Source organism: Paenibacillus sp. HGF5 (assembly GCF_000204455.1).
GTDB lineage: Bacteria > Bacillota > Bacilli > Paenibacillales > Paenibacillaceae > Paenibacillus_AQ > Paenibacillus_AQ lautus_A.
The window spans coordinates 1-57,671 of record NZ_AEXS01000133.1; the positions used below are offsets into that span (position 1 = coordinate 1).

The following is a 57,671-nucleotide window of genomic DNA, read 5'->3' on the forward strand; positions in this document are numbered from 1 at the left end:
AGCACCTGCGTGCCGTTGTCCGGGCCGCCGCGTGTCAGCAGCCAGATAATCTCGAAGTCGTTCAGCGTCCAGATGGTGGTGATGACGGAAGACAGAATGGTCACTTCTTTTACCGAGGGGAGCGTCATGTAGAAAAAGCGCTTAATCGCTCCCGCTCCATCCAGCATAGCGGCTTCATACATCTCTTTGGACACCGTATGCAGGCCTGCCAATATGGCAATGCCCATGAACGGAATGCCCCGCCACACGTTGACGAGAATGACCGAGAACATGGCCAGGTCCGGTGTGGCCAACCAGCCGACGGGACTGTCGATGAGCCCTGTTTTGAGGAGCATGGCATTCAGCACGCCGCCGACGTCGGAATAAATCCACTGCCAGGTAAATACGGAGACGATCGTCGGAATGGTCCATGGAAGAAACAGCATCACCCTGAAAAAGTTTCGAGCAACGATATTCTCGTTGAGCACGAGCGCCATAATCATCCCGAACACCGCTTTCAAAATGACGGCCACCATCGTAAAGACAACCGTATTCCATACCGCCTTCCAAAACACGGAATCGGTAAACAGCTCCGTATAGTTTCGCAGGCCGATGAACGTTTCGGGAACGCCGACCACTTTATTCGTCAAGCTAAGATAGACCGCCCAGCAAAAAGGGAGCGCCATGACAGCCAGCAAATATATTAGCACCGGACTCATGAGAAGATAAGCCAGCCTGCTGCTTGTATCCCCTCGTTCCAGTCTAGGCGCCCGGGTTTTCTCCGGTGTTGTTTGGACTTCCAAGCTTTTCATTGAGAGCACCTTCTTTCTGACGCCTCAGGCTCATCCGCAGCCACGGACCTTGCATCGATGCTTGTATTCGGACTGCGGAGCCTGTTGCGCGCGGTTAAGTCATAACCCTACTTGGCGTATACCGCCTCGATCTTGTTCTGTAATTCGTCCACAGCTTGTTGAGCCGTGAAGCCGGAATCCAGAAGCATCTTTTGGAAGACGTCGTTGACATATCGAAGGTTATAAATCTCTCCAGCCTTCGGGCTATACTCCGCAGGGTATCCAAGGAAAGCGAAATGTGCGATGGAGTCGACGAATCCTTTGTTCTTCTCCTCCTGCCATACGGATTCGTTTGCCAGGTCCGTATAAATCGGACCGGTCAATGGAGCTCCATTCTGCACCCACTGGCTGTACCACGCTTTGTCCGTCATATATTCGATGAAGGATTTGGCAAGCTCCTTGTTCGCAGAAGCCTTGAATATGCCTAGATTGTTGCTAATGCCAGGCACTACCGCTCCCTTCGGTCCTGCGGGCAGCATGGCGATCCCCGTATTCTCGTACAATTCGGGATTATCGTTCTTGATCGTCGCAGCCAAGCTGCCGACGTTGAAGATCATGGCCGATTGGCCGCTTAAATACGATTTGTTGTTGCCGCTGTCATCCCATCCGATGGAGCTTGGAGGCGTTACCTTATCTTCGATGAAAATGTCCCTGATCAACTGAACCGCCTGAAGAGTTTCGGGCGTATTCACCGCTACATTCTTGCCGTCCTCGGTATCGAGGGAACCGCCGTAGGACCAGATGATCGCCCGGGTCAGCCATTCGGCATCGGAATTGCCTTTCCCGTACCCGAGTCCTGCGCCGTATATCCCTTTGGAAGAATCCGTGAGTGCCTTCGCCATTTCGCGGAATTCCTCCCAGGTTCCAGGCGGCTCGCTGTAACCGGCTGCCTGAAGCATGTCCTTGCGATAGTATAAAGCCGTGGACTCGGTCCAGAACGGCACTCCGTATAACTTGTCCTCGAACGTCACGGAGGTTTTCAGGCTGTCCTGTATTTCCCCGTTTGTGTTCTCCACGCTGCCCACAACATCGGTAACATCCTCAAGAACGTCCTTGGCATAGAATTGACCGACTTCCTGGTAGCCGAAGAAGGAGACGTCCGGTGTAGTACCCGATTCGATGGCTGCCGACCATTTCGGATAAAAGTCCTCGTACGCAATAAACTCCACGTTGACATTCACGCCATGCTCTTCCCCGAACTGTTTTGCCCTCTCTTGGATCATCTGGTTTTGCTCTTCGAACATCTGCTTCTTCATCCAGAATGTCAGGGTTTCCCTGCCAGGCTCGGCATCCCCTGATCCGCTGCCACCCGTTCCCCCTTCGCTGCATCCTGCCATCAATATCATGACTAAAGCTGCCGTTACCCATCGTATGGAGTTTTTCTTCATCTTCATCATCTTCACCCCTCAGCATATAGTGGAATGTCCTTACACCATTCATTGTAAGGGCTTCATAAACTGGGTTAAATGATATAGGCTTAACATCCGCTCTCCTTACTTAACATGATGCCGCAATCGAAAGCAGCGCCGAATTAAACAAAAAAAAGCCCGATTCCAGCCCAAATGCATGGCTGAAAACGGACGGTATTACAGGCTTTATTACGGCATTCCGGTTTCCAAGCTCTTTCGGTATTCTTGCGGCGTCACGGAATAATACTTTTTGAACACCCGAATAAAATAATTCGGGTTGTGGTATCCCAGCTTCAGGGCAATCTCGAAGTTCTTCAAGGAGTGGTCGGCCAGCAGCTCGGCCGCTTGCTCCATTTTCAACCGGAGTACATAATCACTCACGTTGAATCCGGTCTCCAATTTAAAGAGGCGGGACACGTGAACCGGATGCATATACATATGGTCCGCGATGGCTTGCAGGGAAATATCCTGAGACAGATGATCCCGTATGAACCGTTTCATCCGGGATACGGCAGCGCTCCGGTCGCTGCGCGTTGCCTGTTCGGCACTTGACTCCAGTAGAGGCAGAACTTGGCCCACCCATTTGCCGAGCGTGGCCGCAGTCGTGCATTGCGAGAGTCCCGTTATATCCGCAAGGGACGCTCCGACGATATCGGCAAGACTGCGTCCGTTCTTGTGCGCATATGCGCTTAGCGAGGAATATATAAAGAAAAAGGCTTCGATTACATGCTCTTGCGATTGGCTGTGCGCGAGCGACAATTCCTTCAGGATCTGCTCAAGTTTCTCTTGGATTTGCTTCCAACTGCCGGATTCCAGCAGATGATGGAGCAGCGGAGGCTCATAACATTTTTGCAAGGAACGGACCGGATGCAGCTCCTCCTCATCTTCTGCGAAAACGAACATATCACTGTGGCTGCCGATATGGCGGCGCAAAGCGAAAAGACTGTCTTGATACAGCTTTCGGACATCTTCCGGGAAGGAACCTCGCTTTCCTATCAGGACGGAGATTGTTCCTTTCAGGTAACGGCTGACATTCATCTGCAGCTGTGCAGCGAAATGCTTGAGCTCATTCTCCTCCGTATGCTCATAAGGGTGCATCCTAGCCGCCGAATCATCGCTTTCAAAAACAAAAAAGACGAGATATCCATGTATGTCCCTGCATCGCCACAATCGAAACCGTTCCCCGAAGATCTCGTCCGCCATGTTTCCGATCGCGTACTCTATGATGGAGGAGTCATAGGGGCTCATTTCCGTCAGACGGTCCTCCATACGTACAAGCATCAAAGCCGCTTGGTTTCCGATGGCGGATTTCATTTCAAGCAGCTCCAGTTTTTCGGCCCAAACGTTCTTTGGTGATTTCATGCCTTGAAGCAGCTGATTCAGGAATTCGCCTCGAATATGTGGAAGATTAACCCGAAAAGCCTGAACCGCACGATGATAGGTTTCGCTGGATTCACGCTCCTGCCGCAGCGATTCCACTGCTCCGCCTACTTTCTCCAGAACGACTTCGTCGCTGACGGGTTTTAGCAGGTACTCATAAGTGCCAAGCGTAATGGCTTCCTTCGCGTATGCAAAATCGGCATACCCGGACAGCAGGATCGTTTTGACATTCTTCCATTTCGATTTCGTGATCTCGACAAGCTCGAGACCGTTCATCCGCGGCATCGTGATGTCGGAAATCATGATGTCGACCGGCTGCGTCTGCAGTATTTCCAGCGCTTCGAAAGCGGAGTATGCCTTGCGGACCTCCTCGATCCCGATTTTCTGCCAAGGTATCGTATGCGCAAGCCCCTCTACCACGCTTGCTTCGTCATCAACGATCAGCAATGTATACATCGTCATCCCCCCTTTCCCTACTTGGTATTTCCCAGCATATTTCGACGCGGAGTCCTCCTGACGGCGATTCTGAAAAGGTCAAGCCCGCATGTTTGCCGTACCGGGTGACCAGTCTCTGATGAATATTCCATAGACCGAATCCCCCGCTATCGTTCAAAGGCTCTTCGACCTGTTGCTTCAGCTTGTCGATGATGCCAACCTCCATGCCCTGGCCGTTGTTGTCAATTCTGATCCTGCAACGACTTCCTTCGATTTCACCGGAAATATGAATCATCGCGAAATCCAACTGATCCTCAACACCATGGATGACGGCATTCTCTACGATAGGCTGGAGCAGAAGTCGCGGAATCTCTAGCTGCATCATGCTGTCAGGGACCTCGATCTCGAAGGTTAGTCGCTGAAGCCGCAGCATCTGAATCGTTAAATAATTGTCAACCAGCTTCACTTCCTCTTCAAGGGGCGCGGTCGGTTTTTCCAGTCGCGTCGTGTACCGGTAATACTCCCCCAAGTTCAGGGCCATGGCCACGACAGCTTCCTTCTCGCCGAGATTGGCCATGTTTTTGATGTAGAACAGGCAGTTATACAGGAAATGAGGGTTAATTTGCGATTGGAGCTGCTTAAGCGTGGCTTCCTTGGATCGCAAAGACTCTTTGTACACCCGTTCGATGAGCTCCTCGATTTGCTCTGCCATGTTGTTGAAGGAGTGAAACAGATACATGAATTCGTTCTTCGGCACATCCTTCAGGCGCGTCATGTATTGACCGTCCCTGATCCTTCTCACCGCATGAAGCAGGCGGGAAATCGGACGCTGGACATTACGGTACAACAACAAGGTCAGCAGTAAGACAAGAACAAGCAGGAGCGATACGGAAATATAAAAGAGGGCGCTGCTTAAGGTGATCGGGGAATATACGCTGTCCAGCCGGACGAAATCCACCAGATACCAGCCCAAACTGCTGGACAAGACGTAATTCATTACATATTTGCCCTGCCCCGATTGCACGATTCGGCTGCCCTCTTCCCCAAGCTGCAATTCGTTCAAGGTGCCGGCGGCCATTTGTATCGTTTCTTCGACCGATGTGCTGTTGGCAATAACGGTTCCGTCAGGTGCATACAGGAATGGCTCGCTGTCCCCGTCCTGTTTCAACCGATTCAGCATATTGACCAGATTCTGGTCGGTGAAACGGACCTCCACGATCAGATCCTGCGTAGAAGCGGACGTTCTCATCCAGCTAAAAAAAGCTTGTCCTTGCGAATCCCGATGATAAGTCCAGTTCTGCTTATGGGCATGAGCCAAATATTCGGCATCATACCTTGCCGACAAGTCGGTTGTCAGCAATTCACGATACTGCGTCAGGTACATTAGGATTTGGCTGTCCCAGCTGCTAGTTGCAATCTGCATGTTCAACATATCCGTGATCCGCTGCTGGCTGTCGATTCGTTCCATGGGAGTGCTATCTGAGCGCTCTGCCAGATAACTCTTAATCCCGTCATCATTGCTCGCGATCACCGAATATTTCGTCAGCTGGTCGATCATGGTGTCCATCTGACTCATGAAAAACGTCAGTCGGTTCCGCTGGCCCTCCTCCACAGCCGAACGGACGACGTTGATGCTGACCTGATGGGAGTAGGCATACAGCAAAATAATGGGAATAACCAGGACCGCCAGCAATGTCGTAAGCTTCGCAAACGTACTTGTTCTTAACCGCTTCATCAAATGCATACCCCCGTGTCAGAGCGATTCGCTCTACTTCTCGCTGTCGATCAGTTCTTGCAATTGGACGTTTGCCGACTCCGCGGCAGCTCCGACATCTTCACCGATAAGTCCCTTCACCACGATACCGCCGATAATGTCCCGTGCTTCCTTCACGTGAATGACTTTTGGACGGTCGTAGCTCATTCCGATCGGAATGGATTCATTGATCACCGGAATCAGCTCATCCGGAAAGCCGGAGATTCCTTCCTTGTCATGCCACAGCGAGCTCCGTGCTCCCGGATTACCGATCTTCTGGGCTTGCAGCACCATGTCCCTGCCCGAAGCCCACTCGATGAAAGCCCAGGCAGCATCCTTGCGGGCAGAATTCGCATTGATGCCAATGGCCCATGCAGTGGTGCTGTACGGCTTGCGACCGGCATCACCTGCCGGAAAGAGCGCATACCCGATCTTCTCCTTAGCTAATCCCGATTGCGCTAGCAGGGAGTAGATCGCGCTGGCATCGGTGAAAAATACCGCCTTTCCTTGCGCAAAGAGATCTGCGGATTGCGGCCAGCTGTAACTGAGCGCATCGGGCGGTCCATAGTTTCCGAGCAGTCTAACGTATCGCTGAATCCCCTTGAGCGTTTCCTTTGTGTTCAATCCCGCTTTATCCGCACTTAGAAAATTCCCGCCCTCAGAGTATACAAATGACGATAGCTGGGTTACGAGAGCGCTTCGCTGCCCTCTAGCGACAAATCCGTACATGCCATGCTCGGGATCATGCACCTGTTTAACCGCTGCTTCCAGCTCTTCTAAGGTCTGCGGGACTTCGATCCCCTTTTTCTCAAGCAGGTCCTTGCGATAGTATAGAATCTGCTGCTCCGTCGATAGCGGGACGGCAAGCAGCTTCCCGTTCACCGTTACCGATTCCAGCGCCGTTGAAGAGAAATCGGCGAAGTCGTAACGCGGGTCCGATACGGCATACGATTCCAAGGGCGTTAACCAGCCGTTATTCTCATACAGACTTAGCTCTTCCAACGGCCGGATCATGAACACATCGGGACTTTCGCTACCTACCGTCATCTGTACGAACATCTTTTGGCTGAGCTGCTCATTGGTCAACGCTTGAAAATCCACCTTGATACCCGTCTGCTTCTCAAATTCGGGAAGATGGGCGCGAAGGATGTCCGCAACCGGATTTTTAGCCATATATGCGGTAATCCGCACATTGTCAAACGGGCGTTCCGGTTGGTGAGACATTCTGCTGTCGGCCCCGTTCCTCCCCGCCATGCATCCGGCTGCCGACACCATGATGACGACAATCCATAACACCATGCAGAAACGTCCTGCAAACTTCATAACTTCCCCTCCTGTCAGTCGGTCATAAATCGATATTAAAGCGTTTACAATGGAGAAGACACTGAAAAAATTTAACATATGGTATACATATTTAGCCTTTCATGCATGGCGCTAATTCTCATTCAGCATTACGACAGACGAAATGGCCTTCTTTATCAAAGACTTTATGAATAGAAAAAAGCCGCTGATCTCATTCCGGATCAGCGGCTTAGAAATTCACCTATTCTGCTTTCTCTTCATAGACAACAACGGTCTGACTTTCCGATTCCCACTTGACGGTTGCATTCAAGGCCTCGCTTATAAAGCGTACGGGCACATACGTATTGCCCTTGGTAACAGTAGCTGGGGCATTCAGCGAAATTTTCTTGCCATTGACGGTCGCTGTTTTACTGCCGACCAGGAGTTGGATGCTCACTCCGTCCTTCGAGACGGTGATGGAGCGCTTTTGAGGATTCCATATAACCTCGGCCTCCAAAGCCTCGGCTATGGCGCGAAAAGGAACATATGTATTGCCTTTTTTAACAAACGGTTCGGTGTCCGAAGCTTCGCCGTTCACATACAGCTTAACTCCATTCTTTTTACCCGCCTTTTCACTGAGCTTTCCCATGGTTTTGTAAAGATCCAGGTTTTTAAAATTGGCTTTGATGGCTTCTTCTTGCAAATATACGGCTTCAGTCACGCTGCCGTTTGTTTCGAGCATATCCGCTGCCGCTTCTAACGCCTTGTCCTTTTCAATAATGGCCTCAAGCTGTTTTTGTTGCTCGTCCGTTAACTCGGCCGCATATTCGGTAAGCAATATATTGACTAGAACGGCGCCTGCCGGTTTATCCTCAACGTTTTGAATGGCATTTAGTAAACCTTTGTATCCTTTGTGACCATTGTTCTTGGAATCGACTTTATCGGAGGAAGGATCGTTTGTTTGCTCTGTTTCCGGCGTTGTGGATTCCTGAACTTGGTCTTCTACTTGGCTGGACTTATCAGAGGACTCGACTTCCTCGGTTTGCAACTTGTCATTACGAGTTTCTTTTTCTTTTGGTCCTTTTGGCGATGCCGCGTTACTTGTCTTGCCGGGGGGCGTGTTGCTTGGTTTGGCTGAGATCGTGCCTGCGGCGGTCGCAAACATCAGGGCCGCGCTGGTTAGCAGGATGACTGTTTTTTTCATGATAATTCCTCCTGAAAGATCAAATATGCATGCTCCATTCTTTATCGGCAGAAATAATAGACCTCAATAGATCATCGATAAGATTTGAATGATGCCGTGAAAATCAAAAAAGCCGCCATGACGGCGACTATTCTTGCACATCTATTTTGTTATCCTCTGCATTCATATTGATAATAATCTTGTGCGTGCACTGCTTGAAATCCAACCGACTCGTATAACCTCAGCGCATGGTCGTTTTTCGTTTCGACTTCCAAGTGCACCGAGTATCCGGCAGAGCTCTGTTCCTTCACGATTCGTCGCAACGCTTTTCTGCCTATTCCCCGGCCTTGATACTCCGGCAATATGGAGAAACCATAGATCCACGCCTGCCCCTCTTCACGGCTGACTCGAAGCTTCCCGACCGTTTCTTCGTTTACGTCAATCATGAACATACCCGTATTATCAGCAAAATGATGGCTCTCCATCGCTCTGGCATCTTCTTCGTCCAATCCGAATGCTTCCACGGATAAACGCACGCTTGTTTCATAATCTTCCCATGTTGCCTGCCTCAGAAGAATACCGTCCGAATCCTCAAGCGGCATTTCCTGCCACGTCATTTGATGCTCCGAAAAAGCATGCTCCGCACCTATTTGATGCAAAAAAGCCTTAGCCGCATCGGATCCCGCTGGCGCGTTCAACAAGATTTTCTTGTATCCGGCGAGTTTTACCTGTTCCATTCCGAGATGAAACAATCGCTGGAAATGCCCCTTTCGTCGTTCGGCAGGCTTTACCATGCCGCATACTTCGACGGTCGAGCCAAAAGGATATAGCCCTAGAAACGCTACAAGTTCCTTTTCCTCATAATGAAAAAAATCCAGATTCCCCATGTTGCGTTCTCTGAGCATTTCCCAATTCAGCTTTAATTGGACATGGTCATGAAGTTCGCACTCGGCTTGCAATCGCTCAATGTCGTTTAGCTGTTGTGTCGTTAGCATGTTATCTCCTAATCGGTTCTGAATGTAATTCTGGTCTCGTGCTATTTCAAAATATGGGATAATACGGCTACCGGCTTTCGGCCGGTGATCAGCTGTTGGCCATCCGTATAACCCTCTTCGCGTCCCTCAAGCTCTTGGATGAGGACCGAACGCCAATACCGGATTCGTTCCTGCCGATCTTCGTCCCCGATCGCGTTGTGCAGCTCATTGGGATCTTCAACCAGATCGAAGAACTGCTCCTTGCCCGTTTGGGAGAACCAGATGTATTTCTCCTTTCCGTCGGTAACCCAATGATTGGACTGAAGCCCTTGAGCGTGCTCTCCATGAAGATGGGGACGCCAATCCGGCTTGCTTCCTCCATCCCTTCCTGCTGACGCTAGTCTCCAGATGCTCTCGCCTTCGACCGTTTCCGGTATAGGCACGCCTGCCGCTTCCAGCAGCGAGGGCATGATGTCCCGCATTTCCACGACATGATCTGAAACCGTGCCGCTCTTCAGGCCTAAACGGTTGCCGGGATCGTTGACGATAAACGGCACGCGGGTGCTGCCTTCGTACGGAAGAGACTTTCGGAATAAATGATGGTCCCCCAGCAGCTCGCCATGATCGGAAGTAAACAGGATCACCGTGTTGCCTAGCTCCCCATATTCGTTTAATGATTGCAAAAAACGTCCGATTTGGTGATCGATATGCGTGATCAGGGCGTAATAGGCAGCCATCGCTTTACGCAGACGGCGTTTCGGGACCAGCCCCCGCCCCGTTATAGGGGAGTATCCGGCAAGATCCGGGTCCTCCGTCTCCGCCCAATCGCCAACCGGCGGCTCCGGAATATCGGCATCCTCATACAGATTCAAGTAGGCCTGCGGAGGGTCGAACGGAGGATGCGGCCTGACGAATGACATCCACAGGAAGAACGGCTTCCCGGGGTCCCGTCGCCGCAAAAAATCAATCGACTGCGTTACCACCCAGTTGGTTGGATGCTGCATTTCCGCCAAATGCCAAGGACGAGCGACGGTTGATGAATTGCAGTCCAAACCAAGATCGGTCATATCGGCGCCCGGCACCCTCTCGTTGAGCCACTGCAAGTAATCGTCAACTTGATCGTAATGCTCCTGCATCGGAATGCCGTGGTTATTGCGGTTGTGATGCAGGTAACCATCGTGAAGCATTACGTTGTGGAACCCCAGCAAATTGCGTGCAGGGTAAACATGCATCTTACCGATACACTGCGTGTGATAACCGGCGTTAGCCAATTCCCCAGGCAGCGTCTCCTTGTAATTCCACGGGACGCAGTCTTGATAACCGACGCGGCCGTGAGCGCGCTGAGACTGGCCGGTGAAGATCGCCGCTCTTGCAGGTACGCAGGTGGGTGTGGCAGAATACGCACGGCTGAACCTTACGCCGCTCCTTGCAAGCTCGTCCAGGTTGGGCGTTTCCACCACAGGGTGACCTGCTATGCTAAGGCAATCAAAGCGCATCTGATCGACCGTAATGAGCAGCACATTCGGCCTTCCCTGGCGTTGAGTCGAATTCATCATATTCCCTCCTCGGCATAATACTAATATCTATTTGATCATACCTTGTTGCTGAGGGTTGTCAATTGCTCTGGGATTATCCGTACCGTCCCCGGATGAATTACGACGGTTATGAATCCACCAATCCTTACTCTGCTTTACTTCTCCGTTACGTCTACGTTTTTGCCATAGGCCTCAAGCTGTGTTAATGCCGGAAAAAGCGCCTCATCGCCTTTGATCAATCGTTTGAGGACTAACCATTCCACTTTGCGGGGTTGGATATCAAAATACTGGATGCTTCGGCTTTTCACGGGATAGAGCTGCTCCGTTGAACCGTCGGAAAATGCAATCGTGACTTCCTTCCACCAGCTGTCATGAGGGAAATCGCCGCGTAAAACAAGACCGATCCGGTCAAGCTCAACCGTTCGCCCGAAATCCAGCGTCAGCTCCGCATCCGCCTGCTGGTTAATTCCCCAGGATTGATACGGATAGGAGCCGTGATTGCAGTTGGCATAAATGCCGTCGATCGCATTGCGTGCAAAGAAGGTAGGATCATTTCTGGTTTCCACGTTGGCGTGAGCATGCGGGTAAACGTTGGAATCATGCTTCTGGTCATGGGTATTCAATGCCAGATTTCGATATTGGGTAATTTCGCTTTCCGCCGCATAGCGTACCGAAACATAATGTTTTGTCCCCGTAAATGCCTTCTCTGGATAGGCTTGCTTGAACGACAATGGAATTTCGTATTCCCAGCTGGTGCCCTTGACATATACCAGGGACGGAAAAAGTGCCTCATCCAACTGAACCACCAAATACCGATTCGGGTGCTCCGTCGTAATTCTAAATTTGTCGCCGGCGGCGTACTCCAGCTGTTGACAAGCCAGATAAGTGAAATCCTCGTCTTCCCGCTCCATCACGCGGTCATGGGAGGATTGCGAATGACGGTCACCTTCCACCCTCACATTCTGTTCACGATTCAGCAATTCAATTTTGATTCTTGGCATGATCCTTCTCTCCTTGTTCAAGACATATAATGAACTCAAATGGATTTATATGAACCCATATGAACATTATACATCGAACGAAACGAACAGCAACTCCCACGACAATAAACATCAATGATTATTTTTCAAGTGCAAATAGAGCTGCTGTTGTTCCATGAATCTGAGTCGTATCAAAAACAGGGATATTCGTATCTTCCTGTTTAATAAGAAGACCAATCTCTGTACAGCCAAGTATGACTCCCTGGGCACCTTGCTTCTGTAATTGGTTGATCACACGCAAATATTCGTTCTTGGATTGTTGAGAAATAATACCCAAGCACAATTCGTCATAAATGATATGGTTGATAAGTTGTATGTCATCTTCATCAGGAATCAGGACATGAATGCCGGCTGCAATCAGTTTTTCCTTGTAGAAATCCTCAGTCAGCGTGTATTTGGTTCCAAGCAAAGCTACGTGATCTATGCCGCTTTCTATGAGCTTCTTCGAAGTGGCATCTGCAATATGAATAATGGGAATACGGATTCTTTGCTGAATGATTGGAGCAACCTTATGCATCGTATTGGTGCAGATTACGATAAAATCCGCACCACCCCTTTCAAGGTTTACGGCAACATCTCCTAAAATTTCTGCGCTCTTGTTCCAATTCCCAACGGCCTGGCATTCTTCGATTTCTTGGAAGTCCACGCTGTATAACAAAATTTTTGCGGAATGCAGTCCACCTCGTTGTTCCTTTACGACCTCATTTATAATCTGATAGTACATCACGGTGCTCTCCCAGCTCATGCCTCCGATGAGTCCAATTGTTTTCATCATTGCCTCCGTAAGATTCATTTTTCTGTGTCATTACTCTAATGTAAATAGATGTCATGATCAACGCAAGCAGCAGCCATCATAACCGGTCGACAAGACGGCAGTCGTGCCGAATACCAGGAATCCGTTAATCATAGTGAGCAGCTGCCCTGGCGCCTACGCTGCCAGTGGATCATGGAATCAGATCAGCCGATCAGCATCCACTCAAAAAAAAGGACACTGCCCAAATCAGGCAGTGTCTTTACTCTCTCTATGACTCATAATCCATGCATTACAAAGTCATGGCATGTCCATATTTCGCAAGGAAGGCTTCCTTATCTTTGTAGTCCTTCATCACGCTGCCGACGCATCGCCAGAAGGATCGGTCATGATTCATATGCAAGAGATGACAGAGTTCATGAATGACCACATAATCAATGACCTCGATGGGCGCCATCGCGAGGCGATAGTTGAAAGTGAGATGCTTCGCCGAGCTGCAGCTGCCCCATTTCGTTTTGGACTCCTCGATGATGAAGGATCTCGGCGTGACTTTCAGCTGCTTCTGATAAATTCGGATGCGTTCCGAGATCACCTTCTTGCAGCTTGCGAAGTAAAATTTCTTCAGATCCCGTTGAAGCTCCTCTTCCGTTCGCCCGTCCGTCTCGATTAACTCATGAAGCGAATAATACTGCCCAAGATGAAGGAATTTGCCTTCATCCTCGTATGCCTTGACCTTCGGAGCCGTTCGGGCTGCCTCGATCGCTTGCAATTGCTTCACGATATTACTCCCATGCCGCCTTACGGCGTTGATCACCATCTCATCGCTTGTACGATTCGGTGCCTTCACCGTTATCAAACCTGATGGGTGGACATGGATCGATAGCTTTTTGCGTGGACCGTATTCTATATGACATTCGATTTGTTGTTCTCCTACTTGAATTTTCATCTATCACCAACATCGTTTCCGTATGTTTTTTTATTATCAGATGGCGGAAAGTCGTTAAAGCCTCACGATTGCATCTCGTTTTCGATTCGTTTCATAAAGTCTTCGGCCGCACTGTAGCCGAGTTGTTTAAGATACCAATTGTTGGCCGCCGCCTCGATCAGACTTGCTACGTCGCGCCCCGGCTGTAGCTGAACCTCGATATGAGGAATTTGGATGCCTAGATATTCCGTAAATTGAGGCACGGCCTCCAGCTCGTTGTTTAGGGAATTTTCACGCCAAGGCACCAATTCAATGTCGAGCACGATTCGTGTCTCATCTTGAAAAGCCGTGCGCCCGTATTGACGCACCACATTGATCAACCCGATGCTTCGCAGCGCCAGAAACTCCCGGGTTGTCTCATTATGCGTTCCAAGAAGAGTCGAAGGGCCCAGCTTTTTTAGCACCACGATATCGTCCGCCACAAACCGGTGGCCCCGGCGGATAAGGGTGTGGGCCGTTTCGCTTTTGCCAATACCGGATTTGCCCCGGAGCAGGATCCCAATGCCGGATACATTCACGCACACCGCATGGATCGACATCTCCGGAGCCAGCGTCTTCACCAAATAACTGTTCAACTTGGCAATAAACTCCGTTGTCGTCTCGGTTGTCCTCAACAACGGTATGCCTTCCTGATTGCAGAATAGAGTCAGATAAGGGATCTCCTGCTGTCCTGAGGTGACAATAAAGCACGGCGGGTGATATTTGACGATATTCCCGATATGCAGCTTGCGTTCTTCTATGCTAAGCGTCAATAAATAGTTAATCTCCTTACGGCCGAGCACCTGCACTCGCTCCATCGGGAAAAAATCGAAATACCCGACAAACTCCAGACCCGGTCTGTGCGTTTGCGGACGGGTAATCATTCGATCCATGCGATTGGCGCCAGCAAGCACTTCCAAATGAAATAACTCCGTAAGACTTTGAACGGTGATCGACTTCATGTTGTTCTCCTCCTGCGGCTATAATTGTTCCTGAAAAGGCCTGATCATTATTGCAGCATTCGGATATATTCAACGGCCGGCGGGCACTTTCCTGCAACTCATTGCTCAAACGCTAGATGAACGACAGCCTCGCGCCGATTTGACGGATATGGTTAACGTCTGCCCACAAGATGAAATAAGGGTAGACCATTTCCCCGATTTGGACAGGACTTGGATATCTCACAATAAGGGCTGCTTGGTTATTCATCTCCGTTGGCTGATCAGCTGAAGGATAAATGAAGCACGCTTCTTGATTTTGTATCATAGCAGGGACAATCCTTGGAGAAGAACCGTAAGGCATTAATGGATGAAAAGCTTCGGAGCTGCATACATTGGCAATCCGGTCGCCAGACGAAATCGCGGATACCTGGAAGAAACCGTCGAAGCCCTCGTATCTCTCTTCACTGACCGGCCGCCAATTTGCGGGATACGGGAAGGACACCCGGTATACAAGGCTTGTGAACATGCTTTTCGGAACTTTTCTGCCGCCTGGGGACCATTGCAAGGCAGTAATCCGGCCTCCGCTAACGACGTTCATCGGCATCTGTTCCCTGATATCGACGATCCAAAGCTGACTAGCGAATTCTTCAACGGTGCACCCGGACAAATAGGCGATTTTGGCACCGTCCGGCGACCAATCGACGGGCGTGGCGAAACAGTTGGAAACTGCAACCGTCCTTTGATCCTGACCGGACCGGCTGTCAATCTGGATGAGCGAATAGTAATTTGGCTCGATGTAGGCTGTTGCGCTGTAAGCGATGCTTTTAGAATCAGGAGACCACACGGGAAAATAGTTTTTCGCAAGTGGGCCGCCTTCCAATGCATAGATGGTGCCGTTTGCCAAATCCACCGTCGAAATCATGGAGATGCTTGCTCCAGGGGATGTATACAGCGCGAAGGTTCCATCCGGGGAAATCCGAACGTCGTGGAGCGGACCGTCCGTTAGATGTGTGATTTGTCTCCGTTCCGTGCCATCGGTCCGAATGCGGTAGAGCTGCATAACCCCTCCAGAATCAGGAGACGCAAATAGAAGCTCCATGCCCGAAGGGAACCACTGGGCATCCTTTGCTCCAGTCTCCGGGATGGAATAGCTTCGATGTGAGGCCGTATCATAAATGACGATCCGATCATTCTTGACATACGCCAAAGACCGGCTATTGGAAGACCAGTCCAGCAGCGTGTACGGTTCGATTTGATCAATTCTGGCTACTGTGAACGATACGGTATCCAGCACATGGACCACATTGCCGTTACCGATGAATGCGATTCTCCTCCGATCGGGCGACCAATAGGGAACCGAAAATTCCGCGCCGAGCCCTTGAGTAAGTTGAAAATCAAAACCGTCCCGAGGGCGGTACAGCCATATGTCGAACGATCCGCCGCGGTTCGATGTGTAGGCAATCCACTCTTGGACGATACCATGGGAAACAGTTTGCAAAGCCAACATCCTCTCTTGAATCATCTGATACTTCAGATATATTCAAAGGAGGACGGTTAGGCGACCATCCCGGAACGCATTTATGAGCAGAGCTTCGCCATAAAACCGAAGCTTGGATCGGTAAATGGAATAAGCTTAAGCGATGGGCGTTCCATTCGGCAGATCGAAATCCGGCTTCAGAAGCACCACGTCCCCCTGCTCCGGTACGCCGCCGAGCACAAGCACCTCAGATTGATAGCCGGCAATGCGTCTAGGCGGGAAATTGACGACGGCCACTACTTGGTTTCCTACAACGCTATCCGCGTCATAGCGATTCGTAATCTGTGCACTTGTACGCTTGATCCCCAGCGGGCCGAAATCAATCTTCATTTTTATGGCGGGAACGCGCGCTTCCGGGAAAGGCTCTGCTTCCACGACCGTCCCGACGCGAATATCCAGCTTGGTAAAATCATCGATGGTTGCCATGCATTTAACTCCTTACAGGTAGGTTATGGAACATGTTCATGTGCTTAGCGACATGAAATTTAAGTACCATTTTATCACCTGGGGTTGCAGGCATTCAAGAGACAGATTGGTTTAGAACGTTCTACGACGAAGGACATCAGCTTAGGAGTCACACGAGATGCCGGATTGCCCCCTCTAAGATCGTTGATCTTCCAAAAGCCTCAACCATTTCTGATGCTGCTTGCACACCTTTGCCCAAATCAGATCCCGTTCTAGAATGGAATAGTTGACGAGCGGCTCGTTAAATACGTCCGCCAGGATCTCGAGCCACTCCGATTTCGACGAGACCTCTGCGGTGTCCAGAATGCTGCCGTTCCATTTTTTCCAAATGCAGCCTTTGAGCTCGTTCATGCCCACATCGTGCCGCTGCCTCACAACCAATAGATCCATCCAAGGAGATTCCGGCGATCGGCTGTAAAATTCATGATTTGTTTTAAATAATTCCAAGCTGTTTACAACCTCAGGCGCGTAATCTACCCCTACATAGGAATATTGGGGATCATGAATCAACCGCCAGCCCTGATCCGTTACGGAAGACGGCTCAAGCACGTACGTGAAAGGCCCCTGTACGTATTTCCCGAATTTCAATGGGATCGGCTCCCATGGCATATCCCCGAGACCAACGTCGACAACCCAAGACTCTTCTTCCCCAATCTCTACGTTCATGAGGCTGACCGTTAACCCGAGATGGAAGCCGTTAATCCGGGGCTCTTGTCCTAAGGGCTGTACGCCGGCCTTATGCCAACTAACCGCATACCCCAAGGCTCGAAGAAGAGCGGTAAAAGCTCCATTCAAATGAAAACAATAACCGCTTCGTTGATGGATCAGCAGTTGTACCGAATTTTGGATATCCATGGGAGTCGGTTTTCCGGCAAAAATATCCAGGGTCTGCCAAGGAATTCTTGTCACGTGCGCTTTATGCAGCTCGAATAAATATTCCTTTGTCGGAGCCTTGATTTCGGATATGCCTAATCGGTTCAAATACGCTTTTACCTCGCTATGCGTGATCATGGATAACCTGCTCTCCTTCTCCTGTTTTTTTGCTTATCATAACTAACAAATTGACCTGCATGGAATGGTCAGTTTGTTGGTGTTATAAAAGACAGGAGGGTTCCCGAGTGGTTAGTTCATGTTCCAGGCTTTTTGCAGCAGCCGAATGCCCGTTTCCATTTCGGACGCATTCAAGCTGGCAAATCCCAAGTATATCCTCGGGTACTGTCCAGCGTCTTGACGCTGCTTTATCCACGTCTTCCGCAAGTCATATACTTTCACGCCGGCTTTCGCAGCCTCCTGAATCAATTCCTCCGAGGTAGCTTCTTTTTTGACGAGCAGTTGAAGGTGAAGCCCGGCATTCTGACCCGTTATTTCAACAAACTTGCCAAGATGAGTCTCGATCAGCTCGATCAACCGATGATGTCTTTTCTTGTACAGGTTCCGAACTTTGCGAATATGGCGAAACCAATGCCCTTGTTCGAAAAAAGCGGTCATCGCCCACTGCTCCACACGCGATGGGGCAAAAAACACCTCCTGCTGCATTTGGGTCAATTGATGCTGCAGTGCCTGTGGAAGAACCAGATAGTTCATTCGCAGTGCGGGGGTGAGCACTTTCGAGAAGGTGCCGGCGTAAATCACCCGTCCGTTATCATCCAATCCTTGCAGCGAAGCAATCGGCTTGCCTTGGTAGCGAAACTCGCCGTCGTAATCATCCTCGATGATGTATGCATTTTTCGCATTCGCCCACTCCAGCAATCGTTCCCGCTCCGGATACGGCATAATGCTTCCCGTCGGGAATTGGTGAGAAGGCGTTACGTACACGAGCTCTGCATGGCTTTGCTCCAATCGGTCAAGCGAGATCCCCTTATCGCCAAGCGATATCGGAAGAATCTCGCAGCTATTCAGCTGGAATTGATCCCGTACCAGGCTGTAACCCGGTTCCTCGACGGCAACATGCTTCATCCCTTTCAGCATCCTGGAGAGAAGGCCTATGCTATATGCCGTTCCGGCACCAATGACAATTTGATCCGGCGTTGAATTGACCCCTCTGGAATTCCGCAGATATTCGGAAACCACGCGCCGAAGGGCGTATTCGCCTTGTGGATCCCCATACATTCCGATCTCGCATAAATGGTGGTCCAGCGCTTCCTTGAGCATTTTATTCCAAATTCGTACCGGAAAGGCAGCTTGATCTAATCGGGTTGGATTAAAATCGATGACATTGGGATTGGTATGCGCGTGGTAATGGATGACTGACAACGTGGTCATGGAGGGCGGCTGTTGATGCTGTTGGGAGTATGGGAATTCCTTGTAGGGATTCAGGACGTAAAGCCCCGACCTTGGTTTGCTGATCACATACCCTTCTGCTGTCAGCATCTGATAAGCCGTCTCGATCGGCGTCTTGCTTATATTGAGCTGAAGCTGGAGGGATCGTACCGATGGCAATCGTTGTCCGTCGGGAATTGCGCCGTTTCGGATACCCTCACGAAGTTGAAGGTATAACTGCTGGTATAACGGAAACTCGCTCTGCTCAGGTAAAAGGATATCAAACAAAAATGGACCACCTCAGGCTTTTTTAATATAAATTCAAGACCCACATTCCATTCAACTGACTTGCATAAACAGCTCCAAAGTGACCATTTCTGTGTGGTCAAATATATTCTAAGCTAGCTATAGGCTGAATGTACACCAAAACTACCCGTTCAGTACGAAAGGACGAATGAGCCAATGACAACGCCTATCCATCTTCGGCACAAAATAGGGCAAGGCCTATCCCCCCGTCATTTTACGGAGAGCATGAAGAGCCGGGAAATGAAACTGAGCAGCATCCCCAATACGAAGGAACAGTTCAGGCAAGTATATGACCGCTTTCAATGGGACGATGAAGAAGTTCAACGGTTCTTCGCTGGACGTAACGAGCGCGGCCAACTCCACTGCCTTATCCTCTGTACGGATTGGTGTCCGGATGTGATCTGGAATGTTCCCGTCTTGTTCCGGGTAATGGAATACAGCCGCATACCGACCGAAGTGCTTATCATGGAAGAGCATCTGGAAACGATGGATCTCTTTCTTACGGATGGTGGCCGTGCTCAACCGATCGCCCTCTTCCTTAATGCGGCTACCGGCGCGGTTCTTGGACAATGGGGCGCACGACCGGCATACATCCAAAACGTCATGGACGAGTTCAAAAGAAATTACGATGATCAACAAGCCGGTTCATATCAGGAACAATGGGATCAGGTCTACACAAGGATCGGTGAACTCTACCATGACGGGAACGAATACCGGAAGGTCTTGCTTCAGGAGCTAAAGGAGCGGTTTACTTCATTCGCATGAAATGGCATCGCACCGACGACGGTTCGACATCGACATCTAGGACATATGAAAGGTAATGTGCAATCAAATCCTTCTATAGTGAGCATGAACGTAACTTAAATCACACTCCCACTGCTTAAATCTTCCTGAATATGTTATCATTACTATCGAAAGCGCCTAATGGAGTTGCTGTGTATACAGCTGTTCATTAGGGTAAGTAATTAGAAGCTTTCCATCTGTAGGACTTCATTAACTGAGTGCAAGGGAGAGAAACATTGATGACAAAAAATGAAGCTCAGCGCCCGTCCCGCGTCGTGATCATCGGTACAGGAGCTGTAGGAGCAACGACTGCGTACACCTTATTCTTGCGGGAAAGAGTATCTGAACTGGTATTGATCGATGCCAACCATGACAAGGCTCTTGGCGAAGCCTTGGATATGAACCACGGCCTCCCTTTTGCCGGCGGGGTGAAACTTTGGGCTGGAGATTACAGCGATTGCAAGGATGCAGACATCATTGTCATTGCCGCAGGCTCCAACCAAAGACCGGGCGAGACGCGAATCGATTTATTGAAGCGGAATACGGCCATATTTGACGATATTATTCAAAATATCGTCAAATACAATGATCACGGCATCATTCTCGTCGCTACGAATCCGGTAGATATTCTGTCTTACGTCACATTGAAAAAGAGCGGCTTCCCGGTTAATCGGGTAATCGGCTCAGGTACCCTGCTCGACAGCGCCCGCTTCCGTTATTTGATCGGGCAAAACAAAGGCATTAATCCGCGCAGCATTCACGCCCATATCGTCGGCGAACACGGCGATTCCGAGCTGCCGCTCTGGAGCATCGCCAACATTGCCGGTATCGGGATCGATCTGACGGACGATGAAAGAGATGATATCTTTGATCGTACCAAGAACGCCGCATATGAAATCATCAACGCCAAAGGCTCCACTTCCTATGCTATCGCATTGGCGCTTGACCGGATCATCGTCTCCATTTTGCAAAACGAGGGCTCCGTTCTCAATGTGTCTACGCTGCTTACAGACTACCATGGCGTGTCCGACGTATATCTTGGGGTGCCTTGCGTGGTTGACCGCACCGGCGTTCGGGAAATTCTTAGCCTCGAGTTTAACGACGAGGAATTGACCCAATTCCATGCTTCCGCTAACAAACTGAAAGAACAGATTTCCAAAATCTTCGAATAACCCAAACAAGGCTTTCCGGACGAACGTTTCGGAAAGCCTTGTTCTTTTGGCATGGCGTCCGTGCACGACGAGGCCCGGTTCCTATCCATTCGCTGCATAAATTGAGAATGCGCTGTATATCAGAAGCAGTCCCATACATATATTGAACGTACGTTCATATCGGGACAACAGGTTCTGGAACAGCGAACCGCATAGCGCCCAGGTCATATTGGCGCAAATGCCAACGATGGTGAGCAGTATCGAAAATAATAACAGCTGCACATGGGTTGCTGCAATTGGCATCACGAAGGTCGATACGGCCGTAATCCCGTATAAAATGACCTTCGGATTCATGAATTGAAATATGAATCCGAACGTAAAGCTGTTAAATCCACCTGACTTATCATCTGCATCCCCCTGCGGCCTGCTTCGCATGATTTTTACGGCAAGATAAATCATATACAGGAAACCGATCATATTCATAACCAATCGAATCTTCGGGATGTATTGATACATTGCCAAGTTGAAGTAGCTGGACAGCAGCATGATGATCAAACATCCGGCTGCAACCCCGCCGATAAAGCGCATCGTTGCTCGAAAACCGTAACTTCGTGCATTGGTCATCGAAATAATGTTGTTGGGACCGGGCGTAAATGAAGCTACAATGGCATAGGTCAACAGCGGAAGGATAAACAAGCTCTTAACTCCTTTCTCGTTTGTATGTTATAGTGATTGCAATCGGTCGTTATAGCGATCGTGCGTTATTATTATATATCATGTATGTTATAACGCACAATATATACAGTTTAGAGGTGAACCATCATTTGAAACCCATCAATCTGATACTGGCGAACAATTTAAAGCTGCTCAGGGAGCAGAGAAAGCTGAGTTTGGATAAAGTCGCGGAAATGACCGGCATCAGCAAGACGATGCTGGGTCAGATTGAACGCGGGGAATCGAGCCCCTCCATAACCACCGTATGGAAGATTGCCAACGGATTAAAGCTTTCTTTTTCGTCGTTAATCAATGAGCCGCATTCCGGTACTGTCGTGGTATCACGGGAAGAGGTGCAGGCACTGGTTGAGGATAACGGCCGGATTCGAATTTATCCGTATTTCCCGTATGAAGACGGGCGGCGCTTCGAGATGTATTCATTAGAAATGGAACATGGCGGTTATTTAAGTGCAGAAGCCCATATCGAGGGTACGGAAGAGTTTATTACCGTTTTCGATGGTGAGGTCACCATTCGTGTCGATCAGGAGGAATATACGGTAAAGGCAGGTGAATCCATCCGCTTCAAGGCAGACAAACCACATGTTTATCACAATTCCGGGGATTCCCTGAACCGGTTAAGCATGGTGATCCATTATTCCGGATCATGATGTCGATGGTAAACAGCAACGGCACCCTTTTCATGAAGGGTGCCGTTGCTGTTTTGATACTGTTGTATTATTAACGTTTTACCGACGCAGCGAAATTGCGCTGACCACCCCATACCGGGACAGCAGCTTGCGGCCGAGCAGCCCCACGGCCCGGTCTGTCAGGAACCCCATTAACCCCAGGCAGATCAAGCCGACAAATATCCAATCTGTACGGAAGAACAATCGTGAATTCCATATAAGATAACCAACGCCTTCATTGGATGCAATCATCTCGGCCCCGATAATCGCCATGAACGAGGTTCCCATGGCAAGACGAATGCCGGTGAACATGAAAGGGACGGTTGCAGGAATGACGACATGCAGCACAATCTGCCATTCGGACGCCCCCATGCTGCGGGCGGAGCGGATCTTATCCTCCTCAACGGATAAAACGCCCGTCAGCGTATTCAAGACCACGATGAAGAAGGTTGCATACAGAATAAGCATGATCTTCGATGTCTCCCCGATGCCGAACCAGACCAGAAACAAGGTTATGAACGCAATCGGAGGAATGAACCGAATGAAATTGAGGAAGGGCTCGGCGAAAGCCCGGATCGGTCCGACCTTCCCAATCATGATTCCGACCGGGATCGCCAGCAGACTGCCAAACGTCCAGCCAAGCAGCACGCGGTACGAACTGATTCCGATATATTGAATCAAGGTGCCGTCCGTCAACAATTCGTATCCGCCCTTTGCCGTATAGACGGGACCCGGCAGAATTTCCGGGCCATACGCAAGGGACAGCAGATGCCAGACGCCAAGTCCAACCATCCATAACAGGATATGAAGGGACCATTTTTTAAGATGATTGCTCACGGGAACGCCTCCTCACTACTCGTCAAAATGCGATTGGATTTGGTTGTACAGGGCATGGAAGGCCGGGTCCGACAAATCTCTCGGGTATGCAAGCGGCACCTCATAAATATCCGTTATTTTCGAGGAAGGTCCTGCAGACATAATGCCGATGCGTCCTCCCAGCAGAAGTGCCTCCTGAATATCGTGCGTCACGAAGATGACGGTTTTGTCCGTATCTTGCCATATGCGGACCAATTCCCTTTGCATCGTGCGTCTTGTCATCGCGTCCAATGCGCCGAACGGTTCATCCATGAGCAGGATCGAGGGATCATTGGACAGCACCCGTGCCAGCTGTACCCGTTGTTTCATGCCGCCTGACAGCTCGCGCGGATATTTGCTTTCATGTCCCGCAAGGCCCACGAGCTCAATAAACTCGCCGGATATCTCCCTTCTCTTCTCAGCTGGCATCCGTTTCATGCGGAGGCCGAACTCCACATTCTCCCTAACCGTCAGCCACGGAAACAAGGATGAGTCGGCTTGCTGAAATACGACGGCACGATCCTGGCCGGGGCGCTCCACTTCCTTTTCCCCTACCCTTACTTGACCTGATGTCTTGGAGACGAAGCCGGCGATCAGACTGAGCAGCGTCGACTTTCCGCACCCGCTCGGTCCCAGCAGGACGAAGAACTCCCCGCCTTTAACCGCCAGGTTGACGTCCTGGATGATATAATGTAAACCGCCTGCCGATGCTGATGCCTGCGTGTAACTTTTATTCAACTGTTCAATATGGATTTCATTCTGCCTTGACGCTGCTCTCATTTTCATCATCTCCTTACTTCAAATCAATGACTCGATCCGGGAAGGCTGTTCTGACCAAATCCAGATTCAATTTATCATTCAGCTCGAAATCCTTCTCGATGATACCGTTAGCGACCATGTATTCCTTTTGCCCCCGCAATCCCGCATAGGCTTTGTCCGTAAATCCAATGCTCCATGGATTCTTCGGCAGATCCTTTAAGGTTGCTTCCTTCGGCTGCTTGACTTCTTCGTACATCAAATCCGCTGTTTCCTCCGGATGGGCTTGGGCATAAGCCGACGCTTCATCCAGCGCTTTCAGAAGCGCTACGAATCCTTCCTTGTTGCTGTTGATTAATTCATTTGAAGCGATCAAACCGGTGCCAAGCCTTACCGGCGTCCTCGACATATCCGATAGCTCTCTGGCTTCGGCAAGGGCACCGAACTTTTCGTTCAGCACCGCGCCATATACCCAAGCGGCGTCAATTTCGCCTTTTTTCAGCGCCACGTAGGCCTCGTCGAAGCCTCCTTGCCCGATCAGCTCCACATCCGACAATGCAACTCCGTTATCGGCGAGATAAACATCCCACAGATAGGGAATGAATGTGCCTCTGGAGAAACTCAATTTCTTGCCCTTGAGATCGGCAGCGCTGGCAATCTCTTTGCGGACGAACAGTTTCCATTCGCTTGCGCTCAAATCCGTGGCTGTTCCGGTTGAGGCGAATATAGAGTAATCGCCTTTGCTAACAGCATTCAAGAGTGGGAAGTCTGCACCGAAGGCAACATCCACCTGCTTAATAAACAAGGAGTTCACGCCTTCGGCCGGCGTTGCGAAGTTCACCAGCTCGGCATCAATCCCGTGTTTGTCGAAGATCCCCTTGCTCTTAGCTATACGAAACACCGCATTCGTGGAAATATCAGCAATTTTCAAATGAAATTTACTCTCTTGACTGTCGCCGCTGGCCTTACCGCATCCGCTAAGCAAACTCATTGCGAGCATCGATATCAGAAACCAAGCATGCCATCGTTTCAAATAAGGTCTACGCATCGCGATCCCTTTCTTTCTGCGTTATTTCATCGGTCCTGGCCACGCATAACGCACCCTCCCCATAGGAGATCGTGCCTTCTACTTCCACGGTCGTAACGGCACCTCTCGGTGCGGCACCTGGCAGGCGGTAATCTGCCACATCAAGCGGAGCAATCTCGGTCTCTATGGGCAATTCAAGCTGTGGCACCCATTCATAAGGAACCCGGTATGCGCGGTAGACCATATTGGAGTTGCGGATATTTTTATAAGGCGATATATATTCCCATACCAGTTCAAATTCTCTTGTCACCTCGAATATTCGGCCGTCGGCTCCTTCGGTAATCAAGGTGTTGCCGTTGGGCAGACGCTGTGCTGAGCTGATATACGGACTGTAGAAGCGGTATGAGTCCAGCGGAGCCTGAAAGCCGGCCTCCGTCGGCGTATACTGCCATTCAATCTCTAAGGTTGCGGGATTGATTTCCAGAATTCGCGAATGGTCGCGCCGCACTATTTTCAAGCCATCTGCCGCTTCCGGATTCGGCTTTCCGTATCCGCCCCAGCCGCCGTTGTCGAAGATCAGAATATTGCCTTCGCCCGGAAGTCCCTTCGGTATGAGGTGAGCATGATGCTGGCCGATAATCCAGCCAATATGCTTCGTTTCCTCCGTGGAATAGTCGGGGCCAAGCTTCCAGACAATGTTCCCGGTTCTTTTATCGATGATGGCAATAATGTTCGTTTCCCGTGCATCCCAGATTATATTATCGGGATGGAAGCGTTCGTCCCCCGCATCATAAAACCGGTTAGGACCCAGCACAGATACCGAGTTAATATGCATCCAATCGCCGGCATGGGCTCCGAAGCCGCGGGTATTCGGATCACGGGATAACGCTAGCTTCGCGTCCTCATCAAACCCGAGTTCATCAAAGTGATCGCTGACGGCCCATTCCCAAATGACATTGCCTTCCCAATCCACTTCGATGATCGTATCGTCCAACAGTTCGATGTCGGAAATTTCGGGACGCTTCACATTTTTGTGAGCTAGAATAAGCGTATTGCCGGAATCTACCTTCGGATCCTGTCCGGGTACATAATAACCGACGGGATTGCCCTCCCGCTGGTAATCATGATGCTGGCGAGCCATCCATTGTGCCGGATGACCCGGGTCCTCTATGTATTCATAACGATCGAATTTCCAGACGATATTGCCTTCCCAGTCGACCTGGACCAGATTGGTTTCATCCTGAAACCCGTATTTCGGATCGCGCTCTGAGGTGCTCCCAAGCACATAACCTCCGGGAAAGAGCTTGTTCGGAAATCCCCGGAGCCCTTTCCATAAGTGAACCTCCCTGCCGTTCATGTCAATCAGAAGGGCGCCGGTATCCGCAGCTTGATAAATTGTATAGCCACTCCACGCCTTCCCCGGTTGAAATACGGTTGTACCCGTTGGATAAATCGTTGGATGTCCCATCGTTCAACTTCCTTTCTGATATGAATTTTAGTAAGAAATGAATTTGTTCGAGCGTTTCAGTGAGCCTGGATTGCTTTGATCATTTGCTGCCGGCGTATCGAAAGATGGACGGGGCGGCCGTAGCACGAAATCAGAGAAGCCCTCCAGATGATCGTTCAACCGTTCACAATAATGGATCAGATCCCGCAGCTCCTCGTGCGAGAATACTCCGAATATTCGTTCGATCGAACGCCCGCCTATGTATTGGTTACGCTTCAGCATTTCTCTTCCAGCATCCGTGATGTCCAGCACAATCGATCTCCGATCGCTCTTGCTACGTCTTCTCACCGCGAACCCGCAAGCCTCAAGTTTATCGCACAAGGCCGTTACCGCCCCGGACGTAAAATCGAGCTGTTCCGCAAGCTCCCCAAGCTTCTGCTCCCCATCCCGTAATATGGTGTTCAGGATCAACAAACCTGGCAGCGATACGCCTTCTATCGAGATTTTGTCACGCTCCTTGACAAATCTCCGCACCATTTTGCGAAAATGCCAATCCGCCTCTTCCATTAAGGCCCAATCCGTTTCTTCCATGCCGCTCCTTCCCGTGGAACGATAGCCTCAGACTCCAACTCATAATCCGTAACGATGTCCGGAAAATACAGAAAGGCTCCTATTCCCCCTTCCGTTAAAATAACGAAATCGAGTAAACAGGAGCCTTTGGTGGACCAATCGGCTGATATATCGTTCAATACTAAGATAATGAATGATCATTTAATGAGGACTGAATGAATTTGCTTGTGGCTAGATTAAACCAATTAATACCACCTGTCAAGTAGGAAATAAACATATATTTAAACCATCAAAACAAAACCCCGCACTAGATGCAGGTTTCTCCAAAGCCAAGCATATTGATATCGCATAAAGGTTGTTCCTCTTCTTTGTCGATAGGTCTCGAAGAGGATGCAAGAATAGGCTGTATGTCGATTCAGAAAATCCTATAGAAAAAAGCCGTCGAGACGGTTCCTCGACAGCCTGCATGCATCCCTATGTTTGTGCTTGCTGTAAACAAGCAATCTCATCCACCCTAATCCGACATTAATAAATGCCCGCTTTCTTGGAGGTTTGTTGAATTCCGTCGGTTCCATGAACCACTGTGTTCCCCCAGCCGGTCAGGTTTCCGCTTGGCCCTGCAGCCAGATCCAGATCGTTCAGCTCCGGGCTGTTTCCGTACCAGGACCAAGCCAGCCAACCCACTTCCTTCTGCTGCCCGTACTTCATAATAGCAATCTCATCGACATCGGCACCTTGATGATAGCCGCCGAACTCCCCAATGATTAAAGGCAATCCTTTGTTTAAAACATCGTCCATATTCGTTTTCACCGTAGCGGCATCCTTACCGGCATACTCATACATATGGATGGAGAATACCGTATTCTTCAGTTGATCGGAAGCAAATACCGCTGCCCCCTCATCCACGATGGATTGCGGGTATTGACCCCATCCCGCTGCATCAACGATCAACGTATTCTTAATGCCCGCATTTCTTAATTTGGGAATGGCCTGCTTATAACCCTCGGCCCATCCGCTGCTGTTCCAATTTCCATACCATTCATTGGCAATATTGACGATGACGCGGTCTTCTTTTCCGATCAAGGCCTCTTTGATGCCGATCCAATAGTCGACAGCCGCTTCAAGGGAAGCATCATCATCTTTGCCTGTCGCGTCATGAACCTCCAGAACGGCTATCATTTGATGCTGCGACACCAGCGAGATGATACTGTTGACGGCGTTCAGGTCATCCTTGATCCATTGCGACCCGTTCGACAAGACGACTCGTACGGTATTGGCTCCCGTTTGCGCGATAGCCGGAATAGCGGCGTTCAGATCATTCTTGTACCAGGTGTGGGGATGATTTACACCCCTCATCACAAAGGCTTTGCCCGTTGAATCATACAGCTTGGTACCGTTTACATAAAATCCTGTGGCTGCTTCTGAACTAGGAAGTTCACCGCCTAATGACACAAACGCCAGGATCGCGACTAGAATAGACTTCCATCCCTGCATCCATATCAACATCATCTTCCTCCTTCTGGATTCATAGTATTTGATTTCTAGCCTCGGTACTTGGTGATGGATCATAACCGAAGTGTTTAGATTGTTCTTATATTCTGATAATATTTAGGTAATCGTTAAAGTAATAATTTGAATTTTATATGCCTCACCTTCACCTGTCAATGGTGTATACATGTTTATTATAATGTTGCGTACAAAAGATTTCGTTGACATCGAACAATACTCTTTCTTAAAATATTTCCTAAGGTTAACGATAACTTAAAACGGAGGCTTTATATGACATTGACTTTACATACCCTGGGTTCTGAAATCCGAAAAGAATGGCTTGAGCATATCCTGCCTTTTTGGGGAGGATTGAAGGACGAAACCAACGGCGGTTTTTACGGCCAAGTGAACGCCGATTTAAAGATCGATGAACAAGCAGCCAAAGGCGGGATTGCCTGTTCAAGAATTTTATGGAGCTTTAGCGCAGCCTATCGGACGACGGGGCACGAAATCTACGTAGAGAATGCCAGGCATGCCTTTCAATTTCTCGCGCGCCACCTCATTGACCGCCAATATGGCGGACTGTATTGGATGGTGGATTACAAGGGAGTCCCGACAGATACCAGGAAACATATCTACAATCAAGCGTTCGGGGTATATGCATTAAGCGAATACCACCGCGCTTCCGGGAACCAAGAGGCATTGGATCTGGCCAAAGAGCTGTACCGTCTGATCGAGAGTAAGGGGTATGATGCGAAACGGCAGGCCTACAAGGAAGAGTTCGACCGGGAGTGGAACGAGCAGCCCAACGAAATGCTTAGCGGCAACGGCGTGGTCGCGCATATCACGATGAATACGCATATTCACGTCCTGGAAGCTTACTCCACGCTTTATCGGGCTTGGCCCGAGGCGGTGGTCCGAGAATCGCTTCATAACCTGCTGTCCATTCTGTACCATCATATTTTCGATGCTGATCGGAGACGTTTAGGGGTGTTTTTTGACAAGGATTGGAACCCGCTCGTGGATGTCACTTCATTTGGCCATGATATCGAGGCGAGCTGGTTGATTGACGAGGCGCTTGATGTTATCGGAAGCACGAATCCGGATTATAAGCGCATGGTTCTGGACTTGGCTTATGCCGTTTCTGAACGGGCCGTGCAGCAGGATGGTTCGCTTATGAATGAGCAAGAAGGCTCACATCTGGACACCTCCAGAATTTGGTGGGTCCAGGCTGAGGCTATGGTCGGTTTTTTCAATGCCTATCAGCGTACGGGAGATATTCAATTTCTAGAACAGGTCTTCAGAATGTGGAATTATACGGAAAAATATATTATCGATTCCCGCCCCGGCAGCGAATGGTTTTGGTCCGTTAATGGGAACGGAGAACCGGATCAGCATGAGATGGCCGGACCATGGAAATGTCCGTATCATAACAGTCGATTTTGCTTGGAAATCTTAAATCGAATCGAACAGATAAGCAGCAAGCTCTAACAGAATAACAATCAGAAATGCGCCTTTGCCTTTATTTGTCTCAGACGAGCAGGTATACTGTACTTGAATCATGGAATGATTGCATACATACTCGGACAGATGCTCTACTTCGACTGTAGATAAAAGGAGACAAGCGCGATGAACAAAAACATAACGATGAAGGACATCGCGGAGCAAGTTGGCGTCAGCACGGTGACCGTCTCGAAAGCCCTGAACGACAAGGAAGGCGTAAGCGACGAGTTAAAGTCAAGAATCAAAGCCGTCGCCAGCGAAATGGGCTATCGGGTGAACACCGTTGCCAGGTCCATGCGCGAAGGGCTGACTTACAACATCGGCGTCATCATTCCCGAACGTTTTACCGGACCCGACCAATCGTTCTATCTGCGCGTCTATCAAGAAATCTCCAAGGGATTGGAAGACTACGGGTATTACGGCATACTTCATATTTTAAGCAGCTCGGATGAACAGGCCTTGCAGCTGCCGCGCATCTATTATGATCGCAAAGTGGACGGATTCATTTTGCTGGGACAGATCAGCAAGCCTTACATCGAGATCATGCACGCCATCGAACCGCCGATTTTGTTTCTGGACTTCTACGATGACCATTCGGATATCGACGCGGTGGTTTCCGATAATTTTTACGGTGCCTATGAACTTACCAATTACCTGATCCGGCAAGGACATCGCAACATTGCCTATGTGGGCAGCTTGCATGCCACAAGCAGCATTCAGGATCGGTTCCTGGGTTACTATAAATCGCTGCTGGAGCATCATATCGCACTTCGGCAGGACTGGGTGATCAACGACCGGAATGAGCACGGCAATTATATCGACATCGAGATTCCGGATGAATTGCCAACAGCTTTCGTATGTAATTGTGATCAGGTCGCCTATTTGGTTGTGCAGAAGTTGCAAGGCATGGGTTACCGAATTCCCGATGACTGCTCCGTCGTTGGTTTTGATAACGATATCTACGCTACACTGACCGTCCCGCACCTGACGACGGTTGAGGTCAATATGAAGCAGCTGGCTCAAACGTCGACCCAGTCCATCTTAAGCAAAATCAGCACCCCTGATACCAAATTCGGCAGAATTGTCGTGAAGGGCAAGATCATCTATCGTTCTTCCGTCGCCAAGATGTAAACCCCTCCCACCATACAAGCATGCCTCGAACCACGCATCGTGCGCACAGGAAGCAGTTCGCACGATGTACAAAATGATTGAAAAAGAAAAGACAGCTGCATGGATGCGGCTGTCTTTTCTATAATTCGCGAAAAACGTACGGCTATTTATTTGCTAGTCTTCAACGTTAGCGCAGGTCTCGTCAAGGAATAAACGGCACAAACCAGGGACACGATGACGATCCCCCCGCCGACCCAGGCCGTGCTGGCTACGGTGCCTCCCTGCTCTAACACGAGGCCGCCAATGGCAGAGCCCAATGCGATGCCGATTTGCAGAGCGGAATTGTTAAAACTTTGCTGGATATCGGAAGAACCCGGATCCACTTGAATCAGATAATTCTGCAGTGGAGGAGCCAGGCTCCAGCTTAATGCTCCCCATACCATCATCACGACTAAAAACACGCCAATCGAAAATGTGGATAACGGAAGCACGAGCAATACCAGCATGAATGACGTAATGATGATCACGATGCTCTTATGCGATCCGAGCCGATCCGCAAGCGCGCCGCCGAACGCCCCGCCACCGACGGCGGATAGTCCGAACAGGAAGTAACAGATGCTGATCCAATAAGGACTCAGACCAAGCTCCGATTCAAGAAACGGCGTGAAGTACGCATATATGGTGTAATGTCCTGCAAGCATGAACAAGGTGGCCAGATGCGCACCGGCGATTTTCATCTTGCCCAGCGCCTTGATCTGAACGGATAACGGCGTAACATTTTCAGGCTTGATCCGGTCCAGGAACATATAGATCAAAATCATGGAACCGATCGACAGGAAGCCGATACCCAGGAACAATACCCGCCATCCGAAAGCCTCGCTGATCAGGATGCCGAGCGGCACGCCTAGCACCAATGACGAACTAATCCCCATATAGATAACGCCCAAGGCTTTAGCGCGATGTGCAGGCTCAACCACCTTGGCGGTAATCGTCAAAGATAACACGATAATCAGCGCCGTACTCATCGCGGTTAAGATTCTGGCTGCCATGAGCAGCGTAAAGTTCGGGCTTACATAAGCCAGCAAGTTACCAATAAAGAAAATAAACAAGGAAATCATGTAGAGCCGTTTGCGCTCCACTCTTGCCGTCAGCGCAAGAAGCACCGGTCCCGCTATCGCATAGACCAGGGCGAACACGGTAATCAGCTGACCCGCCGTACCGAGTGAAATATGCAAGTCGTCCGCAATGAGCGGCAGTATCCCGCCAACAATAAGTTCAACCAGCCCGACGGATATCGTCGAAATCGCTAGAATTAATACTTTCAGATTCATCTGGAATGAAATCCCCTTTCTACGAAGTTAAATTGCCTATAGTCAACCAAAAAAATAAATCCCGATTACAAAAAATGACAATCATTTTCTGTAATCAGGATTTTACGGTTCCTGGTAGAGACCCTCAGACCATATTAATGAGGTTATACATTCAAATAAAATATTCAGTTGCACAACAATCGTTGATTAATTTATCACATCCGTTACGAAAGATCAACCTCCCATGCAGGATTCCAGCAAATCTCCCACAAATGCCCGTCCGGATCGAGAAAATGACCGGAATAGCCTCCCCAGAAGGTGTCTTGTGCCGGTACGGTTACGGTCGCGCCCGCTCTACTGGCTTGCTCCATCACCTCATCCACTTCTTCTTTGCTGCCGACGTTGTGGCCGATCGTGAATTCCGAAGAGCTTGGGGACGATAAGGGAACATTCGCTTCAACCGACAGATCCTTGCGATTCCATATCGCCAGCTTCACGCCTGCTTGCAGGTCAAAAAATGCTACAGCCCCATGCTCGAATTCAGTGCCAATGATTCCTTCGGTCGGAAGCCCGAGCCCGTCACGGTAAAACTTCAGGGATCGTTCCAGGTCATCAACGCCGATTGTAAGTACGGATATGCTTGCTCTCATTTTACGTTACCTCCTGTAGATCATCATCGTTACCTCTACCCAATTGTCGTTCAACACCCGAAAGAAAGATTGTAAAAAACGGACAAACCTTGCCGCCGCCATGCATACCAAATTTATGGTTGAAACGCCTGTTTCGGCGACATGCCGTATAATCGCTTGAAGCTGTTGATAAAATGAGGCTGATCATAAAATCCGTATTGGGCAGCGATATCAGGAAACCGGTGAGGTTTGGAACGGCGCATCTCCTGCAGCAAATTCTGAAATCGAATGATGTCCGACATTTCCTTCGGCTTCATGCCCAATTCCTTCTGAAACGTTCTTCTTATGTTTCTCTCGCTGTAATTCAGTTTTTCGGCCAAGGCATGAACCGTTATTCTCCCCTTGGAGGCGTATACATGCTGCATGCCTTGCTCCACCAGCGGCTCGGAACAAACGTTGCTCCGACTTAACACGTTGAATAAAAACGTCTCAATCAGCTCGATGCGTCGGGCGGAGTCAAGAGCTGTAACCATTTCCTCGTTCAATTGATTCACCTGTGCCCCCCACGCTTCTTCCAGGAGAACGGGCCCCTCCCTAAATTCGGAAGCGGGAAATTGGATGAACGGGCGAACGGTTTCCGCAAAAAAGCGAATACCGAACAGAGACTGCTCCTGCGTGAGTATCGCCGCTTCATAACGGGACATCAGACCCGTAACGAAGCCGGAGGCCGAGGCGGTCCGTGCCTTCAAATTAAATATGATATCCACGCAACCGTCAGGAAGGATGCGATGGAGCGGAGCTTGAATGGACGTGACTCGGTATTCCAAGCTCCAATAACAGGCTACATATGGCATCAATGGCTGGCACGGCTTATATTCCGTATAGGCATAATCTGAAGCAGGAGATTGAATCTCTATGGCCGGTGCTTGTACAGGCATAAAATTCCGCAATGCGCTCACCCTTAATTATGCTTGAATTAGCAAACAACTTGAACGGAAAAATGTAGTCTTAGCGTCTATCAATCATGCTGTCCTGCTTGAATCTGCAGGTTCATAATTTGACCGTCTCGCGACGTAATGTAAACCTTCCAATCCCCCGTTACTCCACGCCCGTGATGCATGGCGAATGTCCGGGTTCCCTCCGTGCCGGCTTTGACATCCGCGTATCCGAATTCCTCCGTTCCCCGGTAGACCTTCAGCATCACGTGGCCAGTGCTGTTCTTGTTATGAACCTTAACGGTTAATTTGCTGCCCTGCTCCGGCATGGTGGTAAACGTGTTTTCATAGGCATTGACGCTTTGGTACTTATCCAAGTCTATATATTGCACCGTAAACGGAGTGTTGTTGTCAGCACCCTCAACTTCCTCTATGTACGATGCATGATGATGAACGAGTTCGCCTGCACTCTGAGGGAACAGCGCCAACGCCAGAAACATGGCGAAGCCGACTCCAAGCCATTTCATTTACGGCGAAACACCTCCAATAAATTTCCCTATGCGCACCGCCGCCTCGCGCAGTGCTTCCTCTTCCTGGACCAGCGCGATTCGCACGTAGCCTTCACCTTCAGAGCCAAAAGCATCTCCTGGAATAACCGCTACGCCTGTATTCAACAGCAATTCGCGGGCGAACCGCCGCGAACTCCATGCTTCCTCGCGAAAAGCTTCAGGCAGCCGAGCCCATAGAAACATCGTGGCCTGCGGTTTAGGGACGTCCCATCCCGCTTCGGCCAGGGAAGCTGCGAGGACATCACGGCGCTGTTCATACAGCGAAGCAACACCTCGTTCTTCGTGGGAAGCAGCCATGGCTTGACGCAAGGCATGGACCGCCGCCGTCTGAACCGGCTTGAACACGCCGAAATCGATGTTGCTTTTATATTCCCTTAGCGCGCCGACAGCTTCCTCATGACCGGCAAGAAAACCGATGCGACAGCCTGCCATATTAAAGCTTTTGGAGAAGGAATGAAACTCCACCGCAATGTCGATGGCGCCTGGAGCCTGCAGTACGCTTATCGGACGATAACCGTCAAAGCCCATTTCGGAATAGGCCAGGTCATGGACGATGAGCACGTCCCATTTTTTCGCCAAACCGACCAGCTTTTCAAAAAAAGCAAGATCGGCCTGAACCGCAATCGGATTCCCCGGAAAATTCAGCAGGATGAAGGTCGCTTTCACCCAAATCTCCTCCGGTATGCTGTCCAGATCGGGCACGAACCCCCGCTCTTCTTTCAGTGGCAAATACCAAGGCGTTACCCCTGCGATCGCAAGGGCTCCGGCATAAATCGGATATCCCGGATTCGGCACAATAGCCAAATCCCCCGGATTGCATATGGCTTGGGCCAGATGCGATAATCCGTCCTGAGAGCCCATTAAGGCCAGTATTTCCGTATCGGGATCGACGTTCACGCCGAAGCGGTGCTTCATCCACGCTGCCGACTGCTCTCGGAATTCCATGGTTCCTCTGGTGCCCGGATATGTATAGTTATCTTCTTTTAGCGCTTCTTGGCTCAGGATCTCGCGTATATCGTCAGAAGGACCACGGTCAGGACTGCCGATACTCAAATCGATGATATGTCTTCCCGCCTGGGCAGCTTCTTGTTTCCATTCGCTGACCTCGGCAAATATCGAAGAACCGATCTGTGATAATTTGTCTGCACGCCATGATCGCTTTGAAGTTTGATTCGTCATGGTATCCACCCACTCCACTTTATTTTTTCCTTCATTATAGCATGATGCCGGCTAAGCTTCTCTTGGAATTCCGATCTAGGGCTTGACTTGAAAAGCCTTTCATAACGTAAGATCGAACCATACAAAAGAGAAACCAGGAGAAGAGACAACCATGACCAGATTGAGAGAAACCATTTTTATTATCGCATTTACGTTTGCAGCCTTTGTGCTGGGTACCACCGAATACGTCATTGTTGGATTATTGAAGGACATTAGCGCAACTCTCAGCATTTCGCTTGCGGCTGCAGGTGTCCTCGTATCCTGCTTTGCTATCGCTTACGCGCTCGGAACGCCTTTTGCAGTGACGCTGCTCGGACGCATTCCGCGGCATGTTACCATCCTGTCAGCGTACATTGCGGTGTTGGTGTTTAATTACTTGACCATCTTCGCCACCACGTATCCTGTCATGCTGTTCATTCGCATCATCACCGCCATTCTGTGCGGATTGACTTTGTCGCTGGCCATTGCCGCAACCAGCGAGCATATGAGCGCTTCCCGCAGGGCTGGCGCGGTTGCCTGGATCATTGGAGGTTTTTCCATAGCGAATGTCCTGGGCGTTCCCGTCGGAACGCAGATCGGCCAATTGGCTGGATGGCAAACCGCTTTTATCGTTACCTCACTTGTGGGGATCATCCCGCTTGCGTTAATGTTAGTCGTTATGCCCAAGAGCAATACGATTAGCGTAAGCTCCATGAAGCAGCAATTTGCCTTATTCAAAAACCAACGGATTCGTCTTGCATTCTTCATTCCGGTCTTCGGCGTAGGCTCCGTATTTATCGTATACACGTACATCACGCCGCTGTTAGAGAACGTGCTGGGGATACCTCAGCAATGGATCAGCACCGTCCTGCTGGCTTACGGCGCTTTCACGATTCTAAGCAACTGGCTTGGCGCCAAGGTAGCGCAAGGCAATTCCCGTGTAAAATTGAAAGTGATTTTCACCATCCAAGCGATGATTATGACGGCTCTGGCTCTCACCCTATCCCTCCCGTGGATGGCGTTGGCATCCTTGATGCTGGTCGCCTGCTTCTCCTTTGCGCTCAGTACCGCCGTTCAGTTATACCTGATTGACCTGGCAGATGAATCTTCGCCCGGCTCCAAGGACTTCGCTTCCACGCTCATGCCGGTTGCATCCAACATGGGAATTGCGCTCGGCTCCCTTCTGGGCAGCCTGGTTGTGGACAGCATTGGCCTGGCCTACCTGCCGTGGGCCGCAGTTGCATTCGCTATCGGAGCTTTTGTCATAACTTCCCGCTGCCATCAACTCGACCAAGATCAATCGGAGTTAATGCTCCTGACATCGGTTAAAGCTTCATAGAACGCACTCATTTGCAGGTACGAGAGATATTTTTGGACGGCGGAAAAAAGCCATACTCGCTATAACAGATAACTTATCACTAAAGCGGCACAGTAAACTCGTATTCATTCGATGGTCAAGTAATCCAAGGCTCGTTTGAAATTCAAAAAGCTTACCCGTTAAGTAACGGCGTAAGCTTTTTGTTATGCTGTTATTCAGTTTGGCAGGAATCGGCATGAGTCCAATATCATGCCGATTCCAGCAAATAGCGAATCCGCTGTCCTCACAATCTCCTTATTCGGCGATCACCAATATAACAGCCTAGATTAACGTCGTATTACCGACTCACTCATTAGGATACTACCGCCATAGATCCAGTTTTGTTTAACGCCATGGATTTAGGCTTTTAGAGGACACTGGTTCCGCTATTCCTTTGTTTTTACCTATCTCGCGGCATTATGCGGACATGAGATCCGCTATTGCAGTATTTAGCGGGGATTCATCCGTGATTATGGTGCAATAACGGATCCTCTGTCCGCTTGATCGCCATTATAGGCCCATTTCTGCGAAATAGCGGATCTTCTGTCCTCATGAGCTCCATTTGGGGCAATTTTCAGCATGAGCGGAGCCCACTCAGTCTACATGCACCCCTCAACTAGCCCATTCCAGCTATAGCGAGCCTCCGCATCGTCCATCTGCTCGATCGATACCCCTGCTTAAGCCGCCATCTCCCGGCATGCCTTTGCACATCTGAAGCAGGCTTCCGCACATTCCTGACAGTGCTTAGCGTCATGCTTCTTGCACTCGTTACCGCAAGCTTCACAAACATCGGCACAGATCCTGCATATTTCTCTGGCATACATGCTGTTCGTGGACATGGCCTGAGCCGCAAAATTACAAATATCCGCGCACTGTCGATCCAATCGTATGCATTCCTTCATCATCGCAACGTCCTGCTCCTCCAAACATGCGGTGTAACAATGGTTACAAGCTACCATACAGCGCAAGCATTCCTCGATGCATTTTTGAAATGATTCGTGTGGCATACAACATTCTCCTTTCGGTGTTAGCGATTATAGGATTACCTTGTACCAAGGTTGTATGTTAATAACCAAAACTTGTGAAGATTCTATGAGGATTTTTCGGAGCGTATGAGCAGCTGCGTTTAAAGGTGTAATTAGATTAGATTAGATTAGATTAGATTAAAAAAGACGACTGCACAGCAGCCGTCTCTCCTTTTTCATGATGCCATGAATGCACCATTTCCCGTTATATACTTGGAGTTGGGCATTCATCGAACATCGTATTATTTTAGCCAGTCCTCACAGGAATCCGCCATTTTTTGCAAAGCTTGAAAGAACATGCTGGCATGGTAACCATCACACACCGCATGGTGCACCTGCAATGAAACCGGAAGCAGCATGCGCCCTCCCTGCTCGGCGTATTTGCCGCCCGTGATGATCGGCAGCAAATATTCTTTATTAGTGGCAATATTCAGGTTGAACCCGCTAAACCTTGCCCAGGGGATCATGGATATGGGAAACGTATTGGGTGGTGGATTCTCCTTAACGAAGATCCCTTTGACATCCCGATAACGTTCCATGTCCTGCTCATATAGATCATGGAATCGATCAAAATCGTTCGCAAATTCAGTCCATAAGCTCGAGAAGGTATGATCATCCTTGTGAAAAAAGGTATAACTCGGCGTCATGGAATCCCAGTACCCCAGCTGCCCCTCTGGGCTATACGAGGTTTTGAATTCTACGCGTTCATTGACAACCCGGGTCACCATGTAAATAAAAGCCGGGTAAAGCTTATACCCCCGAATCTTCAGCGCTTGAAGCAACAGCGTGATATCCGTGTCTACAGTCATGCTGTAGGTGCATTGATTTACGTTTGTGTAATGCTCGAAATACGGCAATCTGTTCCACCGCTCAATATCAATGGTATGGAAATTCATTTTTTGCCCTCCTAAAATAAAATCGTTCTATTTCAGGAGGGTACGTCCACCGCTTTAATCACAAGCCATCACTCCAAAGTTTTTATATCAGTCTGCAAACTCCTCGATTACATTTATAATCCCGTACGACTTTCACGCTATCACAGAAAAAGGCCGTGTTGAACGCTCATATTGTGTTGTGTCCCTATTATAAATCATCACGCTCTTAAAAAATAGAGAATGACAATCCATGCTCCCGCCAGCTTACGTACTTTTGAACTCAACTCAACGCATCTCGTCGACGGGATACGCTCAAAAGAAAAGGCTTTACTCCTCAAGCAGTTGCTCAAGCAGCAAAGCCTATATCCTTACTATCTTAATGAATCACTTCCGGCAATTGGGTAAACAGCAGGTTTACCGGCAAATTGCTTCCCGGCGCGGCCGTCAGCATGATTTCAACCTTTTGCTCATAATCGCCCGTACGGTAGAGAACCGCTTGCTCTCCAGGGGATACCTGGCCTAGGGAATAAATCGGTACGATCGTTCCATTCATCATGGCATAACCCGAGTACTTGCCGCCCCGCGGGTTAAACGAGATCAGGGTATTCGGCGCTACGCGATCCAGCGTGATTTTATACAGGACGCCGAAGTTGCCGGTATTGTGCGTAATATCTCCAACCATAGGATCCATGCCTTGCAGGTTAGGATCATCCTGGTTGTCTCCAAGAACGAGACGCTGGGATTCTGCCCCCACCAGCTCGGAATAACGAATGATCCGCGTTGAATCCGGATAGGTTCCGCGGTTATGAACGCCATCGCGATCCAGGATCGGCAGCGTGCTCAGCACCTTCAATGGATCGGATTTTTCGTCAATCATTACGACGTCGAACTGGATCGGCAGGTCGCTATACATATCCGAGTACAGGGAAATGACATGCCCCTGCTTCATTCGAATCTCGCTCAGCTCCGTCATGACCAGCTTCTGTTCGCCAGGTGCAAGCGTTACGGAAGTTCGCTTCGAATTGTCCTGCATGGATTGGAAATAGTTCAGCACGGACTTTTTGCCTGCTGCCGTCGCGATCGGCGATGGACCTGCAAATCCCAAGTAATCTTGTCTGAGCGTTACCGGGGTACTGTTCTTGTTAGTTGCAATCACGTACATCTTCACGTTTTTGTTCAGATTGTTCACGTGGTGAATCATGAAGCGCATGTCGCCTACCGCTGTCTCTTGATACACGATGCCCTCGCTGTTTACGGTTTCTGGGCTGTTACTGCGGATCAGCGTGCTTGGCTCGTCGTAAAAATCATAATTGATCTTCGGACGCGAAGTGACGTTACCGAGGAACGAGAATTTCTCTCCTTCCGGAATGAAGAGCATATTGAAATCGTCTTGCTCATACAACGTCTCGTTCGTTACATTGATGGTCGTCTCGTAGGAGGAGCTAAGTCCCTTCTTATCGGTGACGGTCAACTTGATGGTATACACGCCAGGCGAGAAGAAGGCATACTCTTTGTTCTCCCACTTGTACGTCAGGTCCTCGTTCTTGTCCTGGTCGTCGTAGCTTTGATCCGTATAGGTGATCAGCTCGCCCATTTTATATTCCATCTTGTCGGTCTCGAACATGGCTACAGGCGGAAGGTTCGGCTGAACGACCGTAATCGTTTGGCTGAATGGTTCACTCCAAGCTCCCGTCGAATCCTGAACCGAGTAAGTGACTATGTATTGACCTGGCGCATCAAATATATCTTGCTTGCCTTCCCAACGTTCGTCGATGATTTCACCTTGTACATTCTCAACCTGAGGTGTATAGGTAACTGTAGTCTGCCCTGCAAAGATCTCTTTAGGTCCTACCGTAAACTTGGCAACCGGCTTGCTTTCCAGACTCATGATAACGCGCTTGCCAACATTGTCCACTTTATATTGAATGTCCAGCGCTTGCGTGATGGCTGTCAGCGGAACCATGAAGGTGCTCTTGGTTTGGTAAGAGGTGCCTTTCATAGTTTTGGTTACGCCGTTGACGGTATACTTGCTGCTGTCCGTTTTGAAGCGGAGCTCATTGCTTCCTTTAGTGATAATCGTTTCTTTGGTCTTCTTATCGTAAGTGACCTTGAAGCCTACACGATCCACAAGGGCACGAATGGGAACATAGGATACTCCCTTCTTGACTTGCATCGGCTGCGGTGCATTGTAGGTAACGCCGTCCTGGACCATCTTCGTGCTATTAAAATAAAGAATAAGTTCCTTGCCCGTCACGGATGGCGTGTTATTCTGGTTGTCCTGCCCTTCCGTAGTCGTTGCCGGCTCTTGGACTTCACCGGTTTCCTCCACCGGCACTTCGGTCGTTCCTGTTTCGGTTGTACCTGTTTCAGTGGTTCCTGCTTCATCCGGCGCTTGAGTTCCTTCTGTCTCTGTCGTATCGGATGTCTCTTGAGCAGCGCCTGCAGCGTTTGTACCCCCGGATTTTAGTGATTTCGTTGCCGCTGAATTTTGCTCATACACTTCTTGGGTGACTGACGGTTGCGTTTGGTCTGCGGCATTGGCATCCGCGCTCGCCGGATAAGCTGCGGCCAATTGGGCAACAGCCAATACGGTTAGCAATGATCGTTTCTTCAGTTTCATTCCATAACTCCTTCTAATCCTTTTTGATATTTTAATGAGGTCATACTATTAGACGTAAATTTTGGTAAAAAAGTTTCTCTGAACTGTGAAGAATATTTAAGATGATGTAGAACTTTGTTAAAAACCTATAAAAAATCCCGAAACAGCATCAAAGCTGTAACGGGACTAACAGGTCACACGGCAGAATTCATATAGATGCTCCTAGATTTCATAAATCCATTAACCTTCCCAAGCTTCCGATTATCAACATTTTGGATAATACAATATAGACATTGTAATCAACCAAGCTCACTGTTCGACGTTCAGATGCTCCTGCAAATTCGTAGCCGCAATAACCTTTCTCCCGCTTGCCGGGTCATATTTCCACTGATGAAGACCCGTATCTCCTGTCAGGATATGAATGTCGGTATGATAAGGAAGATTCAAGAAGCTCCGAAATAACATCGAGATCATCCCGCCGTGAGAAACAATGCAGACGCTTTTCAAATCAGGTTCGTTATCGAGGGTAGTAAACAGCTTGGACATGAATTGCTCGGCCCTTGCTCTGAGCTGCACTTCAGATTCCCCACCTTTAATGGCATCATGCCGTTTCCTTCCGCCCAGGGGCAGAGGGTATTTTATCAAAGCCTCTTCCCTCAACATACCCGCGATAACTCCATTATTTTGCTCCATCAAATCAGGATCATAGGTAACGGGTACTTTTGTCGTTTCGGCGATCATGATAGCGGTCTGCTTGGCCCGCTGAAGCGTGCTGGAAAAAATCACATCCAACGCATATGCATGATGAATCCAATCCGCCAGCAGTCGTGCTTGCTGTTGACCGAGGTTTGTTAAAGCATAATCCGCCCATCCTTCACACCGATTCAGAATATCCGCTTCCGACTGTCCATGTCTGACGACCATAATTTCAACCATATGCAGTCCCTCACTTACATCCTTCAGTGATTATTGTTTGTTGCCAACGGCGATCCAGCGCCCGTCCACATCCTCAAACACAAGCTCATGATTGTTATAATCCGTCATGGTTAACGGTCTGACAATCTTCACGTTCAATTCCATGAGCTCCTGCTCGATCTCTTGTAGTCCATATGCAACAAAATAGGCATCGTACCCGTAACCGTAACGGATTCGATTCGGCACGACCTCCACATCTGTCATCGTTAATACGATTTCAATGGAATCCCTGTATAGGCACACATGCGGTTCGTCTGCATCAAGATAGTTCACGGCACGGAACCCGATTTCCTCATAAAATTGACTTGTCCTCTTGATATCAGATGCCGGAAAGATTTGCAAGCAATGGGAAAACCCTGTACTCATGGTTCTATCTCCTTATCTCCTGTTCTAGCCCTCTTCGTATCGAATCAACTGCTTATCCTTCATTTCCCGTATTCCCGGATCATGAGATCAAGTCGCTCCATGATCCTCTCGTCATTATCCAGCTGATGCTTCTTACCAAGCTCATGTGACCGGATCTTCTCCCGGATCTCCAGAAAATGACGCAATGCCAAACAGATGGAGAACCGCTAAGTAGAATGGGTAAAGCGCCAATCCCGCTAAAGCAATGAGTCCTGTTACAGGGCTGGGTTTGTCGGCCAGATTCGTGATCGGGAACCATGCAGCCGTAATGTAAATCAGCATCATGAAATAGGGAATCCATAAAATTAGTGCAAAAAAACTTGCTTTGCGACCGTTCAACCAATATCGGACCAGCCTCGGAACCCCCCAACCCGACAGAATGAATCCAGCAGCGCAACAGACTAAGGTCAGCGCATTCACGTGATCCAGGTCCCACCCTGTCAATCTGCCAATCCGGTACACGTTGACCATGAGTTCAATCCCGGCAAAAGGGAACAGCGCATACAAAGCACCCGCTATATTTAATCGAATGATGAAGTTCATATCCACTCCCCTGGCACGCATTCAACTGTAGCCGCTATACGGCAGGCCCCTTTATGAAATCAGCTCTTTAATCAAATATAAATTCAGATCATCGTCCGCGCATACCATGTCGCCCGGCACCACAGGTTCGTTGTTGTACATGATCCCGTTGCCGTCCGGAATATAACCGCGCCGTACATAGATTCTTTGAGCCGCACCGTAGTCCCTGTATAATCCCACCCCGATGCCGATACGCGGCAGTTTCTTGCTCACGATGATCTCGAATTCTTCTAGGATGCGATTGGCGATCCCGTTTCTCCGATACTCGGGAAACACGTTCAGATCATTGATTTCCGGAATGTTCTGATCACGAAAAAGCGGATAAGCCGACTCATATTTCAAATGCGATACGCCGGCCAGCTCACCCTGTACAAAAGCCAACAACGTGATGCGTATGCCGATTTGGTTTTCAAATTCACAACGATCATAATACTCATCCGAGCGTTGTATCTTTTGCTGTTCAAATGTTTCTTTCCAAATACGTTTAAGGTCTGCGTTATCCAAAACTTTCAATGTAATGTCCATAAGGTTACCTCGCTGTTATGTATTGGTATGGTGACTACCGTTAACCTCTATTTTAATGCTTTTCCTTAACTTGGTAAATCATTCCGAAGCAATTGATGCATGAAATCAAAACGGCCAAGACGAATGTCCCGGCCGCTGCCCGATTTTTACCTCAAATAACCCTGTTGCTAAGCAAAAAACTCGGTCTCTGCTACTTTCTAGCCGACATCAGCATAAACATCGGACGGTGACCTTCTTCCTCCCATTCGGGATGTGCCGCCAATTGTGCCTCAGAAGGACCCCAGTCCTCAACATGAGTTATGGTAAAGCCAAGCCCGATCAACATATTGAGATAGGTGCCCATCGTCCGGTGCTGCTTAATTACGCCTTCGGCAAGCCAATTCGTTGTACGCGGTCCTTCTTGCTGGTAATGATCAACCGGCCAAGTTTGATGCCCGCTAGGATGCTGAATCCATTCGGGACGGCTTGAAGCCGTGTATATCGGATGCTCGACGGAGCATACCAGGCTTCCGCCGGGCTTAAGTGAACGGTGCACTTCCTTTAAGAGGCCCTGCAAGTTTTCAATATAATGAAAAGCGAGCGAGCTATACACCAGATCATACTTTTCAGAATCTAGCTCCAACGTCTCCAGATCCGCTTTGATATAGCTAATGTTAGGGTCCTGCGTTTCGGCCTTTCCCCGTGCCAGCATATTCTCGGACACGTCAACCCCGATCACTTTCTCGGCGCCGCCTTGCTCCCTCGCCCATCGGCTGAACCAGCCGAACCCGCAGCCTAAATCAAGAACGCTGGCACCGGTCAGATCCGGCAGCATCGACCGCAGCGTTTCCCACTCCGGAGCGCCGTCCAAGCCATGAACGGAACGACTTAATTGGCTGTAACCCTGAAAGAATCCTTCATCATCATAAATGTTTTGCGTCATCACCGTTATAGCACTTCCTTCGTCTAGAATATCTCTTCTAAACTTACTTCCTTCATGCGTAGTTCTCAAGTTTATGTTTGTTTCTGCCTTAAACAGGATCAAACACCCATAAAAAAGCGATACCTGAAGATCGCCACCGATCCTTCAAATATCGCTGCATTCTAACGTATTCTTCGTTCAGCTCGAATAATTCTTCGTATCGATTGCTCCGTTAAATAATAACGTTCAGACAAGGTACGAATGGAATCACCCTTCATATGACACTTGTAAATGTTCCGATTCCGCTCGTCCAGATCTCGCTTGGCTCCGGTTTGTTCTCCCCAGGCCTTGCGGTTCTCAGACTTTCTGGGGATATAAATATAACTTCCATCAATATACTGCTGAATGGTTTTGATTACGTGTTCCGGCAAAATATGTTGTGCTTTTTCGTATTTCATACTCCTTGCCCCTATCTACATGGAATCGTGTAAATAGTGAGCAAAGCCAGCACATGAAATATTAGAGCGGCTAATTCATGTTTGGAAGTAGGCTCCGAACAATTTCTCTGCCCGATATTTCCGTGCAGCTTTGCCCGGAGCCTGATTTAACCACTTGAACGGTCGTGCTCCTAACGTGAGTCGTCATCATTTTCACCTCGCCCGATTGGATGATACAAAGTTCATTCGCTTCCCTCTATTGTAACAAATTCGATTTCCCTTGTGTCAGGTTCGAATAACGATATGACGAGTTCTCCCGATCCCTCACCCACCCAGCAACCAAGTAGACAAACAGATGTAAAAAAAACTTACTGGGCCGTTAAAATCAGCGGTCCGTCCGGCGTGATAGCGATCGTATGCTCATATTGCGCCGACAGCTTGCCATCGGCCGTTCTCGCCGTCCACTGATCGTCGTCGATCGTGATGCGGAACGTACCTTCGTTGATCATCGGTTCAATCGTAAACACCATGCCTTCCTTTAACCGAATGCCTTTGCCGGCTATGCCGACATGCTCGTAGTTCGGCTCCTCGTGCAGACTCCGTCCGATCCCGTGCGCCAGCAGATCGCGTACGACCGAGAACCCGTTCGCTTCCGCATGCTGTTGAATCGCCGACGTTATATCGCCGAGCCGGCCCCCGGGGAGTGCCCGGGCAATCCCCAGATCCAGGCATTCCTTCGCCACCTTCATGATCTTTTGCGCCTCCGGCCGGATATTGCCCACCGGATAGCACCAGCACGAATCGCCGAACCATCCGCCGTATTCCACGACGATGTCGAGCTTCAGCAGGTCGCCATCCATCAGCGCCCGGTTCGAAGGAATGCCGTGGGCCACCACATCGTTGACCGAAGTGCAGGTTTCGGCGGGGAAACCGTTGTACCCTTTCGTAAACTGCTTGCCGCCAAGCTTGGTGATGTGTCTGGCAACAAAGTCATTGATTTCCCACGTGGTAATCCCAGGCTCGATCAGTTTGGCCACCTCGCGGTAGCAGTCCGCAACGATTTGGCTCGCCGGCTTCATCTCTTCGATTTCCCTGGGTGATTTTAAAATAATCATCTATGTTCATTCGCTCCTTATCAGCTCTATAGTTTTAAGAAACGCGCGATATCCCTGGCCTCCTCGTGCAGCTTTCCGCGGCGAAGCGAAAGCGAGGCGCAGCCGACCAAGGCAGCCAGCAGCATTTCCGCATGCTGCAGCCGATAGGGCAGCTCCGCCGCGTTTCCGCCGGTAGCGGCAGCCTCGTCCGCCGCACGCCCGCTTTCCAGCAGCGCGGCAAGCGGCGCGAGCACCTCCCGGCGAAAGGCGGCCGAGAGCGGGGCCGAGCGCGCTTCAGGCAGCGCGGCAAAGCCCTCACCGGCCAGCTTATGCAGCAGGAATAGGGCGTGGTCCTCCGCCCAAAGCTGCAGCAGCCGGACGCCGGCGGCGGCGACGGGGCCAAGCTCTGCGCCAGCGGCCGTTTCGAGGCTTGCTCTGCGGGAATCCGCGGCAGCCGAATTCCCGATGTCCGCCGCCGCAGCCAAGCCGAAAGGCCCGCCCGCCGGTGCCTCCCCAGAAACCGAGGCGCGCGAGACCTTCGGAGGGGCCTCCCGTTGGGCATTCGGCGAGACCTGCGAAGGGGCGTTCAGCGGGACCTCCAGCCATTCCCCGGCCCGCTCCAATGCGTCCCACAGCAGATCGTGGAGCAAATCACCCTTATTGCTGTAATAATGGTATACCGTTCCATAGCCGAGTTCCGCCTGCGCAGCCACATCGCGGATTTCCAGTAAAGGCCCTTTATTCAAAAACACATCGGCAGCGGCTTTACGGATTTGCGCCAGACGCCGCAGCCGGATCTCTTCGTTTTGTTCCTTCGTGCGTGGAGTCATCTCGTCCGTTCACCTCTTTTATTTTTGACCTACTCTTATGTCAATATAAAACATCGGCTTGCGAATAACAAGGGTTTAGCCGGAGGATTTGCGGCTCAGCCTAGCCGTCGGTGCTTGACCAAAGGGTTAGTCTCGAACGTGCGACCTGTTTGGAACATTGCTGAGCTATCGGTTCTCATGGCGCTTAATCAGCACCAATACTCAAATAGTGTCACTTACAACCATTCGACTTTAACCCGCTTTTAGGCACCCGCATACACTCTTCCGGTCAAGCACCGATTGAACGTTACAGGCCATAAATTCTGTTAATCCCCAGGCTTGGGCCAAAGCACGTTTTATTTCAGAATCTTAATACTAGGACCTTTCTCCTCATTTAAACGTTCATTCCGGCCGACGGACTCCGAGCATGGTATACTCTTCCCAACAATTCCGTGATTAAGGAGCCTGTACCGTGTTAAAAGAACGCATTGACTACTTGTGCAAGAAAAAAGGAATATCCCGCAAAGAGCTGGTTGAAGGATATGTGACCACCGCCCACTTTGCGAACATCCTTGCCGAACGATATCCATTGCCCGAAGATCTTGCCGGGCATCTGGCGCAGCGCCTTCAAGTGTCTCCTTCCTACTTGGTAGAGGCCGGAAACACCGATCAAGATACGCTGGAGACCGCAGATCGCATTTTTGAAGAGCTTTCCCAAGCGGCTTCGCTTCTATCAGAAGAGCGTATCCACGATCTTCCGGATCGCCATGACTGTTTAACGGTGGAGCTCACCGTAGCTTTGATGAAAGCCGTCTATTACCAACAAGTGAATGATGCGGTATCCCATGATTACCTGCACCAGAACTACCTGAATTTTTACCTCGAGAAGTATGGGCGTCCCGATGATGCCGAGCTCCCGCTGCCTGCGAAGAAAGCGATGCTTTTCTACAAAATCCAATTCTACCGGTCCAAGAACCGTTATCATGAGGCTTTAAGCCACGCGAACCGGTTAAGCGAATATGTGCGGGAAGGGACCGATTTATGGCTGACAACGCAAAACTTCAAGATGGAGGCCAGCATTTTTTTGAAGTTATACGACCAGGCCAAGCAGGTGTTTGAAGGAACGATGCGACGCGTTTATGAAGAACGGCTATTTCACCGCTTGACCGATCTGTACATCGCTTACAGCGGTTATTGTTACTCGATGGGATTGTATCAGGAAGCGCTGGTCACCCTCTCGATGGCGGAAGCCAATCTGGTGTATGCGGTAAACCAGGGGAATATGTTATCAACCATTATGAACAACCGGATCATCATGCTGACGATGCAGGGAGAGCATGGAAAAGCGGAGGAAGAAATCCGGCGCTTTGCGGAACTTCTCGAACGGGAATCGGCGGAGGTACGGGAGCAATTCCGTCCGATCCTATTGATTTACCGCTGCGAGTCGGCTGTTGCCCAAAAGCAATGGGGGCTGTTAACCCAGTACATACAAGAGCTCAAATCGTTGGAGCTGACAACGGATCAAGAGATGTCCGCATTTTTTTATCAATGCCAGCTCGCCTTGGCTCATGGACACCATGAAGAATTTCTGGAATATGCCCTGAAATGCCTGCCGTATTACGAATCCGCTCAGCTCACCATGCGACTAGAATCCTTATATGAAGCATTGGCGGCCGTATCGGAGGAATCAAGGAAATACAAGGAGTCTACCGTTTATTATAAAAAGCTGGTCTACCTGCTTCGAAACAAATAATTCATGCGTTAGAAGGTCGAAACGACCACCTTCATTCGCAAAACTTTCGTCATGACTTACATTTCATTTTCTTTGCAACCGAATCAACCTGAATGAACCCTGTGAATACCGCAAAAGTTTCACCGAAACGATCAGGTTCATTCCATCATATTGCCCGAAGTTTTGTTTCCTTGCCAAACCATTGTCGCCACAGCTCCCCGAGGCTAACATTGAATTATAAATAATTCTTCTAAGCGAGGTGCTCGATTATGGGATGGTTTGGCAAAAAGAAAAGTCCGCAGGATGCGCTGGAGAAAGCAGATCAAATGATGAACAAAGGTTTGACGGGTATGATGATGAAGGGTTTCGTGCCGAAAGAACATCGACGCGCCATCAATCAAAGTCTGGAGCAAGCGAAACAGGCACAGATGGCAGCGACCGGCGCCCTTTCGTTAACGGCGACCGCCCACGTACGATCCGTACGGGATACCGGAAAGCTGATCAATTTCGATCCGGTCGTCATCCTTGAACTGGATGTCACCGAGAACGGAGGAAACCAATATACCAAAACGCTGGAAACGCTCGTATCGAAACTGCAAATTCCGAGAACCGGTGATACCATCGGCCTCGCTCAGCATCCGGCCAATCCATCGGAACTGGTCTATATGGGGCTGATAAGCTGAATGCGAAACGTAAAAAGGACCTGAATCAGGTCCTTTTTGTTGTCATATGCCTGCAGCTTCCTGCAATTTTTCGTTCAACATTCGGAAGGCTTCGTGAATGCTCTCTTTAGGCGTCTTGCCGTACCTCTCCCCGATGTTGACCTCCGAATAACACTGATCTTCCCCTGCCTCGTTCAGATAAGCGACCAATCCGACGCCCGTCGCGCGGTACACATCAATCAGGATCGGTTCCAGCTGTTCCTTATCCATTTCAAAGTACACATGGAACATATTCGATACGGGCACGGCAGGCTTCGTCTTCACGCCTCGGCACTGGCCGAACATCGCTGCGAGCGCTTTGGCTTCTTCGTAATACCGGCCCATGCTGCCTATTCTTTCCGCATAATAATAATCCGAGCTGATAATATACGGGTAAAGACTGACCAGATCGCCGCCATGCCTTCTCTTCCACACTTTGGACTTTGCCGTGAAATCGGTCCCGCCGGCCAGAATGGCGCCGGCAATCCCGCCGATGCCTTTATAGAAAGATACATACACGCTGTCAAAAAGAGCACAGATTTCTGCAGCCGTTTTCTGATAATACGGTGTAATCTCGAACAATCTTGCCCCGTCCAGATGCAGCTTGATGCCTTGAGAACGGCAATAGGCCGAAATGGCCTCCAGTTCCGCGTAATCAGGCAGCTGCCCTCCGATTTCACGCTGCGGCAATTCCAGAAGCAGACATGCAATGTCACGATCCAAACGCTGCACGTCCTCAAGCGTAATCAAACGCTCCTGATCGCCAAGCAGAATCGGCTCGATATGATGCAGCTCTTTAAGCCCGTCCTCCTCGTGAATCTCCAAATGGCAAAGCGGGTGATACGCCACTCGCTTCAGATCCGCTTCATCGCACCAGATCCGCAAAGCAATCTGCTGCGCCATCGTTCCGCTGGGAAAGAATACCGCCGATTCCTTACCCAGAACCTCTGCCATTCGCGTCTGAAACTCTTCGATGATGGCGCCCTTGCCGTATGTATCTCCCATCTGCGACCCATCCGCGCTGCGAAATGCCTCGAGCAGCATTTCAACATTCCTGCGGCTATGGCCAATCAATGGGTATACTGTTTCGCCGTAAGCCTCGCCAAGCGATTTTCGTTGATCTCCCATTTCGCAATAACTCCCCTTGTTCCATCGATTTTGAGCCTAAACTCTTTACATTGAATGAACCACCCATTAAGCATACTAGATAAATGAGCAAGTGAAAAATAATTTTGATGACCTAACTTTTCGGAAAAACTTGACAACAGGGGAGGTCTGAAATAACATTGTATATGAGCATATGTTCATATTAAAATTCAATCAGCTTTTTGAATCATTCGTTCAACATTCTTATGGTTATCTGAAGGGAGTTTTCGATTATGCACCATCACAACCACCAGCACGGTCATGACCACAGTCACCATGATCACGACCGTTCAGGGAATAAGAAAGGTCTTGCCATCGCCCTGATCATCACGCTCGGCATTATGATTCTAGAATTTGTGGGAGGCTTGCTTACCAACAGTCTGGCCCTGTTATCCGATTCCGGCCATATGCTAAGCGATGCCAGCGCTTTGCTGCTTAGTCTGGTCGCTTTATGGTTTGCCGCAAAGCCCTCATCGCCGAACAAGACCTACGGCTTTTACCGTTTCGAAATACTGGCAGCACTATTAAATGGCGTCGCCCTGTTTGTCATCGCCGGCTTTATCGTCTGGGAGGCGATTCAACGCTTTGATGACCCGCCGGCCGTTGCCAGCGGCAGCATGATGCTCATTGCATCCATCGGCTTGTTGGCTAATCTTCTGAGTGCCTGGTTCTTGATGCGGATGGGCGATGTGAAGAACAACGTGAACCTGCGAAGCGCCTACCTTCATGTCATCGGCGATGCGCTTGGCTCCGTAGGTGCTATTGTCGCCGGGATTCTCATGATTGCATTTGGATGGTATATTGCAGATCCTATGATTTCCATTCTGGTTTCGATCTTGATCCTGAAAAGCGCCTGGAGAATTATACAGAATACCGTTCATATCCTGATGGAGGGTGCACCTGCAGCGATTAACCCTGATGAGGTAACGAAATCCCTGCTGTCCATTCCAGGAGTCACGGGCATCCATGATCTCCATATTTGGACGATTACGTCCAATTTCGACTCCTTGAGCTGCCATCTTGTCGTAAAGGATGACGTGACTGGTTATGAGATCCTCCAACAAGCGATTGATCTTCTGGAAAGTCGATTCCACATAGAGCATTCAACCATCCAGATTGAGAACAGCGCCATCACTCATAAAGAAAATAAAGTGTGATCTGGTTCCTACGGCAGTCTTTCCGTTCATGAAAAGGGGAAATTCAACTGCCGAGGTTTACACTTTTTACAAGCTTGGTTGACCTCCATAATGAGACTATCAAGACATTCTACGTAAGTTACCACGAAATCCTGAATGTCTGATAGGGAGGTTGCCGTGAATAACGATATATATACGCTGGAGAAGCTAAATGAATATCGGCAAGCACATTGGGACGAACTGGATCGTCAAGGAAGATTCATTATTCATGATGAGATCGGTGTTGGTGAATCGGAGTTAAATGCGAGGAATCGTCGACTTATCGATAAGCTTTACGGGTTCTTTCGAAAGCGGAGATCACGAAAAACCCATTCAAAATCCTTATAAGCCAAAAGAGCAAGCGCCGTTGTACGCGCTTGCTCTTTTTTTACGGGAATCACGCCCGCCAGATCTGCTTAAAATCCAGCCATCCTAGATTATTAATGACAACTCCCTTGTATGAAGGATGCAAACTTGCGAAGAATTTCGTATGAATCAGGAATGATACATGCGCTTCCTCCCGCAGCCTCTCCTCGATGTTCGATAAGATGCTCAACCGCTCCTCGCACCGTTCGCTGGCAAGCGCGTCATCGATGCATTCTTTTACCCAATCCTGCAGGGACGGATTCAGGAACTCTTTGACAATGCTGCCCTCCTGCTCGTAATTCTCGATGATGCATACTTCTTCGCCCGGAAGAACTAAGCCGTGCAAAATGCAGTCCATACTGTTCACCACGTCGGGGTGCAGCATGGTATCCATACGTATCTCCCGGATCATCAATGAAATCCCAACGGAAGCACACTGATTCTGGATCCATTCGGCATCCTTGATATGATTGGCCAGCGTTGCCATGATGACGGGGGAACCGTCGTAACCCGACTGTCTCAGCAGCGACTTGGCGAACTCGGGATCATAACGGTCTTTGCGGTAAGGCGCTTGTTCATCCATAATGAACCCTCTGGCCGGATAAAGACGATTGTCGCCCAGCTTCCGGATCATCTCCGAACGGTTCAGGATCAGATTGAATGCGCGGCGAAATTCGACGGATTGAAACGGCCCCTGTTTTTTCATATTCCATGTAATCAACGTCGTGCAGCCTTCGGAGGATTCTATGATATCCACAGCATGATTGTCGCCGCCATGACCGAATTGCTCCGAATCCTGCAGCAGCCGCTCCCAACTGACGTTGCAGTGCTCGGCATCTTCCGGCATCATAATGATTTGGATGCTGTCCAAATGCGGCCGCCCTTGATAATAGTGGGCATTCGCGTGAATGGTCAGCCTTTCCTCGGTCCATTCCTCCACCTGAAAAGGCCCCGTTCCGACAGGAAGCCTCCAGAACTGTTCTTCATCGTGAATCAGCAGATGTTTAGGCAGGATGGACATGCATATGGAACTGAGAAACCGGATAAAAATCCGATTCGGCTTATTCAGGATAAATCGGACCTCGCGGGGCGACACCGCCTCTACGCTGTGCAGTTCACGCACGATCCAAGCATTCCGTCGATCCTGACCTAAGCGCTCCACCGTGAATTTCACGTCCTCGGCCGTTAATTCCTTGCCGTCATGGAACAGAATCCCTTTACGAAGATGAAACGTCCAGCTCGTTCCATCCTCGCTGCTCTCCCAATGATGCGCAATCACAGGCATGTATTGATCCTTTGCTTTATCGTATACCACCAATCGATCGAATATTTGCTGGATCATATGAGCTTGAAAACTGTAATAGCACTCGGCGGGGTCCAAGGTTTCGATCAGCCGATAAACCGGCAGCCGCAGCGAATCCCTGGCTTCTTCCTCCCCTTCCTTCATCTCCTTGCAAAAGCCAAAATGCCCGTTCATCCACTCCACGTAGGAGTCGTTGGTCCGAATGCCTTGTCCGTAGGTACGAAGCAGCTCAAAGGCTTGCTTGTATTCCCCTTTTTCCGCGAGCTGCTGTGCCGCTTCCTGAAGCAGCTCTGCTTGATCCGCTTGAAAGGTCAGCTTGGACCGGTTTCCTCGCCCGCGTCCGGCTTTCCATAGAATCCAGCCCTTCTCTTCGAGCTTGCGCAAAACGAGCTTCGCGTTGCGCGTCGTGCAATAAAGCGTGTCGGCAATCTGCTCAAGCGTCACTTCCGTTGCGGTATGGACTGGAGCGTTAACAGCAAGCTTCCGGTGCAGCATGAAAAATTGTTCGTACAGCATTGCGATCCGCTCCCCCCTTGGTAAAATCCAATACGTTTATTCTACTTGGAGATCGTTTCGAGCGCGAGTACCTTTTCGGTAGAAATCCATTATATTCAAAAAAGAACGGCTCTATTCGCCCTAAACCGTTAGCCTTAAACCGCACATCCTTATTACATAACAGAAGCCCTTCGTTTCATATCAAGCCATCAAGTTCCGGCTTATGAACTCCTCCGCTTCCTTTAATTTTAATGTAAGCTCCATGCCGTCGGACATGTTCTTCAACCGAAGCACGCCAGCCGCCGCTTCATCTTCGCCGATCAGAATGGCATAAGGGATGCCTTCGGCCGAAACGGAGGCTAAGGTCTTTTTCAATTTGCGCCGCAAGGTAGCCAATCGGGTACGAATCCCGCGATTCCGAAGTGCCGCAGCAGCCATCAATCCTTCCGGGACAGCATCCCCTATCGGGATGACCACAACGTGTGGCCTGTTCGTTTCAACCACCCGGTCCCGAAGCATCTCGATGATGGATTCCATGCCGAACGAAAGCCCTACCGTCGGATATGCCAAATCTTCCCGTCCAACAAGCTGCCCGATGATCGCGTCATATCTGCCGCCTCCGCCCAGACTTGAACGAAAAGCATGGGACGCGTCGTAAATTTCGTAAACGGTTCCCGTGTAAAACGACAAGCCCCGGGAAAGAAACGGATCAAATACGCAGACGTCCTGCAAACCGACACGCTGCAGCAGGCTTTGCAGGATTTGAACTTCGCGCGCGCCCCGCCCCGGCTCCAGGTTGTATGTTCTGGTAATTTGCTCAAACGTCGGTTCCTTGAGATCTACGAAGCTCAGGATGCGGCGACTAATCTCCGGATCAATCACCTTATCCGCGAGCTCTTTCCGAACCCCTTCCCTCCCGATCTTGTCCAGCTTATCCAGTGTCAGCATGACGGACGAACTTAGGTTGGCCGGTACACCCATAGCTCCCAGGAGTTCACCCAGAAAGCCACGATTGTTCCACCTGAGGACGATCGGAATTTCAAGTCTTCGGAACACCTCGGCTGCGAGCTGCATCAGCTCCACTTCTGCTTCCGGACCCGCAACCCCCACCACATCGACGTCGCACTGCAGAAACTCCCGCAATCTGCCCCTTTTGACCGGGCCGTCCCGAAATACCTTCCCCATTTCATATCGCTTGAATGGCTGACTGATGCCAGGGTTCAGCGCGATCACCTTGGCGAACGGTATCGTCAGGTCGTAGCGCAGCCCCAGCTGTCGGGCTCCCTGATCCGTCAGCTGATACATCTCCTTGATTATTTCTTCTCCTCCAGCGTACTTGGAAGACAGCAGTTCCAATTCATTCAGGATGGTTGACTCCATCTCCGCGTAATCGTAACATTCAAACACTTCGCGAAGCGTCGATTGCACCTTTCTCCTTGCAGCCTGTTCCTGTCCAAAATAATCATACGTCCCTTTTACGTTCTGCATCGCTGCTCATCCTTTCGTCCCGAAAAAATAAAAAACGCGCCGGACCTCATGGTCCCGCGCGCTTGGTATGCGGCAGGGAGGCCAACGCGAACAGCGTTAGCCCGCCCTGTAGAAATACAGGCGTGCTAACGCTGCTTGTGATGATGAAGTTGATTCGATTTGATGCTGTTCATGTCATAATCCCCTTCACTTTAAGCCACTGATTAAGGGGAATTATAGCGCAGCTGATCTATATATTCAAGGGCAATTCCTCTTAGATGGTTCGGGACCAATGGCGATGGGCCGCAATCGCATCAATGAAGGCTTGTCCGAACAGCTTCGAATCCTCATTCTCTTGAGCGACCACGATCCCTTCACCGCTCGCCGCCGGAAGCAGATTCATGCCTTCGGCGATGGCCGCGATCGGTTTGAAATGTTGATAAGCTTCCTTGATGAAGTCCAGCACCTTCTGCTCCGTCAGGAGCTCTGACACGCTTAGCGCCCCGCCCGCGACAAGCACCGCGTCGAATAACACCGAATCCGCCCCCAGGAGCGAATGTTTCACTTCCAGTTCTCCGCTGGATTTGCCTGTAATGACGCCAAGCTTCGGGCTAACCACTTCGGTGATGATGCCGGCTTGCTGAAGCTGCGCAAGCACGAACGGAAGCTCGTCCGTAAATCCATTGCCTGCAAGCACAGCCACCTTTCGCGTTAACGGGAGCTTCACGGTGTTCATCATGCTGAGAGCCGGAGAGGAGTCTTTGGAAGCGGAGCCGCTGGTTTGGGGAGGAATGGTTCCTAACCCTTCCGAAATTCTTGTCGCGAGTTCGCTGTCCACATTTGCAAACAGGTCGACGATCTGCTGGCGGATTTCCTTCCGCTGCACTTTGCCAAGCTCGAACTGGAATGCGGATACGATATGCTGCTTCTCCACCTCGGACATGCTGTTCCAGAACAAAGCCGCCTGGCTGAAGTGATCCTTGAAGCTGTCGCTTCGCGCTTGAACTTTGCGACCCTCCACCTTCTCGGTATAATGCTCGTAGCCGCCTCTCTCGGCTGGAACGGGCTTGGGCGTGTTGCCCGCAATGCCGTTCTTATGATAGCTGACCGGCCCCTTATTGATGGTCATGCGGTGCATTCCGTCCCGTTGGTTGTTATGAACCGGCGCAATCGGACGATTAATCGGAATTTCATGGAAATTCGGCCCGCCCAGACGGGACAGCTGCGTATCGGTATAGGAGAACAGACGTCCCTGCAGCAGCGGATCATTGGTAAAATCGATGCCGGGCACGACATGGCCCGGATGGAATGCAATCTGTTCCGTCTCCGCAAAGAAATTATCCGTATTGCGATTAAGCGTCATTTTTCCGATGATTCTGACCGGAATGATCTCTTCCGGCCATATCTTCGTCGGATCGAGGATATCAAAATCAAAATTGAATTCCTCATCCTCCCCGATCATTTGAACGCCAAATTCGAATTCCGGATAGTTCCCCGTGTCGATGGCATCCCATAGATCGCGGCGGTTAAAGTCGGGATCCTTTCCTGCCAGCTTCTGCGTTTCGTCCCACACGAGAGAATGAGTGCCCAGCACGGGCTTCCAGTGGAATTTCACAAAATGCGCCTTTCCTTCCTCGTTCACAAAACGGAAGGTATGCACGCCGAAGCCCTCCATCATTCGGAAGCTTCGCGGAAGCGAACGGTCGGACATCGCCCACATCACCATGTGCGCGCTTTCCGTGTTGTTAGCTACAAAATCCCAGAACGTATCGTGAGCGGACTGCGCCTGCGGTATCTCGTTATGAGGCTCAGGCTTTACCGCGTGAACGAAATCGGGAAACTTCATCGCATCCTGTACGAAGAATACAGGCATGTTGTTGCCAACGAGATCATAGTTGCCCTCTTCCGTATAAAATTTAGTTGCGAAAC

Annotated in this window: 52 protein-coding genes and 1 riboswitch (1 of these 53 running past the window's edge); of the genes, 9 read left to right on the forward strand and 43 right to left on the reverse strand. The window is 49.8% G+C overall.

Annotated features, from left to right (window positions below; translation table 11 throughout):
• From HMPREF9412_RS20715 to pdxR, 16 genes are all read right to left on the reverse strand, one after another.
• Positions 1 to 791: carbohydrate ABC transporter permease (locus HMPREF9412_RS20715; protein ID WP_009593712.1), on the reverse strand; the 791-nt coding region annotated here is incomplete at its 3' end.
• Positions 792 to 898: 107 nt separating this feature from the next.
• Entirely contained in the window at positions 899 to 2,227 is a 1,329-nt protein-coding gene (locus tag HMPREF9412_RS20720) for an ABC transporter substrate-binding protein (protein WP_009593700.1), read from the reverse strand.
• A 201-nt stretch (positions 2,228 to 2,428) separates the two neighbouring features.
• Positions 2,429 to 4,075 carry a response regulator gene (locus tag HMPREF9412_RS20725; protein ID WP_009593705.1) on the reverse strand — a complete coding sequence of 549 codons (1,647 nt, stop codon included), beginning with the start codon at positions 4,073 to 4,075 and terminating at the stop codon, positions 2,429 to 2,431.
• Positions 4,053 to 5,789, reverse strand: coding sequence for a sensor histidine kinase (locus HMPREF9412_RS20730; RefSeq protein WP_009593708.1), 1,737 nt, complete (start codon positions 5,787 to 5,789; stop codon positions 4,053 to 4,055). Before HMPREF9412_RS20730 ends, HMPREF9412_RS20725 begins: the two co-directional genes overlap by 23 nt.
• A 33-nt stretch (positions 5,790 to 5,822) precedes the next feature.
• Entirely contained in the window at positions 5,823 to 7,130 is a 1,308-nt protein-coding gene (locus tag HMPREF9412_RS20735; protein WP_009593737.1) for an ABC transporter substrate-binding protein, read from the reverse strand.
• A 220-nt stretch (positions 7,131 to 7,350) separates the two neighbouring features.
• Entirely contained in the window at positions 7,351 to 8,292 is a 942-nt protein-coding gene (locus tag HMPREF9412_RS20740) for a copper amine oxidase N-terminal domain-containing protein (protein ID WP_009593756.1), read from the reverse strand.
• Between the two features lie 149 nt (positions 8,293 to 8,441).
• A complete protein-coding gene (locus tag HMPREF9412_RS20745; protein WP_009593711.1) occupies positions 8,442 to 9,266 on the reverse strand; it encodes a GNAT family N-acetyltransferase in 825 nt (274 codons plus the stop codon).
• Between the two features lie 41 nt (positions 9,267 to 9,307).
• The gene (locus tag HMPREF9412_RS20750) at positions 9,308 to 10,798 is read right to left on the reverse strand and encodes an arylsulfatase (protein WP_036672938.1); all 1,491 of its coding nucleotides are present in this window, start codon (positions 10,796 to 10,798) and stop codon (positions 9,308 to 9,310) included.
• Positions 10,799 to 10,935: 137 nt separating this feature from the next.
• A complete protein-coding gene (locus HMPREF9412_RS20755) occupies positions 10,936 to 11,781 on the reverse strand; it encodes a hypothetical protein (RefSeq protein ID WP_009593746.1) in 846 nt (281 codons plus the stop codon).
• Between the two features lie 118 nt (positions 11,782 to 11,899).
• Positions 11,900 to 12,592 (reverse strand): aspartate/glutamate racemase family protein, encoded by a 693-nt coding sequence (locus tag HMPREF9412_RS20760; RefSeq protein ID WP_009593718.1) that lies wholly within the window; start codon positions 12,590 to 12,592, stop codon positions 11,900 to 11,902.
• 271 nt (positions 12,593 to 12,863) lie between these two features.
• Positions 12,864 to 13,517: a M48 family metallopeptidase gene (locus HMPREF9412_RS20765; protein ID WP_009593763.1), complete on the reverse strand. Its 654-nt coding sequence runs from the start codon at positions 13,515 to 13,517 to the stop codon at positions 12,864 to 12,866.
• Between the two features lie 62 nt (positions 13,518 to 13,579).
• Positions 13,580 to 14,497, reverse strand: a complete 918-nt coding sequence (gene hprK / locus HMPREF9412_RS20770; RefSeq protein WP_009593767.1) for an HPr(Ser) kinase/phosphatase — start codon at positions 14,495 to 14,497, stop codon at positions 13,580 to 13,582.
• A gap of 112 nt (positions 14,498 to 14,609) precedes the next feature.
• Positions 14,610 to 15,983, reverse strand: a complete 1,374-nt coding sequence (locus HMPREF9412_RS31770; RefSeq protein ID WP_050802841.1) for a PD40 domain-containing protein — start codon at positions 15,981 to 15,983, stop codon at positions 14,610 to 14,612.
• A gap of 126 nt (positions 15,984 to 16,109) precedes the next feature.
• A complete protein-coding gene (gene csaA, locus HMPREF9412_RS20780) occupies positions 16,110 to 16,439 on the reverse strand; it encodes a chaperone CsaA (protein WP_009593710.1) in 330 nt (109 codons plus the stop codon).
• 174 nt (positions 16,440 to 16,613) lie between these two features.
• Positions 16,614 to 17,489, reverse strand: a complete 876-nt coding sequence (locus tag HMPREF9412_RS20785) for an arylamine N-acetyltransferase family protein (RefSeq protein WP_009593759.1) — start codon at positions 17,487 to 17,489, stop codon at positions 16,614 to 16,616.
• A 111-nt stretch (positions 17,490 to 17,600) separates the two neighbouring features.
• The gene (pdxR, locus tag HMPREF9412_RS20790; RefSeq protein WP_009593745.1) at positions 17,601 to 19,025 is read right to left on the reverse strand and encodes a MocR-like pyridoxine biosynthesis transcription factor PdxR; all 1,425 of its coding nucleotides are present in this window, start codon (positions 19,023 to 19,025) and stop codon (positions 17,601 to 17,603) included.
• Between the two features lie 174 nt (positions 19,026 to 19,199).
• On the opposite strand from pdxR, the gene HMPREF9412_RS20795 reads away from it, so the two are divergent.
• Both HMPREF9412_RS20795 and HMPREF9412_RS20800 read left to right on the forward strand, forming a co-directional pair.
• The gene (locus HMPREF9412_RS20795; protein WP_036672943.1) at positions 19,200 to 19,808 is read left to right on the forward strand and encodes a thioredoxin family protein; all 609 of its coding nucleotides are present in this window, start codon (positions 19,200 to 19,202) and stop codon (positions 19,806 to 19,808) included.
• A gap of 257 nt (positions 19,809 to 20,065) precedes the next feature.
• Entirely contained in the window at positions 20,066 to 20,998 is a 933-nt protein-coding gene (locus HMPREF9412_RS20800; protein WP_009593738.1) for an L-lactate dehydrogenase, read from the forward strand.
• 81 nt (positions 20,999 to 21,079) lie between these two features.
• Here HMPREF9412_RS20800 and HMPREF9412_RS20805 read toward each other — a convergent pair whose 3' ends face one another.
• Positions 21,080 to 21,673, reverse strand: a complete 594-nt coding sequence (locus tag HMPREF9412_RS20805; protein ID WP_009593757.1) for a LysE family transporter — start codon at positions 21,671 to 21,673, stop codon at positions 21,080 to 21,082.
• A gap of 128 nt (positions 21,674 to 21,801) precedes the next feature.
• Between HMPREF9412_RS20805 and HMPREF9412_RS20810 the strand changes: the two genes are divergently transcribed.
• Positions 21,802 to 22,359, forward strand: coding sequence for a helix-turn-helix domain-containing protein (locus tag HMPREF9412_RS20810; RefSeq protein WP_009593733.1), 558 nt, complete (start codon positions 21,802 to 21,804; stop codon positions 22,357 to 22,359).
• A 78-nt stretch (positions 22,360 to 22,437) separates the two neighbouring features.
• Here HMPREF9412_RS20810 and HMPREF9412_RS20815 read toward each other — a convergent pair whose 3' ends face one another.
• The 6 genes from HMPREF9412_RS20815 to HMPREF9412_RS20840 form a co-directional block, all read right to left on the reverse strand.
• The gene (locus HMPREF9412_RS20815) at positions 22,438 to 23,214 is read right to left on the reverse strand and encodes an ABC transporter permease (RefSeq protein ID WP_009593748.1); all 777 of its coding nucleotides are present in this window, start codon (positions 23,212 to 23,214) and stop codon (positions 22,438 to 22,440) included.
• A 15-nt stretch (positions 23,215 to 23,229) separates the two neighbouring features.
• On the reverse strand, positions 23,230 to 24,012 hold the full coding sequence (locus HMPREF9412_RS20820) for an ABC transporter ATP-binding protein (protein ID WP_009593764.1): 783 nt from the start codon (positions 24,010 to 24,012) through the stop codon (positions 23,230 to 23,232).
• 13 nt (positions 24,013 to 24,025) lie between these two features.
• Entirely contained in the window at positions 24,026 to 25,036 is a 1,011-nt protein-coding gene (locus HMPREF9412_RS20825) for an ABC transporter substrate-binding protein (RefSeq protein ID WP_036672949.1), read from the reverse strand.
• Positions 25,029 to 26,483: an aryl-sulfate sulfotransferase gene (locus HMPREF9412_RS20830; protein ID WP_009593747.1), complete on the reverse strand. Its 1,455-nt coding sequence runs from the start codon at positions 26,481 to 26,483 to the stop codon at positions 25,029 to 25,031. The genes HMPREF9412_RS20825 and HMPREF9412_RS20830 overlap by 8 nt, the downstream gene beginning before the upstream one ends.
• 27 nt (positions 26,484 to 26,510) lie before the next feature.
• Entirely contained in the window at positions 26,511 to 27,053 is a 543-nt protein-coding gene (locus HMPREF9412_RS20835) for a MarR family winged helix-turn-helix transcriptional regulator (protein WP_009593715.1), read from the reverse strand.
• 504 nt (positions 27,054 to 27,557) lie between these two features.
• Complete coding sequence (locus tag HMPREF9412_RS20840) at positions 27,558 to 28,538, reverse strand: glycoside hydrolase family 5 protein (RefSeq protein WP_009593769.1); 981 nt, start codon at positions 28,536 to 28,538, stop codon at positions 27,558 to 27,560.
• A gap of 273 nt (positions 28,539 to 28,811) precedes the next feature.
• Here HMPREF9412_RS20840 and HMPREF9412_RS20845 point away from each other — a divergent pair, with 273 nt between their 5' ends.
• Both HMPREF9412_RS20845 and HMPREF9412_RS20850 read left to right on the forward strand, forming a co-directional pair.
• Positions 28,812 to 30,011 (forward strand): AGE family epimerase/isomerase, encoded by a 1,200-nt coding sequence (locus HMPREF9412_RS20845; protein WP_009593760.1) that lies wholly within the window; start codon positions 28,812 to 28,814, stop codon positions 30,009 to 30,011.
• A 138-nt stretch (positions 30,012 to 30,149) separates the two neighbouring features.
• Positions 30,150 to 31,154 (forward strand): substrate-binding domain-containing protein, encoded by a 1,005-nt coding sequence (locus HMPREF9412_RS20850; protein WP_009593704.1) that lies wholly within the window; start codon positions 30,150 to 30,152, stop codon positions 31,152 to 31,154.
• A 146-nt stretch (positions 31,155 to 31,300) separates the two neighbouring features.
• Here HMPREF9412_RS20850 and HMPREF9412_RS20855 read toward each other — a convergent pair whose 3' ends face one another.
• The 5 genes from HMPREF9412_RS20855 to HMPREF9412_RS20875 all read right to left on the reverse strand — a co-directional run bounded on the left by HMPREF9412_RS20855 (position 31,301) and on the right by HMPREF9412_RS20875 (position 35,755).
• The gene (locus tag HMPREF9412_RS20855; protein WP_009593772.1) at positions 31,301 to 32,464 is read right to left on the reverse strand and encodes an MFS transporter; all 1,164 of its coding nucleotides are present in this window, start codon (positions 32,462 to 32,464) and stop codon (positions 31,301 to 31,303) included.
• 71 nt (positions 32,465 to 32,535) lie between these two features.
• A riboswitch (purine riboswitch) is annotated at positions 32,536 to 32,635 on the reverse strand.
• A gap of 32 nt (positions 32,636 to 32,667) precedes the next feature.
• Positions 32,668 to 33,093: a VOC family protein gene (locus HMPREF9412_RS20860; protein ID WP_009593736.1), complete on the reverse strand. Its 426-nt coding sequence runs from the start codon at positions 33,091 to 33,093 to the stop codon at positions 32,668 to 32,670.
• A 113-nt stretch (positions 33,094 to 33,206) separates the two neighbouring features.
• Positions 33,207 to 34,031, reverse strand: coding sequence for a DUF6597 domain-containing transcriptional factor (locus HMPREF9412_RS20865; protein ID WP_009593713.1), 825 nt, complete (start codon positions 34,029 to 34,031; stop codon positions 33,207 to 33,209).
• A gap of 59 nt (positions 34,032 to 34,090) precedes the next feature.
• Positions 34,091 to 34,534: a hypothetical protein gene (locus HMPREF9412_RS20870; protein ID WP_009593771.1), complete on the reverse strand. Its 444-nt coding sequence runs from the start codon at positions 34,532 to 34,534 to the stop codon at positions 34,091 to 34,093.
• Positions 34,535 to 35,755, reverse strand: a complete 1,221-nt coding sequence (locus tag HMPREF9412_RS20875; RefSeq protein WP_175320791.1) for an aminotransferase class I/II-fold pyridoxal phosphate-dependent enzyme — start codon at positions 35,753 to 35,755, stop codon at positions 34,535 to 34,537.
• 151 nt (positions 35,756 to 35,906) lie between these two features.
• Between HMPREF9412_RS20875 and HMPREF9412_RS20880 the strand changes: the two genes are divergently transcribed.
• Positions 35,907 to 37,112: an MFS transporter gene (locus HMPREF9412_RS20880; protein WP_009593707.1), complete on the forward strand. Its 1,206-nt coding sequence runs from the start codon at positions 35,907 to 35,909 to the stop codon at positions 37,110 to 37,112.
• Between the two features lie 695 nt (positions 37,113 to 37,807).
• On the opposite strand, the gene HMPREF9412_RS20885 is transcribed toward HMPREF9412_RS20880, so the two are convergent.
• The 11 genes from HMPREF9412_RS20885 to HMPREF9412_RS20935 form a co-directional block, all read right to left on the reverse strand.
• Complete coding sequence (locus tag HMPREF9412_RS20885; protein WP_009593717.1) at positions 37,808 to 38,137, reverse strand: four-helix bundle copper-binding protein; 330 nt, start codon at positions 38,135 to 38,137, stop codon at positions 37,808 to 37,810.
• A gap of 260 nt (positions 38,138 to 38,397) precedes the next feature.
• Positions 38,398 to 39,051 carry a type A chloramphenicol O-acetyltransferase gene (gene catA / locus HMPREF9412_RS20890; protein WP_009593752.1) on the reverse strand — a complete coding sequence of 218 codons (654 nt, stop codon included), beginning with the start codon at positions 39,049 to 39,051 and terminating at the stop codon, positions 38,398 to 38,400.
• 355 nt (positions 39,052 to 39,406) lie between these two features.
• Entirely contained in the window at positions 39,407 to 41,650 is a 2,244-nt protein-coding gene (locus tag HMPREF9412_RS20895; RefSeq protein WP_009593741.1) for a stalk domain-containing protein, read from the reverse strand.
• Positions 41,651 to 41,938: 288 nt separating this feature from the next.
• Positions 41,939 to 42,565: a histidine phosphatase family protein gene (locus HMPREF9412_RS20900; protein WP_009593753.1), complete on the reverse strand. Its 627-nt coding sequence runs from the start codon at positions 42,563 to 42,565 to the stop codon at positions 41,939 to 41,941.
• A gap of 30 nt (positions 42,566 to 42,595) precedes the next feature.
• A complete protein-coding gene (locus tag HMPREF9412_RS20905) occupies positions 42,596 to 42,970 on the reverse strand; it encodes a VOC family protein (RefSeq protein WP_009593716.1) in 375 nt (124 codons plus the stop codon).
• A 141-nt stretch (positions 42,971 to 43,111) separates the two neighbouring features.
• Positions 43,112 to 43,552, reverse strand: a complete 441-nt coding sequence (locus tag HMPREF9412_RS20910) for a hypothetical protein (RefSeq protein ID WP_009593773.1) — start codon at positions 43,550 to 43,552, stop codon at positions 43,112 to 43,114.
• A 51-nt stretch (positions 43,553 to 43,603) separates the two neighbouring features.
• Positions 43,604 to 44,116, reverse strand: a complete 513-nt coding sequence (locus tag HMPREF9412_RS20915; RefSeq protein ID WP_009593731.1) for a GNAT family N-acetyltransferase — start codon at positions 44,114 to 44,116, stop codon at positions 43,604 to 43,606.
• A 190-nt stretch (positions 44,117 to 44,306) separates the two neighbouring features.
• Positions 44,307 to 45,038 (reverse strand): class I SAM-dependent methyltransferase, encoded by a 732-nt coding sequence (locus tag HMPREF9412_RS20920; RefSeq protein ID WP_036672956.1) that lies wholly within the window; start codon positions 45,036 to 45,038, stop codon positions 44,307 to 44,309.
• Between the two features lie 161 nt (positions 45,039 to 45,199).
• On the reverse strand, positions 45,200 to 45,475 hold the full coding sequence (locus HMPREF9412_RS20925; protein ID WP_009593754.1) for a CD3324 family protein: 276 nt from the start codon (positions 45,473 to 45,475) through the stop codon (positions 45,200 to 45,202).
• 347 nt (positions 45,476 to 45,822) lie between these two features.
• The gene (gene map / locus HMPREF9412_RS20930; RefSeq protein WP_009593749.1) at positions 45,823 to 46,569 is read right to left on the reverse strand and encodes a type I methionyl aminopeptidase; all 747 of its coding nucleotides are present in this window, start codon (positions 46,567 to 46,569) and stop codon (positions 45,823 to 45,825) included.
• Between the two features lie 26 nt (positions 46,570 to 46,595).
• On the reverse strand, positions 46,596 to 47,378 hold the full coding sequence (locus HMPREF9412_RS20935; RefSeq protein ID WP_009593768.1) for a TetR/AcrR family transcriptional regulator: 783 nt from the start codon (positions 47,376 to 47,378) through the stop codon (positions 46,596 to 46,598).
• Positions 47,379 to 47,829: 451 nt separating this feature from the next.
• Between HMPREF9412_RS20935 and HMPREF9412_RS20940 the strand changes: the two genes are divergently transcribed.
• Both HMPREF9412_RS20940 and HMPREF9412_RS20945 read left to right on the forward strand, forming a co-directional pair.
• Positions 47,830 to 49,110, forward strand: coding sequence for a hypothetical protein (locus HMPREF9412_RS20940; protein ID WP_009593758.1), 1,281 nt, complete (start codon positions 47,830 to 47,832; stop codon positions 49,108 to 49,110).
• 248 nt (positions 49,111 to 49,358) lie between these two features.
• A complete protein-coding gene (locus tag HMPREF9412_RS20945; protein ID WP_009593739.1) occupies positions 49,359 to 49,772 on the forward strand; it encodes a hypothetical protein in 414 nt (137 codons plus the stop codon).
• Positions 49,773 to 49,814: 42 nt separating this feature from the next.
• Here the strand turns inward: HMPREF9412_RS20945 and HMPREF9412_RS20950 are convergent, their stop codons facing one another.
• The gene (locus tag HMPREF9412_RS20950; protein WP_009593702.1) at positions 49,815 to 50,918 is read right to left on the reverse strand and encodes a threonine aldolase family protein; all 1,104 of its coding nucleotides are present in this window, start codon (positions 50,916 to 50,918) and stop codon (positions 49,815 to 49,817) included.
• Between the two features lie 251 nt (positions 50,919 to 51,169).
• On the opposite strand from HMPREF9412_RS20950, the gene HMPREF9412_RS20955 reads away from it, so the two are divergent.
• Positions 51,170 to 52,093: a cation diffusion facilitator family transporter gene (locus HMPREF9412_RS20955; protein ID WP_009593761.1), complete on the forward strand. Its 924-nt coding sequence runs from the start codon at positions 51,170 to 51,172 to the stop codon at positions 52,091 to 52,093.
• A gap of 415 nt (positions 52,094 to 52,508) precedes the next feature.
• On the opposite strand, the gene HMPREF9412_RS20960 is transcribed toward HMPREF9412_RS20955, so the two are convergent.
• The 3 genes from HMPREF9412_RS20960 to HMPREF9412_RS20970 form a co-directional block, all read right to left on the reverse strand.
• The gene (locus HMPREF9412_RS20960; protein WP_009593725.1) at positions 52,509 to 54,296 is read right to left on the reverse strand and encodes an ABC transporter substrate-binding protein; all 1,788 of its coding nucleotides are present in this window, start codon (positions 54,294 to 54,296) and stop codon (positions 52,509 to 52,511) included.
• Between the two features lie 180 nt (positions 54,297 to 54,476).
• Entirely contained in the window at positions 54,477 to 55,763 is a 1,287-nt protein-coding gene (locus HMPREF9412_RS20965) for a histidine--tRNA ligase (protein ID WP_009593770.1), read from the reverse strand.
• Between the two features lie 253 nt (positions 55,764 to 56,016).
• Positions 56,017 to 57,671: the 3' portion of a catalase gene (locus tag HMPREF9412_RS20970; protein ID WP_009593742.1), read on the reverse strand. 415 nt of this gene lie beyond the right edge of the window; only the last 1,655 of its 2,070 coding nucleotides appear in the window; the start codon falls outside the window, past its right edge; it ends in the stop codon at positions 56,017 to 56,019.

Excerpts from the sequence above, each read along its gene's own strand:
- HMPREF9412_RS20720 (WP_009593700.1), bottom strand. The coding sequence starts at position 2,227 with ATGATGAAGATGAAGAAAAACTCCATACGATGGGTAACGGCAGCTTTA.
- HMPREF9412_RS20725 (WP_009593705.1), bottom strand. The coding sequence starts at position 4,075 with ATGTATACATTGCTGATCGTTGATGACGAAGCAAGCGTGGTAGAGGGG.
- HMPREF9412_RS20730 (WP_009593708.1), bottom strand. The coding sequence starts at position 5,789 with ATGAAGCGGTTAAGAACAAGTACGTTTGCGAAGCTTACGACATTGCTG.
- HMPREF9412_RS20735 (WP_009593737.1), bottom strand. The coding sequence starts at position 7,130 with ATGAAGTTTGCAGGACGTTTCTGCATGGTGTTATGGATTGTCGTCATC.
- HMPREF9412_RS20740 (WP_009593756.1), bottom strand. The coding sequence starts at position 8,292 with ATGAAAAAAACAGTCATCCTGCTAACCAGCGCGGCCCTGATGTTTGCG.
- HMPREF9412_RS20745 (WP_009593711.1), bottom strand. The coding sequence starts at position 9,266 with ATGCTAACGACACAACAGCTAAACGACATTGAGCGATTGCAAGCCGAG.
- HMPREF9412_RS20750 (WP_036672938.1), bottom strand. The coding sequence starts at position 10,798 with ATGAATTCGACTCAACGCCAGGGAAGGCCGAATGTGCTGCTCATTACG.
- HMPREF9412_RS20755 (WP_009593746.1), bottom strand. The coding sequence starts at position 11,781 with ATGCCAAGAATCAAAATTGAATTGCTGAATCGTGAACAGAATGTGAGG.
- HMPREF9412_RS20760 (WP_009593718.1), bottom strand. The coding sequence starts at position 12,592 with ATGAAAACAATTGGACTCATCGGAGGCATGAGCTGGGAGAGCACCGTG.
- HMPREF9412_RS20765 (WP_009593763.1), bottom strand. The coding sequence starts at position 13,517 with ATGAAAATTCAAGTAGGAGAACAACAAATCGAATGTCATATAGAATAC.
- hprK (WP_009593767.1), bottom strand. The coding sequence starts at position 14,497 with ATGAAGTCGATCACCGTTCAAAGTCTTACGGAGTTATTTCATTTGGAA.
- HMPREF9412_RS31770 (WP_050802841.1), bottom strand. The coding sequence starts at position 15,983 with ATGTTGGCTTTGCAAACTGTTTCCCATGGTATCGTCCAAGAGTGGATT.
- csaA (WP_009593710.1), bottom strand. The coding sequence starts at position 16,439 with ATGGCAACCATCGATGATTTTACCAAGCTGGATATTCGCGTCGGGACG.
- HMPREF9412_RS20785 (WP_009593759.1), bottom strand. The coding sequence starts at position 17,489 with ATGATCACGCATAGCGAGGTAAAAGCGTATTTGAACCGATTAGGCATA.
- HMPREF9412_RS20795 (WP_036672943.1), top strand. The coding sequence starts at position 19,200 with ATGACAACGCCTATCCATCTTCGGCACAAAATAGGGCAAGGCCTATCC.
- HMPREF9412_RS20800 (WP_009593738.1), top strand. The coding sequence starts at position 20,066 with ATGACAAAAAATGAAGCTCAGCGCCCGTCCCGCGTCGTGATCATCGGT.
- HMPREF9412_RS20820 (WP_009593764.1), bottom strand. The coding sequence starts at position 24,012 with ATGAGAGCAGCGTCAAGGCAGAATGAAATCCATATTGAACAGTTGAAT.
- HMPREF9412_RS20825 (WP_036672949.1), bottom strand. The coding sequence starts at position 25,036 with ATGCGTAGACCTTATTTGAAACGATGGCATGCTTGGTTTCTGATATCG.
- HMPREF9412_RS20830 (WP_009593747.1), bottom strand. The coding sequence starts at position 26,483 with ATGGGACATCCAACGATTTATCCAACGGGTACAACCGTATTTCAACCG.
- HMPREF9412_RS20835 (WP_009593715.1), bottom strand. The coding sequence starts at position 27,053 with ATGGAAGAAACGGATTGGGCCTTAATGGAAGAGGCGGATTGGCATTTT.
- HMPREF9412_RS20840 (WP_009593769.1), bottom strand. The coding sequence starts at position 28,538 with ATGTTGATATGGATGCAGGGATGGAAGTCTATTCTAGTCGCGATCCTG.
- HMPREF9412_RS20845 (WP_009593760.1), top strand. The coding sequence starts at position 28,812 with ATGACATTGACTTTACATACCCTGGGTTCTGAAATCCGAAAAGAATGG.
- HMPREF9412_RS20850 (WP_009593704.1), top strand. The coding sequence starts at position 30,150 with ATGAACAAAAACATAACGATGAAGGACATCGCGGAGCAAGTTGGCGTC.
- HMPREF9412_RS20855 (WP_009593772.1), bottom strand. The coding sequence starts at position 32,464 with ATGAATCTGAAAGTATTAATTCTAGCGATTTCGACGATATCCGTCGGG.
- HMPREF9412_RS20860 (WP_009593736.1), bottom strand. The coding sequence starts at position 33,093 with ATGAGAGCAAGCATATCCGTACTTACAATCGGCGTTGATGACCTGGAA.
- HMPREF9412_RS20870 (WP_009593771.1), bottom strand. The coding sequence starts at position 34,534 with ATGAAATGGCTTGGAGTCGGCTTCGCCATGTTTCTGGCGTTGGCGCTG.
- HMPREF9412_RS20875 (WP_175320791.1), bottom strand. The coding sequence starts at position 35,755 with ATGACGAATCAAACTTCAAAGCGATCATGGCGTGCAGACAAATTATCA.
- HMPREF9412_RS20880 (WP_009593707.1), top strand. The coding sequence starts at position 35,907 with ATGACCAGATTGAGAGAAACCATTTTTATTATCGCATTTACGTTTGCA.
- HMPREF9412_RS20885 (WP_009593717.1), bottom strand. The coding sequence starts at position 38,137 with ATGCCACACGAATCATTTCAAAAATGCATCGAGGAATGCTTGCGCTGT.
- catA (WP_009593752.1), bottom strand. The coding sequence starts at position 39,051 with ATGAATTTCCATACCATTGATATTGAGCGGTGGAACAGATTGCCGTAT.
- HMPREF9412_RS20895 (WP_009593741.1), bottom strand. The coding sequence starts at position 41,650 with ATGAAACTGAAGAAACGATCATTGCTAACCGTATTGGCTGTTGCCCAA.
- HMPREF9412_RS20900 (WP_009593753.1), bottom strand. The coding sequence starts at position 42,565 with ATGGTTGAAATTATGGTCGTCAGACATGGACAGTCGGAAGCGGATATT.
- HMPREF9412_RS20905 (WP_009593716.1), bottom strand. The coding sequence starts at position 42,970 with ATGAGTACAGGGTTTTCCCATTGCTTGCAAATCTTTCCGGCATCTGAT.
- HMPREF9412_RS20910 (WP_009593773.1), bottom strand. The coding sequence starts at position 43,552 with ATGAACTTCATCATTCGATTAAATATAGCGGGTGCTTTGTATGCGCTG.
- HMPREF9412_RS20915 (WP_009593731.1), bottom strand. The coding sequence starts at position 44,116 with ATGGACATTACATTGAAAGTTTTGGATAACGCAGACCTTAAACGTATT.
- HMPREF9412_RS20920 (WP_036672956.1), bottom strand. The coding sequence starts at position 45,038 with ATGACGCAAAACATTTATGATGATGAAGGATTCTTTCAGGGTTACAGC.
- HMPREF9412_RS20925 (WP_009593754.1), bottom strand. The coding sequence starts at position 45,475 with ATGAAATACGAAAAAGCACAACATATTTTGCCGGAACACGTAATCAAA.
- map (WP_009593749.1), bottom strand. The coding sequence starts at position 46,569 with ATGATTATTTTAAAATCACCCAGGGAAATCGAAGAGATGAAGCCGGCG.
- HMPREF9412_RS20935 (WP_009593768.1), bottom strand. The coding sequence starts at position 47,378 with ATGACTCCACGCACGAAGGAACAAAACGAAGAGATCCGGCTGCGGCGT.
- HMPREF9412_RS20945 (WP_009593739.1), top strand. The coding sequence starts at position 49,359 with ATGGGATGGTTTGGCAAAAAGAAAAGTCCGCAGGATGCGCTGGAGAAA.
- HMPREF9412_RS20950 (WP_009593702.1), bottom strand. The coding sequence starts at position 50,918 with ATGGGAGATCAACGAAAATCGCTTGGCGAGGCTTACGGCGAAACAGTA.
- HMPREF9412_RS20955 (WP_009593761.1), top strand. The coding sequence starts at position 51,170 with ATGCACCATCACAACCACCAGCACGGTCATGACCACAGTCACCATGAT.
- HMPREF9412_RS20960 (WP_009593725.1), bottom strand. The coding sequence starts at position 54,296 with ATGCTGTACGAACAATTTTTCATGCTGCACCGGAAGCTTGCTGTTAAC.
- HMPREF9412_RS20965 (WP_009593770.1), bottom strand. The coding sequence starts at position 55,763 with ATGCAGAACGTAAAAGGGACGTATGATTATTTTGGACAGGAACAGGCT.